This window comes from Bradyrhizobium sp. AUGA SZCCT0222, assembly GCF_018130205.1.
In the GTDB taxonomy this organism is placed as follows: Bacteria; Pseudomonadota; Alphaproteobacteria; order Rhizobiales; family Xanthobacteraceae; genus Bradyrhizobium.
Genome location: NZ_JAFCLX010000054.1, coordinates 1 through 47,958, shown reverse-complemented (window position 1 = coordinate 47,958; position 47,958 = coordinate 1). Strand labels below are relative to the sequence as shown.

The 47,958-nt window shown below is 63.7% G+C and carries 45 protein-coding genes; 25 read left to right on the top strand and 20 right to left on the bottom strand.

The annotated features are described in order from the left end of the window. Window positions 1–184: 184 nt before the first annotated feature. From JQ629_RS31400 to JQ629_RS31365, 8 genes are all read right to left on the bottom strand, one after another. Window positions 185–1,789, bottom strand: coding sequence for an NTP transferase domain-containing protein (locus JQ629_RS31400; protein WP_212415905.1), 1,605 nt, complete (start codon window positions 1,787–1,789; stop codon window positions 185–187). Then, window positions 1,786–2,490 (bottom strand): XdhC family protein, encoded by a 705-nt coding sequence (locus JQ629_RS31395; RefSeq protein ID WP_212415904.1) that lies wholly within the window; start codon window positions 2,488–2,490, stop codon window positions 1,786–1,788. Before JQ629_RS31395 ends, JQ629_RS31400 begins: the two co-directional genes overlap by 4 nt. Then, window positions 2,487–2,816: an XdhC family protein gene (locus tag JQ629_RS31390; RefSeq protein ID WP_192734111.1), complete on the bottom strand. Its 330-nt coding sequence runs from the start codon at window positions 2,814–2,816 to the stop codon at window positions 2,487–2,489. The genes JQ629_RS31395 and JQ629_RS31390 overlap by 4 nt, the downstream gene beginning before the upstream one ends. A 13-nt stretch (window positions 2,817–2,829) precedes the next feature. Then, window positions 2,830–4,032: a vWA domain-containing protein gene (locus JQ629_RS31385; protein ID WP_212415903.1), complete on the bottom strand. Its 1,203-nt coding sequence runs from the start codon at window positions 4,030–4,032 to the stop codon at window positions 2,830–2,832. Window positions 4,033–4,135: 103 nt separating this feature from the next. Beyond that, complete coding sequence (locus JQ629_RS31380) at window positions 4,136–5,041, bottom strand: AAA family ATPase (protein WP_192734113.1); 906 nt, start codon at window positions 5,039–5,041, stop codon at window positions 4,136–4,138. 37 nt (window positions 5,042–5,078) lie between these two features. Then, entirely contained in the window at window positions 5,079–5,882 is an 804-nt protein-coding gene (locus JQ629_RS31375; RefSeq protein ID WP_211996304.1) for an FAD binding domain-containing protein, read from the bottom strand. Window positions 5,883–5,947: 65 nt separating this feature from the next. After that, window positions 5,948–6,433 (bottom strand): (2Fe-2S)-binding protein, encoded by a 486-nt coding sequence (locus JQ629_RS31370; RefSeq protein ID WP_192734115.1) that lies wholly within the window; start codon window positions 6,431–6,433, stop codon window positions 5,948–5,950. A gap of 221 nt (window positions 6,434–6,654) precedes the next feature. After that, window positions 6,655–7,101, bottom strand: a complete 447-nt coding sequence (locus tag JQ629_RS31365; RefSeq protein WP_192734116.1) for an SRPBCC family protein — start codon at window positions 7,099–7,101, stop codon at window positions 6,655–6,657. Window positions 7,102–7,339: 238 nt separating this feature from the next. On the opposite strand from JQ629_RS31365, the gene JQ629_RS31360 reads away from it, so the two are divergent. The 3 genes from JQ629_RS31360 to JQ629_RS31350 all read left to right on the top strand — a co-directional run bounded on the left by JQ629_RS31360 (window position 7,340) and on the right by JQ629_RS31350 (window position 9,987). Further along, window positions 7,340–8,692, top strand: coding sequence for a 3-carboxy-cis,cis-muconate cycloisomerase (locus tag JQ629_RS31360; RefSeq protein ID WP_212415902.1), 1,353 nt, complete (start codon window positions 7,340–7,342; stop codon window positions 8,690–8,692). Window positions 8,693–8,709: 17 nt separating this feature from the next. Next, complete coding sequence (gene pcaD, locus JQ629_RS31355; protein ID WP_212415901.1) at window positions 8,710–9,492, top strand: 3-oxoadipate enol-lactonase; 783 nt, start codon at window positions 8,710–8,712, stop codon at window positions 9,490–9,492. A 102-nt stretch (window positions 9,493–9,594) separates the two neighbouring features. Beyond that, window positions 9,595–9,987 (top strand): carboxymuconolactone decarboxylase family protein, encoded by a 393-nt coding sequence (locus JQ629_RS31350; protein ID WP_212415900.1) that lies wholly within the window; start codon window positions 9,595–9,597, stop codon window positions 9,985–9,987. Here the strand turns inward: JQ629_RS31350 and JQ629_RS31345 are convergent. Continuing rightward, a complete protein-coding gene (locus tag JQ629_RS31345; protein ID WP_212415899.1) occupies window positions 9,967–10,476 on the bottom strand; it encodes a hypothetical protein in 510 nt (169 codons plus the stop codon). The two genes, JQ629_RS31350 and JQ629_RS31345, sit on opposite strands and share 21 nt — an antisense overlap. A gap of 199 nt (window positions 10,477–10,675) precedes the next feature. Then, window positions 10,676–10,834: a hypothetical protein gene (locus JQ629_RS31340; RefSeq protein WP_212415898.1), complete on the bottom strand. Its 159-nt coding sequence runs from the start codon at window positions 10,832–10,834 to the stop codon at window positions 10,676–10,678. 284 nt (window positions 10,835–11,118) lie between these two features. Between JQ629_RS31340 and JQ629_RS31335 the strand changes: the two genes are divergently transcribed. The 7 genes from JQ629_RS31335 to JQ629_RS31305 all read left to right on the top strand — a co-directional run bounded on the left by JQ629_RS31335 (window position 11,119) and on the right by JQ629_RS31305 (window position 24,681). Further along, the gene (locus tag JQ629_RS31335) at window positions 11,119–12,036 is read left to right on the top strand and encodes an ABC transporter permease subunit (protein ID WP_212265933.1); all 918 of its coding nucleotides are present in this window, start codon (window positions 11,119–11,121) and stop codon (window positions 12,034–12,036) included. 32 nt (window positions 12,037–12,068) lie between these two features. Then, a complete protein-coding gene (livM, locus tag JQ629_RS31330) occupies window positions 12,069–13,433 on the top strand; it encodes a high-affinity branched-chain amino acid ABC transporter permease LivM (protein WP_212415909.1) in 1,365 nt (454 codons plus the stop codon). Then, window positions 13,430–14,275: an ABC transporter ATP-binding protein gene (locus JQ629_RS31325; protein ID WP_212415897.1), complete on the top strand. Its 846-nt coding sequence runs from the start codon at window positions 13,430–13,432 to the stop codon at window positions 14,273–14,275. The genes livM and JQ629_RS31325 overlap by 4 nt, the downstream gene beginning before the upstream one ends. Window positions 14,276–14,399: 124 nt before the next feature. Then, window positions 14,400–15,143, top strand: a complete 744-nt coding sequence (locus tag JQ629_RS31320) for an ABC transporter ATP-binding protein (RefSeq protein ID WP_212415896.1) — start codon at window positions 14,400–14,402, stop codon at window positions 15,141–15,143. A 303-nt stretch (window positions 15,144–15,446) separates the two neighbouring features. After that, window positions 15,447–16,565, top strand: a complete 1,119-nt coding sequence (locus JQ629_RS31315; protein ID WP_212415895.1) for a branched-chain amino acid ABC transporter substrate-binding protein — start codon at window positions 15,447–15,449, stop codon at window positions 16,563–16,565. A gap of 395 nt (window positions 16,566–16,960) precedes the next feature. After that, a complete protein-coding gene (locus JQ629_RS31310; RefSeq protein ID WP_349631354.1) occupies window positions 16,961–23,164 on the top strand; it encodes a HAMP domain-containing protein in 6,204 nt (2,067 codons plus the stop codon). A 14-nt stretch (window positions 23,165–23,178) separates the two neighbouring features. Beyond that, window positions 23,179–24,681 carry an HWE histidine kinase domain-containing protein gene (locus tag JQ629_RS31305; RefSeq protein ID WP_212415893.1) on the top strand — a complete coding sequence of 501 codons (1,503 nt, stop codon included), beginning with the start codon at window positions 23,179–23,181 and terminating at the stop codon, window positions 24,679–24,681. 15 nt (window positions 24,682–24,696) lie between these two features. Here JQ629_RS31305 and JQ629_RS31300 read toward each other — a convergent pair whose 3' ends face one another. Next, complete coding sequence (locus tag JQ629_RS31300) at window positions 24,697–25,098, bottom strand: response regulator (protein WP_212415892.1); 402 nt, start codon at window positions 25,096–25,098, stop codon at window positions 24,697–24,699. A 363-nt stretch (window positions 25,099–25,461) separates the two neighbouring features. Here JQ629_RS31300 and JQ629_RS31295 point away from each other — a divergent pair, with 363 nt between their 5' ends. Both JQ629_RS31295 and JQ629_RS31290 read left to right on the top strand, forming a co-directional pair. Beyond that, the gene (locus JQ629_RS31295; RefSeq protein WP_212415891.1) at window positions 25,462–28,242 is read left to right on the top strand and encodes a PAS domain S-box protein; all 2,781 of its coding nucleotides are present in this window, start codon (window positions 25,462–25,464) and stop codon (window positions 28,240–28,242) included. A gap of 83 nt (window positions 28,243–28,325) precedes the next feature. Beyond that, a complete protein-coding gene (locus JQ629_RS31290) occupies window positions 28,326–29,321 on the top strand; it encodes a P1 family peptidase (protein WP_212415890.1) in 996 nt (331 codons plus the stop codon). 77 nt (window positions 29,322–29,398) lie between these two features. Here the strand turns inward: JQ629_RS31290 and JQ629_RS31285 are convergent, their stop codons facing one another. Then, on the bottom strand, window positions 29,399–30,139 hold the full coding sequence (locus JQ629_RS31285) for an EF-hand domain-containing protein (protein WP_212415889.1): 741 nt from the start codon (window positions 30,137–30,139) through the stop codon (window positions 29,399–29,401). Window positions 30,140–30,402: 263 nt separating this feature from the next. Here JQ629_RS31285 and rpe point away from each other — a divergent pair, with 263 nt between their 5' ends. Both rpe and JQ629_RS31275 read left to right on the top strand, forming a co-directional pair. Next, window positions 30,403–31,104 (top strand): ribulose-phosphate 3-epimerase, encoded by a 702-nt coding sequence (gene rpe / locus JQ629_RS31280; RefSeq protein WP_212415888.1) that lies wholly within the window; start codon window positions 30,403–30,405, stop codon window positions 31,102–31,104. 296 nt (window positions 31,105–31,400) lie between these two features. After that, window positions 31,401–33,104 (top strand): peptidase domain-containing ABC transporter, encoded by a 1,704-nt coding sequence (locus JQ629_RS31275; RefSeq protein WP_212415887.1) that lies wholly within the window; start codon window positions 31,401–31,403, stop codon window positions 33,102–33,104. Between the two features lie 86 nt (window positions 33,105–33,190). On the opposite strand, the gene JQ629_RS31270 is transcribed toward JQ629_RS31275, so the two are convergent. After that, window positions 33,191–33,484: an antibiotic biosynthesis monooxygenase gene (locus JQ629_RS31270; RefSeq protein ID WP_192734137.1), complete on the bottom strand. Its 294-nt coding sequence runs from the start codon at window positions 33,482–33,484 to the stop codon at window positions 33,191–33,193. A 124-nt stretch (window positions 33,485–33,608) separates the two neighbouring features. Between JQ629_RS31270 and JQ629_RS31265 the strand changes: the two genes are divergently transcribed. The 6 genes from JQ629_RS31265 to JQ629_RS31245 all read left to right on the top strand — a co-directional run bounded on the left by JQ629_RS31265 (window position 33,609) and on the right by JQ629_RS31245 (window position 36,244). Further along, window positions 33,609–34,202, top strand: coding sequence for a hypothetical protein (locus JQ629_RS31265; RefSeq protein WP_212415886.1), 594 nt, complete (start codon window positions 33,609–33,611; stop codon window positions 34,200–34,202). A gap of 81 nt (window positions 34,203–34,283) precedes the next feature. Then, window positions 34,284–34,874 (top strand): hypothetical protein, encoded by a 591-nt coding sequence (locus tag JQ629_RS31260; protein WP_249135408.1) that lies wholly within the window; start codon window positions 34,284–34,286, stop codon window positions 34,872–34,874. 117 nt (window positions 34,875–34,991) lie between these two features. Beyond that, window positions 34,992–35,444 (top strand): hypothetical protein, encoded by a 453-nt coding sequence (locus JQ629_RS31255; protein ID WP_212415885.1) that lies wholly within the window; start codon window positions 34,992–34,994, stop codon window positions 35,442–35,444. 197 nt (window positions 35,445–35,641) lie between these two features. Beyond that, complete coding sequence (locus JQ629_RS37615) at window positions 35,642–35,773, top strand: hypothetical protein (RefSeq protein ID WP_283813439.1); 132 nt, start codon at window positions 35,642–35,644, stop codon at window positions 35,771–35,773. Between the two features lie 3 nt (window positions 35,774–35,776). After that, window positions 35,777–35,962 carry a hypothetical protein gene (locus JQ629_RS31250; protein WP_212415884.1) on the top strand — a complete coding sequence of 62 codons (186 nt, stop codon included), beginning with the start codon at window positions 35,777–35,779 and terminating at the stop codon, window positions 35,960–35,962. A gap of 105 nt (window positions 35,963–36,067) precedes the next feature. Beyond that, a complete protein-coding gene (locus tag JQ629_RS31245; RefSeq protein ID WP_212415910.1) occupies window positions 36,068–36,244 on the top strand; it encodes a hypothetical protein in 177 nt (58 codons plus the stop codon). Window positions 36,245–36,283: 39 nt separating this feature from the next. Here the strand turns inward: JQ629_RS31245 and JQ629_RS31240 are convergent, their stop codons facing one another. The 3 genes from JQ629_RS31240 to JQ629_RS31230 are packed head-to-tail and all read right to left on the bottom strand — an operon-like array spanning window position 36,284 to window position 37,860. Further along, window positions 36,284–36,637, bottom strand: coding sequence for an Atu4866 domain-containing protein (locus JQ629_RS31240; RefSeq protein WP_212415883.1), 354 nt, complete (start codon window positions 36,635–36,637; stop codon window positions 36,284–36,286). Between the two features lie 10 nt (window positions 36,638–36,647). After that, window positions 36,648–37,076 carry a carboxymuconolactone decarboxylase family protein gene (locus JQ629_RS31235; protein WP_212415907.1) on the bottom strand — a complete coding sequence of 143 codons (429 nt, stop codon included), beginning with the start codon at window positions 37,074–37,076 and terminating at the stop codon, window positions 36,648–36,650. A 58-nt stretch (window positions 37,077–37,134) separates the two neighbouring features. Next, window positions 37,135–37,860 carry an SDR family oxidoreductase gene (locus JQ629_RS31230; protein ID WP_212415882.1) on the bottom strand — a complete coding sequence of 242 codons (726 nt, stop codon included), beginning with the start codon at window positions 37,858–37,860 and terminating at the stop codon, window positions 37,135–37,137. 118 nt (window positions 37,861–37,978) lie between these two features. Here JQ629_RS31230 and JQ629_RS31225 point away from each other — a divergent pair, with 118 nt between their 5' ends. Then, complete coding sequence (locus JQ629_RS31225) at window positions 37,979–38,869, top strand: LysR family transcriptional regulator (RefSeq protein WP_212415881.1); 891 nt, start codon at window positions 37,979–37,981, stop codon at window positions 38,867–38,869. 4 nt (window positions 38,870–38,873) lie between these two features. Here JQ629_RS31225 and JQ629_RS31220 read toward each other — a convergent pair whose 3' ends face one another. The 3 genes from JQ629_RS31220 to JQ629_RS31210 form a co-directional block, all read right to left on the bottom strand. Beyond that, window positions 38,874–40,319, bottom strand: a complete 1,446-nt coding sequence (locus JQ629_RS31220; RefSeq protein WP_212415880.1) for a bifunctional serine/threonine-protein kinase/universal stress protein — start codon at window positions 40,317–40,319, stop codon at window positions 38,874–38,876. A gap of 3 nt (window positions 40,320–40,322) precedes the next feature. Further along, on the bottom strand, window positions 40,323–41,075 hold the full coding sequence (locus JQ629_RS31215; RefSeq protein WP_212415906.1) for a metallophosphoesterase family protein: 753 nt from the start codon (window positions 41,073–41,075) through the stop codon (window positions 40,323–40,325). 121 nt (window positions 41,076–41,196) lie between these two features. After that, window positions 41,197–41,793 carry a TetR/AcrR family transcriptional regulator gene (locus tag JQ629_RS31210; protein ID WP_212265949.1) on the bottom strand — a complete coding sequence of 199 codons (597 nt, stop codon included), beginning with the start codon at window positions 41,791–41,793 and terminating at the stop codon, window positions 41,197–41,199. A 514-nt stretch (window positions 41,794–42,307) separates the two neighbouring features. Here JQ629_RS31210 and purB point away from each other — a divergent pair. From purB to murI, 4 genes are all read left to right on the top strand, one after another. Further along, window positions 42,308–43,615: an adenylosuccinate lyase gene (gene purB, locus JQ629_RS31205; RefSeq protein ID WP_212415879.1), complete on the top strand. Its 1,308-nt coding sequence runs from the start codon at window positions 42,308–42,310 to the stop codon at window positions 43,613–43,615. Between the two features lie 60 nt (window positions 43,616–43,675). Continuing rightward, window positions 43,676–44,848, top strand: a complete 1,173-nt coding sequence (locus JQ629_RS31200; RefSeq protein WP_212415878.1) for a M20 aminoacylase family protein — start codon at window positions 43,676–43,678, stop codon at window positions 44,846–44,848. Window positions 44,849–44,974: 126 nt separating this feature from the next. After that, on the top strand, window positions 44,975–45,514 hold the full coding sequence (locus tag JQ629_RS31195; RefSeq protein ID WP_212415877.1) for an MOSC domain-containing protein: 540 nt from the start codon (window positions 44,975–44,977) through the stop codon (window positions 45,512–45,514). 156 nt (window positions 45,515–45,670) lie between these two features. After that, entirely contained in the window at window positions 45,671–46,459 is a 789-nt protein-coding gene (gene murI, locus JQ629_RS31190) for a glutamate racemase (RefSeq protein ID WP_212415876.1), read from the top strand. A gap of 128 nt (window positions 46,460–46,587) precedes the next feature. Here the strand turns inward: murI and JQ629_RS31185 are convergent, their stop codons facing one another. Then, a complete protein-coding gene (locus JQ629_RS31185; protein ID WP_212415875.1) occupies window positions 46,588–47,238 on the bottom strand; it encodes a glutathione S-transferase family protein in 651 nt (216 codons plus the stop codon). Window positions 47,239–47,958 lie beyond the last annotated feature (720 nt).

Sequence of the window (47,958 nt, the reverse complement as noted above, 5' to 3'; positions counted from 1 at the left end):
ACGACCTCCCATAAACCCCGCAACGCCCGCCTCGATCGCCCCATCTTAATCGAGGCACCGAGACTTACGACCCATACACCGCGGCGGTTGTGATTGTAGCAGGTGTCGGCCACCTTGCTTGAGCCGATAGCACAACGCGGTATGGGTCCCGGCTCAAGGCCGGGACGACGAGGATAGAGTTCGTCTACCCCCGTCTTGCCGCTTCCAGCGCCTGCGGGGTGTCGATGTCCAAAAACGCGCTTTCGCCCTCGACCGGGACTTCCGCCACGGCCTCGGCGTGTTTGGCGATCAAATGGCGGGCGCCGATGTCGCCGTCCAGCGTCATCAATTCGCGGAAGAAGCGCCGCGACCACAGCACCGGATTGCCGCGCCGCCCCTCGCTGACCGGGACGGCGATCAGATGGCCACGATCGGGCTCGAACGCTTCGATCAGCCGGTCAATCAATTTGGCATCGATCAGCGGCATGTCGCCGAGGCACACCAGCGCACCGTCGGCATTCGCGGGCACCGCCCCGATGCCGGCCTTGACGGAGCTTGCGAGCCCGCCGGCGAAATCCGGGTTACGGACGAATTTCACTCTCAAGCCGGCCAATGCCTGCTCGACCAGGTCGGCCTGATGGCCGGTGACGACGATCACCTCCATCGCCTTCGAGGCCAGCGCGTGCTCGGTCACGGTCCGCACCAGCTTGTTGCCGTCGAGCTCGGCGAGCAGCTTGTTCGGACCGCCCATCCGGGTCGAACGGCCAGCCGCGAGCACGATGGCCGCGACGTTGCGGCTGGCTTCGATGTCGGCAACGGTGCGCGGCTGTGGCCTCGTCACTATTTCCATCAGCAGACCGCCGACGCCCATGCCGGTGAGTTCGGCGCGCGTCACCTTCAGCCCTGCGAGCAGGCGCATCAGCACCCAGTCGAATCCATTTTCGACCGGCGAACGCGCGCAGCCCGGCGCGCCCAATACAGGCACGCCGCCGGCGCTGCCGATCAGCAGCAGATTGCCGGGATCGACCGGCATGCCGAAATGCTCGATCGCGCCGCCGATTTCAGTGATCGCGGCCGGGATCACGTCGCGGCGATCGGCGATCGCGGATGCGCCGAACACGATCACGAGCTCCGCGCCGAGGCCGAGCAATTCCTTGATCGAGGCGGCGAGCACGGTCTCGTCGTGCGGCACGCGGCGCTCGGCGATGATGGTCGCACCCGCCGGCGCCAGGCGCTCGGCGGTGACGCGCAGGGTTTTCTCGATGACCTTCGGCGCCAGGCCCGGCAGCAGGGTCGAGACCACGCCGACGCGCTTGATGGTATAGGGAGCAATCCGCAGCGCGCCCTTGCCCGCAACGGCAACGGCGACGTCGCGCAGTTTCGCTTCGACGCCGAACGGAATGAGCTTGACGGTCGCGATCATCTCGCCCTCGACCACCGGCTTGAAGGCGGCAAGGGTCGCAAAGGTAATGGCTTCATCGACGCCGTTGATGCGGTCGACCGCGGCGCGGTCGACCACCAGCACGCCGGCTTGCGCGGCGAATAGATTGGAACGGCCGGTAAACGCGCGCTCGACATTGACGCCGTCGCCCGCCACCGCCTGCGCGATGCTGGCGGCGGCGACGTCTTCGGAGACATCGCCGTGTTCCAGGCGCACCACGACGATTTCCTTGACGCCGGCCTTGGTCAGCGCCTCGACCTCACCGGGACCAATGGACGTGCCCTTCTTGAGCACCAAGGCACCCTGGCGCAGCGTATGCACGGTGACGCCGCCAATCGCGTCGGCCGGACTGGCGGGGCCGAACTTCATGCCGCCTGCTCTTTCGCAGTTTCCTTCGGCAGCCGCAGCTCCGCGGTGATCTCGGCCATGATCGAGACCGCGATCTCCGACGGCGACACCGCGCCGATGTTGAGGCCGATCGGCGCATGGATGCGCGCGATGTCGGCGTCCGATGCGCCCTGCGCCTTCAGCCGCTCGGCACGCTTGGCGTGGGTTTTTCGCGAACCGAGCGCGCCGATATAGAAGCAGTCGCGCGCAAAGGCGTGCAGCAGCGCCGGATCGTCGATCTTGGGATCATGCGTGACCGCGACGAACGCCGTGTAGTGATCGACATTGAGCGGCGGCAGCGCCACGTCGGGCCATTCCGCAATCAAAGGCACGTCCGGAAAACGCTCAGGGCTGGCGAACGCCGTGCGCGGATCGACCACCGTGACGTCATAATCCAGCGAACGCGCCAGCGGCGCGAGCGCCTGGCTGATATGGACAGCGCCGACGATCACGAGCCGCGCGGTCGGCGCGTAAACGTTGAGGAACAGTTTCTTGCCGCCGGCCTCGATCATGCCGCTCTTGCCCATGCGCAACTGCTTTGAAAGCTCAGCCCGCAGGGGATCGGTCGCGATATCCTTTGCCTTGACGAGGCGCTGGTCGCCATTGGCGGTATCGGTGATCACGATCACCGGCCGCCGCGCGGCGCGCTCGATGTTCACTTCAGAGAGTGTTTGCAGTTTCACGACTGGCCCACCTTCTCGACGAAGACGCGGATGGTACCGCCGCAGCTTAGACCAACATTCCAGGCGGTCTCGTCCGCCACGCCGAATTCGAGCATTTTGGGCTGGCCGCTTGCGATCACGTCGAGCGCTTCGGTGACGACAGCGCCCTCGACACAGCCGCCGGACACCGAGCCCAGGAACGTGCCGTCGTCATTGATGACGAGGCTGGAGCCGGCCGGGCGCGGCGCCGAGCCCCAGGTTTCGACCACGGTCGCCAGCGCAACCCCATGACCGGCCTTTTGCCAGGCCTCGGCGGCCTGCAGGATGTCTTCGTCGCGATTGAGCATAGCGGGCCTCTTTTCAAGCTGCCGATCGGATCACGCTGCGATGATGGGGCGGAGGCGGCGACGAAAGCGCCGCAATCAGCCCTTCCATTGAACTCAAATTATGCACCGGGCGGAATTCGTCAACGTGCGGCAGCATCATTTTGATGCCCTGCGCCTTGGCCTCGAAGCCGCCATAGCGCAATAGCGGGTTGAGCCAGATCAGACGGCGGCAAGACCTATGCAGCCGGTCCATCTCGAACGCCAGTTTGTCGTCGGCCTCGCGCTCCAGCCCGTCTGAGATCAGCAGTACGATGGCGCCCTGCCCGAGCACGCGCCGGCCCCACAATTTGTTGAACGAGTGCAGCGAGGTGGCAATCCGGGTGCCGCCGGCCCAGTCCTCGACCGAGGACGAGCAGCGCGCCAGCGCTTCGTCGGGATCGCGCGCCCGTAAGGAACGCGTCACGTTGGTGAGGCGGGTGCCGAACAGGAACACCGAGACGCGCTTGCGGGCGTCGGTGATAGCATGGAGGAAATGCAGGAACAGACGGGTGTATTCGCTCATCGACCCGGAGATATCGAGCAGCGCCACGATCGGCGCGGGCTTATCGATCCGCCCCAGCTTTCGGATGTCGATGATCTCGCCGCCGGTGCGCAAGGATCCGCGCAGCGTCCGGCGCATGTCGAGCTTGAGCCCGCGCGCGTCCGGCTGGTAACGGCGGGTGCGCAGCTCGGCCTGCGGCAATCGCATGTCCGCAATCGCGCGCGTCACTTCGGCGATCTCGGCCGCGCTCATCTGCGCAAAATCTTTCTTCTGCAGGATCTCCTTGTCGGAGACGGAGAGCCGCAGTTCCTGCTCCTGGGCCTGCGGGGCTTCCTCGCGCATCGAGGGTTGCGCCAAAGCCTCCTGCACACGCCGCGAGGCCGGCGGCGGTTTTTTCTTGGCGTGGTCCGGCAGTGGCACCGAATCCAGCATCGACTTCCACTCTTCGGCGGCGCGGAAGAACAGGTCGAAAGCCTGCTTGAAAATCAGCGCATGTTCGTGACGCTTGACGAAAATCGCTTCCAGCGTGGCGTAGACGTCGGCGCGGTTGCCGATCTCGATCACCTGCAGCGCGTTGAGCGCATCGATGACCGCACCCGGCCCGACCGGAATCCCGGTGGCACGCAACGCGCGGGCAAAGCCGACGACGTTGTCGGCCATTTGGCCGGTGGGCGGGTTGAGGTGGTTGATGGCCATCGTAGCACTCGGTTTATCCCGTCATTCCGGGGCGATGCAAAGCATCGAACCCGGAATCTCGAGATTCCGGGTCTGGTCCTTCGGACCATCCCGGAATGACAAGTCAGTCGCTCGTCGCTTCCTTCAAAACCTTCTGCAGCGTGTCGCCCTGCATCCGCGCGATGTCGTCCTGGTATTTCAGGAGCGCGCCCAGCGTGTCGCCGACGACTTGCGGCGTCAGCGAGCGGGCGTCGAGTTCGGTCAGCGCGGTGGCCCAGTCGATGGTCTCGGCAACGCCCGGCGACTTGTAGAAATCCTGATCGCGCAACGCCTGCACGAAGCGCACCACCTGCTGCGACAGTTTTGCGGAGATATCCGGCACGCGCGATTTGACGATCGCAAGCTCGCGCTCGGCATTGGGATAATCCACCCAGTGATAGAGGCAGCGGCGCTTCAGCGCGTCGTGGATTTCGCGGGTGCGGTTCGAGGTGATGATGACGATCGGCGCTTGCGGCGCCTTCACGGTGCCGAATTCCGGGATCGTCACCTGGAAGTCCGAGAGGATTTCCAGAAGATACGCCTCGAACGCCTCGTCGGCGCGGTCGAGTTCGTCGATCAGCAGCACCGGCGCGCCGGCCACATCGGGCTCCAGCGCCTGCAGCAGCGGCCGCTTGATCAGGAAACGCTCGGCGAAAATATCGCTGGAAAGCTGGTCGCGGTCAGTGTCGCCGCCGGCTTCCGCCAGCCGGATTGCGATCATCTGCGCGGCGCTGTTCCACTCGTAGACCGCGGAGGCAACGTCGAGACCTTCGTAGCACTGCAGACGGATCAGTTTCCGGCCCAGGGCGGCCGACAGCACTTTTGCGATTTCGGTCTTGCCGACGCCGGCCTCGCCTTCGAGGAACAGCGGTCGTCCCATGCGCAGCGACAGATAGGTCACCGTCGCCAGCGATCGCTCGGCGAGATAGCCGCGCGAGGTCAGCAATTCCTGCATCGCATCGACGGATTTCGGTAGCGCCGATGCACTCATGACAAAGCCAATCTTGCTGAGCCGGGAAACGGCAAACTTACTTCGCCGTCGCGGCTTCGACGGCGCGGCGCGTCAGCACGCCAATCAGATGCGCGCGATATTCGGCGCTGCCGTGCAGGTCGCTGTTCAGCCCTTCGGCCGGAACGGAAACGCCGTCGAGCACCTTGTGCGAGAAGCGCTTTTTCAACGCCTCTTCAAACGGTTCGGCGCGGAACACGCCGTCCGAGCCGGCGCCGGTGACGGCGACGCGGACATCCGACGGACGCTTGGCGACGAACACGCCGACCAGCGCGTAGCGCGAGGCCTGGTTGCGGAATTTGATATAGGCCGCCTTCTTCGGCACCGGGAACATCACCTTGGTGATGATCTCGTCGCTTTCGAGCGCCGTCGTGAACAGGCCCTGGAAGAATTCTTCGGCCTTCAGCCGGCGCTTGTTGGTGACGATGGTGGCGCCGAGCGCCAGCACCGCGGCGGGATAATCCGCAGTCGGATCGTTGTTGGCGAGCGAGCCGCCGATGGTGCCTTTGTGGCGCACCGCAGGATCGCCGATCATGCCGGCGAGTTCGGCCAGCGCCGGAATGGCTTCGCCGACGACCGCCGAGGTCGCGACCGCGGCGTGCTTGGCGGTGGCGCCGATCACCAGAGAACGGCCCTTCATCTCGATGCCGTCGAGGCCTTCGATATGGGAGAGATCGACCAGATGCGGCGGGCTCGCGAGCCGCTGCTTCATGACCGGCACCAGCGTGTGGCCGCCGGCGATCACCTTGGCGTCTTCGTTCTTCACCAGGAGATTGGCGGCCTGACGCACGGTCGCGGGGCGATGATATTTGAATTCGTACATGAGAACTTCCTGATCGCGGTCGCGATGAATTCGATGATGCGAGGCGGACTTAAGCCAGGTCAGATTTAAGCTAGGTCGGATTTGGCCATCGCCTTGGCGCCGGCGGCGATCGAGGTCACGATGTTCTGATAGCCGGTGCAGCGGCACAGATTGCCTTCGAGCTCTTCGCGAATGACGTGGTCCGAAAGGTCGTTGCCCTTGCGGTGCACCAAATCGACCGCGGTCATGATCATGCCGGGGGTGCAGAAGCCGCATTGCAGGCCGTGGTGCTCACGGAAGGCTTCCTGCATCGGATGCAGCGGCGCGCCGTCGGCGGCCAGGCCCTCGATGGTGCGGACTTCGTGGCCGTCGGCCATGACAGCCAGCGTGGTGCAGGATTTGACCGCCTTGCCGTCAAGATGGACGACGCAGGCGCCGCACTGCGAGGTGTCGCAGCCGACATGGGTGCCCGTCAGCCGCAGGTTTTCGCGGAGAAACTGGACCAGGAGGGTACGGGGGTCGACATTGGCGTTTACGGGATTGCCGTTCACGATCAGGGAAATCTTGGCCATCAGCACTCTCTTGAGCTGCACTGCCGCATATCGGCTGCGCAGGCGTTTAAAATCGTTCCAAGGCCATAATATGGGCCATCCCGGCAATGAGCAACCTTGGCAGTCACTCACTTCCGGCATGGCCAGATGCGGCTTAGCGGGACTCTTGGCGGGATATTCGGGCTGGACTTGAGGCGGGAATCTTGGGCGGAGCCAAGAGGCAGCCAAGCTTCAACCCGGGATCAACCCTGCACCGCCTTGGCGAAATTGGCGAAGAACTCGTCGGCCAGTTTCTTGGCAGAGCCGTTGATCAGGCGCTGTCCGAGCTGAGCCAGCTTGCCGCCGATCTGGGCCTCGACATTATAACTGAGCAAGGTACCGCCATCCTTTTCGGCCAGCGCCACCGTGGCGCCGCCCTTGGCGAAACCGGCAACGCCGCCCTCGCCTTCGCCCGAGATCTTGTAGCCGTTGGGCGGGTCGAGATCGCTCAGCGTGACCTTGCCCTTGAAGCGGGCGGAGACCGGGCCGACCTTCATTTTGGCGGTGGCGCGGAAGCCATTGTCCTCGGTCTTCTCGAGCTCCTCGCAGCCGGGGATGCAGACCTTCAACACCTCCGGATCGTTCAATTTGGCCCACACGGCCTCGCGCGGCGCCGCAAGCTGGACTTCGCCGGTCATCGTCATAGCCATGGGTGGTGCCTCCGGTAACGCTTCAAAACTGTTCTCCCAAGTAATGCACGGCCGCGCATAAGGAAAGGCCGCCCTGGGACGACGAGCGATGCATATTCGCAAAGCCCAACAGGGATCGCCGCAATGCCGCAAATTTTGGCGTCCGGACCTGTGACCCGATACCGCCAAATAATCAGGGCGCATTAGCATTACCAACCGGGTTGGCAGAGCCAGCCGGGGATGGTTAGGTCCGCCACAGATGAGCACATCCCTGTCCCCACTGCTTGCCCCGATGCTGTCGAGCGCCGCGATGCGCGCGGTGTGCGACGATGCCGCATGCCTGCAAAACATGCTGGATTTCGAGGCCGCGCTGGCCCGTGCCGAAGCCGCTGTTGGCGTCATTCCGAACCAAGCTGCCGGCCCGATCACGAACGCCTGCCGGGCCGAATCATTCGACCTCTCGGCATTGGCCGAGGCCGCGACACGTTCCGGCAATCTTGCAATTCCGCTGGTCAAGGCGCTGACCTCCAATGTCGCCAAGGCTGACGCCGACGCCGCGCGCTACGTGCATTGGGGCGCGACCAGCCAGGACGTGATCGATACCGGCGCCATGCTCGGCCTGCGCGCCGGCATCGATGCGCTGCTCACCGACACCGCCCGCGCCATCACGGGCTTTGCCAAACTGGCGCGCCAGCACCGCAGCACCGCGGTGGTCGGCCGCACCTGGCTGCAGCATGCGCTACCGATGCCGTTCGGCCTCAAGCTTGCCGAATATGCCGCGGCCCTGCACCGCTCGCAGGCTCGGCTGCGGCGATTGCGCAGCGAGACGCTGGCGCTGCAGTTCGGCGGCGCCGCCGGCACCCTCGCCGCGCTCGGCGACCAGGGATTGCTGGTCGCCGAAAAGCTGGCGCAGGAGCTGAAACTGCCGCTGCCCGAGGCGCCCTGGCACACCCACCGCGACCGCATCGCGGAGGCCGCATCCGTGCTCGCCATTCTCGCCGGCAGCTGTGGCAAGATCGCCCGCGATGTTTCCTTGATGATGCAGACCGACGTCGGCGAAGCCTTTGAGCCATCGGGCGAAGGCCGCGGCGGCTCCTCCACCATGCCGCACAAGCGCAACCCGGTGGCGGCCGCGACCGCGCTTGCCGCCGCCACCATGGCGCCCAATCTGGCGGCGACGATTTTTGCCGCCCAGGTGCAGGACCACGAACGCAGCGCCGGCCCCTGGCACGCGGAGTGGCCGACCCTGCCGACCTTGCTGCTGGTCACTTCGGGAGCGCTTGCGGCCATCGTCGACATCGCCGAAGGACTGGAAGTCGATGCCATCAGGATGCGCGCCAATCTCGACGCTACCGACGGGCTGATCATGGCGGAAGCGGTGACATTCGCGCTGGCTGAAAAAATCGGCAAGAGCGACGCGCATCATCTGATCGAGACGGCCAGCAAGAAAGCGGTCGCCGGCAAGAAACATCTGCGCGACGTGCTGACGTCGGATGCAAAAGTCACCGCGCAGCTCAGCGCCGGGACAATCGCAGAACTGTTCGAGCCGATGGCCTATCAGGGCGCCTCGCAAGCCCTGATCGACCGCCTGCTCGCTTCACTGGAAACCTAAGAGACCGGAGACATTCCATGCCGATGATCGACGCCGACGGGTGCCTGCTCAACGTTTCCGTCGAAGGCCGCGACGGCGGGCCGACGCTGATGCTCTCGAATTCGCTGGGCTCGACCATGCAGATGTGGGAGCCGCAGATGAAGGCGCTCACGGAGGTGTTTCGCGTCATCCGCTACGACCGGCGCGGCCACGGCAAGTCCAGCGTGCCGCCGGGCCCCTATTCGATGGAACGGTTCGGCCGCGACGTGCTCGCGATCCTCGACGATCTCAATATCACCAAGACGCACTGGTGCGGGCTGTCGATGGGCGGCATGGTCGGGCAATGGCTGGGCGCCAATGCGCCTGATAGATTCGGCAAACTCATCCTCGCCAATACCGCTTGCCACTATCCCGACCCGACCAACTGGCACAACCGCATCAAGGCGGTGAAGGAAGGCGGCATCGCCGCCGTCGCCGACACCGTGATCGGCGGCTGGCTGACGGCGGATTTTCGCGAGCGCGAGCCGCAGATCACCGCCAACATGAAGGCGATGATGCTGGCAACACCCGTCGAAGGCTACCTCGCCTGCTGCGAGGCGCTCTCGACGCTGGATAACCGCGAGATGCTGCCGAAGATCAAAAGCCCGACCCTGGTGATTGCCGGACGCCACGACATGTCGACGCCGGTTGCGGCCGGCGAATACATCCGCAGCCAGATTCCCGGCGCCAGCATGACGATTTTGGACGCCGCGCATATTTCCAATGTCGAGCAGCCGCACGCCTTCACCGACGCGGTGGTCGGCTTCCTGACGCAACGCTAGCAGCCGTCATTGCGAGCGCAGCGAAGCAATCCATCTCTCTGCTAAGGAAGAATGGATTGCTTCGTCGCTTCGCTCCTCGCAATGACGAAAGGAGAGAATCCCATGGACGATGACAAGCGCCGCGAGAACGGCATGACCCAGCGCCGCAAGGTGCTCGGCAATGAATGGGTCGACAAATCGATCAAGAACCGCAACGCGTTCAACACCGATTTCCAGGACCTGATCACCCGCTATGCATGGGGCGATATCTGGACCCGGCCGCATTTCGATCACCGCACAAGGCGCGTGCTGGTGATCGGCACCATGGTCGCGCTCGGCCAATGGGATGAATTCCGCCTGCATGTGCGCGCGGCCCTCGCCGAGGGTGGCTTCACGCCTGACGATATCAAAGAGATCATCCTGCAGCAGGCGATCTATTGCGGCGTGCCCGCGGCCAACCACGCCGTCAAGGAAGCCGCAGGAATCGTCGCCGAACTAGGTCTGCTGAAGGGTTAGCTCGCCTGAGCCGGCGCTGGCATCCGCCGGCCTCTGCGCCGGCGCCTCGACCAGCATCACGATCACGGTGCCGAGCATCATCAACAGTTCGGCCGCATGCATCCGAAGGGCGGCGGTCTCGCCGGCCAGCGACGCCATCAGCACGCCCGCAAAGCTGATGACGCTGCCGAACGCCAGCGCCATGCCGAGCGCTTCGTTGCAGCCGCCACCCTTGCGGATCGCGGCGCGGGTCACGAACACCAGAAAGACCGCAAAGAACGCCACGACCGTCATCCGCCCGAGCGCCAATAGCCAGGCGAAACGGACGGTCGCCGTGCCCGCCAGTTGCAGATGATCGCTGACGAACAAAGCGAACGAAATGTTGGGCCGGTCGTAGAGGCCATGGATCGGCGAAACCATGATCTTGAACGCGATCAGGGTCCAGGCCGGAATGAAATACGCCGCCAGCAGCGCGCCGCTGAGTGAACTGATCCGCCAGTGTTTGGCCATGCCGCTTCCCGTTGGTTCCGCCGCGCTTCGAGGCGGCGGGCTGACGGCGACGTAACTCCCTTAAACGGCGAGCGGCAATTTAAACCCTTTGTTTACCTTAATTGGCCGGCGGCCCGCCTCCCCGCATACAGGAAAAGCCCCGCCTTTCGGCGGGGCCTCCCTTAACTCTCGCTTACGTTCGAACCAGCGGTCCTGCGAACTAGCGGTCCTGATCAGGCATCTCGCCGGGTCGCTCGCCCTGACGGCGGCTCGGATCCTGCTGCTGCTGACCGGGCTTTTGACCGCCGCCCTGCTGCTGGCCGGGCTTCTGACCCGGGTTCTGGTTCTGCTGGCCCGGCTTTTGGGTCGGCTTGCTCATTGGGGATCTCCCTTGTTGAACACAGTCGGGGGCAACGGAAAGTCCGGGCTTTGGTTGCGAGGGAACACCGGTTCCGACGCAATGATTGCGCGACAAGGCCGTGTTGGCATTGTGACCCAAGGAACTGCCTGGGAACCGGCAGCTCAAAACTAGCTCTGTACAAGCCCTCCGGGCCGTAGCCAGCGCTGTTGCCGCCCCCGGTTCCAAACTGTATGAAAACGAAACGATGCGTCGATCAAGGCTGCCGGGGGCCTCGGCGCGTTGACCTCTAGATACGGCAGCGCATGGATTATTTCGCCCAGCAACTGATCAACGGCCTCGTGCTCGGCTCGATCTACGGCCTGATCGCCATCGGCTACACTATGGTCTATGGTATTGTCGGCATGATCAATTTCGCCCATGGCGATATTTTCATGATCGGCGGCTTCATTGCCCTGATCACGTTCCTGATCCTGGTTTCGTTCGGCCTGACCGCGATCCCCCTGATCCTGCTGGTCGTGCTGTTGGTATCGATGGCGATCACCGCGCTGTATGGCTGGACCGTGGAGCGCATCGCCTACCGGCCGCTGCGGCATTCGTTCCGCCTTGCTCCGATGCTGTCGGCCATCGGTATGTCATTTGTGCTGACCAATTATTCCCAAGTCGCCCAGGGTGCGCGCGTCAAGCCGGTGCCGCCGATCATCACCGGCGGCTACACGCTGCATGAGGGCTCCGGCGGCTTCGTGGTGCAATTGTCCAACATCCAGATCATCGTCGTGATCACGACCGTCGTGCTGCTCGCGCTGTTCACCTGGCTGGTATCGAGCACGCGGCTCGGCCGCGACATGCGCGCCTGCGAGCAGGACCAGACCATGGCCTCGCTGCTCGGCGTCGACGTCGACCGCACCATCTCGATGACCTTCGTGATCGGCGCGGCGCTCGCTGCGGTCGCCGGCATGATGTACCTGCTCTATTACGGCCTCGTCGATTTCTTCATGGGCTTCGTCGCCGGCATCAAGGCGTTCACCGCCGCCGTGCTCGGCGGCATCGGCTCGCTGCCCGGCGCGATGCTGGGCGGACTGCTGATCGGGCTGATCGAGACGCTGTGGTCGGCCTACTTCTCGGTCGAGTACAAGGACGTCGCGGCGTTTTCGATCCTGATCGTCGTGCTGATCTTCCTTCCGACCGGCCTGCTCGGCCGGCCTGAAGTCGAAAAAGTCTGACGGGCGCCCGCGTGAACGCGCCCCCCGCCGCCATGCAAACCTCGCGCGCTCCCGGCGTCGCCTTCATCTTCAAGAAAGCCCTGATCAGCGCGCTGGTCGCGCTGGTGCTGTTCTCGCTGATGATCGGCGTGCGCACCGAAGCAGGATCCGACGGGCAACTGACCTACTGGACCCGCTTCGGCGACCTCGCCATGATGGTCGCAACCGTGTTCGGCGGCAGCATCGTCGTCGAGTTGCTGCGGCAATGGTGGGGACCGGTCGGCACCGTACGCGTCGTGCCGCCGCAGGTAACATCGGCGCTTTCGTTCGCGGGTCGTCTCGTCGCGCCGGTGCTCTTGATCTTCACCTTCCTGGTGCCGGTGATCTTCTACAACGAACGCTACATTCTCGACCTCGGCATCCTCGTGCTGACTTACGTCATGCTCGGATGGGGATTGAACGTGGTGGTCGGACTCGCCGGCCTGCTCGACCTCGGCTATGTCGCGTTCTACGCGGTCGGCGCCTATTCCTACGCGCTGCTGGCGCAATCCGGGATTCCGTACCCGCACGTTAGTATGGTGCCGCCCTTTGTGCACGTCGACTTCTTGCAACTCGGTCCTTGGGCGTTCTGGGTGCTGTTGCCGGTTTCCGGCATCCTCGCCGCGTTCTGGGGCGTGCTGCTCGGTTTTCCCGTGCTGCGACTGCGCGGCGACTATCTCGCCATCGTCACCCTCGCCTTCGGCGAGATCATCCGCCTCGTCCTGCTCAACTGGCAAAGCCTGACCGGCGGTCCGAACGGCGTCACCGGCATTCCGCGGCCGACCATGTTCGGCATTCCGCTCTCGCCCGGCGACGACGGGCTTGCCGCCAAACTCGGCATCGAATTCTCGCCGACCCACCGCATCGTATTTTTGTTCTACTTGATCCTGGCACTCGCGCTGCTCACCAACTGGGTCACGATCCGCCTGCGCCGCCTGCCCATCGGCCGCGCCTGGGAAGCCTTGCGCGAGGATGAGGTCGCCTGCCGCGCGCTCGGCATCAACACGACAACGACAAAACTGACGGCGTTTGCGACCGGCGCCATGTTCGGCGGTCTCGCCGGCGCGTTCTTCGCGACCAGACAAGGCTTCATCAGCCCGGAATCCTTCACCTTCCATGAATCGGCGCTGGTGCTGGCGATCGTGGTGCTGGGCGGCATGGGCTCGCAGCTTGGCGTGGCGCTGGCGGCGCTTGCCATGATCGGCGGCTTCGAGCTGTTCCGCGGGCTCGACCAATACCGCATGCTGGTGTTCGGCATGGCGATGGTGCTGTTGATGATCTGGCGCCCGCGCGGGCTGATCGGTCACCGTGCGCCGACCGTGTTCCTGGAACGCAACCAGGCGATCTCGTCCGACCTCGTCAAGGAGGGGCACGGATGAGCGCCGATCAGATTCTTGACCACATCCTTTCCGTCGATCATCTGTCGATGCGCTTCGGCGGCATCGTCGCCGTCAACGACCTCTCCTTCGGCGCCGAACGGCGCAAGATCACCGCCCTGATCGGACCGAACGGCGCCGGCAAGACCACCGTCTTCAACTGCATCACCGGATTCTACAAGCCGACCAGCGGCAGCATGCGGCTGGCGCATGATGACGGCCACAACATCCAGCTCGAACGGCTGAACGATTTCCGAATTTCCAAGCAGGCGAAAGTCGCGCGCACCTTCCAGAACATCCGTCTCTTCCCCGGCATGACGGCGCTGGAGAATTTGATGGTGGCGCAGCACAATGCGCTGATGCGCGCCTCCGGCCTTACCCTGCTCGGACTGATCGGCGCGCCGTCCTGGCGCGTCGCGGAGAAAGCGGCGATCGATCTGGCGCGAACGTGGCTGGAGCGCATTGATCTTTTGGACCGCGCCGACGATGCCGCCGGCAACCTGCCCTATGGCGATCAGCGCCGCCTCGAAATCGCGCGCGCCATGTGCACTGAACCCGCGCTGCTCTGCCTCGACGAGCCGGCCGCCGGGCTCAACGCGCGTGAGAGCGCGGCCTTGAGCGAGCTGCTGCTTTCGATCCGCGCGAATCAGGGCACCTCAATCCTCCTGATCGAGCACGACATGTCGGTGGTGATGGAAATCTCCGACCACGTCGTGGTGATGGACTACGGCGTCAAGATCGCCGAGGGCACGCCGCAGCATGTCCGCGACGACCCCAGGGTGATCGCCGCCTATCTCGGCGCCGACGAGGAGGAAGCCATCGCGGTGATGGAGAGCGGAACGTGACCGCGCTTTACGCATTCTCGTCATGCCCGGGCTTGTCCCGGGCATCCACGCCTTTCTTACAGACCGAGCGAAAAGACGTGGATGGCCGGGACAAGCCCGGCCATGACGGCTGTGAGGTTTCATCATGACCTCAACCACAACGCCACTGCTGGCGATCCGCGGCTTGCGCGCGGCCTACGGTAAGATCGAGGCGCTGAAAGGCGTCGATCTCGATGTCGGCGCGGGCGAGATCGTCGCCCTGATCGGCGCCAACGGCGCCGGCAAATCGACTTTGATGATGACGGTGTTCGGCAGGCCCCGCGCCCGCGCCGGCCGGATCGAATATGACGGCCAGGATATCACCGGCGTGCCGACGCACGAGATCGCGCGGCTGCGCATCGCCCAGTCCCCGGAGGGCCGCCGGATTTTCCCGCGCATGAGCGTGGCGGAAAACCTGCAGATGGGCGCCGACGCGACCGACTCCAGCGACGCCGACCGCGCCAGCGGCCTGGAGCGCATTTTCAACCTGTTCCCGCGGCTCAAGGAACGCATGACCCAGCGCGGCGGAACCCTGTCCGGCGGCGAGCAGCAGATGCTGGCGATCGGCCGCGCCCTGATGAGCCGGCCACGCCTGCTGATGCTCGATGAGCCGTCGCTCGGCCTGGCGCCCCTGATCGCGCGGCAGATTTTCGACGCCATCCGGACCCTGAACCGGCAGGACGGCCTGACCGTGCTGATCGTCGAACAAAACGCCAATCACGCGCTGAAACTCGCCCATCGCGGCTATGTCATGGTCAACGGCCTGATCACACTCTCCGGCACCGGCAGTGAATTGTTACAGCGCCCCGAAATCCGCGCTGCCTATCTGGAGGGCGGCCGGCGGGGCTAGGCTCTCCCCTCCCGCGTCGTCCCGGCGAAGGCCGGGACCCATACCGCGTGATTTCACAATTTTGCGCTGAAGTTAGACGTTTCCCCCTAACTAAAGCCTGTGGTTATGGGTCCCGGCCCCTCGTGCGCAATTGCGCACTAGGCAGGGACGACATAGGTCTGCGGCAAGATGCTGCGAACGGACGGTGGATTTGCCCGAAATTTGCCGATGACTTCGCGGTAAAATCAGCCGACAATGGCTGCGGTTTTCGCGCCCGGCCCGCCGGGTGCATCCCGAAAATCGAACAACCCGCGAGGATACCTCATGAAATCATTGAAACTCATCGGCCTGGCATTGGGCGCATCATTGGCGCTTTCGACCACCGCGCTGGCGCAGGACATCAATATCGCAGTGGCGGGCCCGATGACGGGCGGCGAATCCGCGTTCGGCCGGCAGATGAAAAACGGTGCCGAACAGGCGGTGGCCGACATCAACGCCGCCGGCGGTGTGCTCGGCAAGAAGCTGGCGCTGCAGGTCGGCGACGATGCCTGCGATCCCAAGCAGGCGCGCTCGGTGGCGGAAAAGTTCGCCAGCGCGAAGATCCCGTTCGTCGCCGGTCACTTCTGCTCGTCCTCGTCGATCCCGGCGTCGGAAGCCTATGCCGACGGCAACGTGCTGCAGATTACGCCGGCCTCGACCAACCCGCTGTTCACCGAGCGCAAGCTCTGGAACGTGGCGCGCGTCTGCGGCCGCGACGATCAGCAGGGCCTGATTGCCGCCGATTACATCGTCAAGAACTACAAGGGCAAGAACGTCGCCATCCTCAACGACAAGACCACCTACGGCAAAGGCCTCGCCGACGAAACCAAGAAGGCGCTCAACAAGGCCGGCGTCACCGAGAAGATGTTCGAATCCTACAACAAGGGCGACAAGGATTTTAACGCGATCGTGTCGCGGCTGAAGCGCGACAATATCGATCTGGTCTTTGTCGGCGGTTACCACCAGGAATCCGGCCTGATCCTGCGCCAGATGCGCGACCAGGGCCTGAAGACGGTGTTGATGGCGGGCGACGCCTTGAACGACAAGGAGTTCGCCTCGATCGCAGGTCCCGCCGCTGAAGGCACGCTGTTCACCTTCGGCCCCGACCCGCGCAACAAGCCGACCGCCAAGGAGATCGTCGCCAAGTTCAAGGCCAAGAACATCGATCCCGAAGGCTACACCCTCTACACCTACGCCGCGATGCAGGTCTGGACGAAGGCGGTGGCGAAGGTCGGCTCGACCGATCCGAAGAAGGTGATGGAAGCCATCAAGGCCGGCGAGTGGGATACCGTGCTCGGCAAGATGGGCTTCGATGCCAAGGGCGACATCAAGGCGATCGACTATGTCGTCTACAAGTGGGATGCCAAGGGCAACTACACCGAGATCAATCCGAAGGGTTCTTAAGACCCCTCACCGCTTTTGTTAGCAACGAACGCCCCGGCTTGCCCGGGGCGTTTTTGTTTGCGGCGTATTCATCAAGGACCGGAACGCCACAAAGGTTAACGGCCGTTCGCGATACGGAACTTTTTTTCCGGGGGGACCGTGGAACCAAATGGTGCCGAAGGTTTTGGAATAGTTCGGGCTGGGTTCCATGTCTTTGATTTTGCTGCATCACCTGCTGTTCCACCTCGATCTGCGATTGGACGGCACGGCTTTATGGCGCAAGATCGCATACCCGCCATCAGATTCGCGTGACGTCCCGTTGAGGAGACACCATGAGTGATCTTTCCCCTGGCGCATCATCCCAGGTTCGCCGCGTCTCCAAGTCCAAAGCGCAAGCCAACGGCACGCCCGACCCGATGCAGGACCTGTTGCACGCGCTGCAGGCGATGCGCTCCGGCGATTTCTCGGTGCGGATGACCGGCGACCATCTCGGCATCGAGGGCAAGATCGCCGACACCTTCAATGAGATCGTCGCCGCCAATCAACGAATGGCGCAGCAACTGGAGCGGGTCGGACAGGTCGTCGGCCGCGAGGGCAAAACCCGGCAGCGTGTCAAATTCGATCTTTCGAGCGGCTCGTGGGCGGACATGGAAGGGTCGGTCAACACCCTGATCGACGATCTGCTATGGCCGACGCGCGAGGTGACCCGCGCGGTCGCTGCCGTGGCGCAGGGAGACCTGCTGCAGACCGTGCAACTCGATGTCGATGGCCGCCCGCTGGGCGGCGAATTTTTGCAGTCCGCCAACATCGTCAACACGATGATCAAGCAGCTCAGCGTGTTCACCTCGGAAGTGACGCGCGTGGCGCGCGAGGTTGGCACCGAGGGCAAGCTCGGCGGCCAGGCGCAGGTGCCGGAAGTGACCGGCGTCTGGAAGGATTTGACCGAGAGCGTCAACTCCATGGCCAACAACCTCACCGGCCAGGTCCGCAACATCGCGGAAGTCACGATCGCGGTCGCCAATGGCGACTTGTCGAAAAAGATCACGGTCGACGTCCGCGGCGAGATCCTGCAGCTGAAGGAAGCCATCAATACGATGGTGGATCAGCTGCGTTCGTTCGCTTCCGAAGTGACACGTGTGGCCCGCGAAGTCGGCACCGACGGCAAGCTCGGCGGCCAGGCGATCGTGCCCGGCGTCGCCGGCACATGGAAGGATCTCACCGACTCCGTCAACGCGATGTGCGGCAACCTCACCGCGCAGGTCCGCAACATCGCCAACGTCACCACCGCCGTCGCCCGCGGCGACCTCTCGCGCAAGATCACGGTGGACGTCCGCGGCGAAATTCTGGAATTGAAAGACACCATCAACACGATGGTAGACCAGCTCAACTCGTTCGCCTCGGAAGTGACGCGCGTCGCGCGCGAGGTCGGCACCGAAGGCAAATTGGGCGGTCAGGCCCAGGTGCCCGGTGTCGCCGGTACCTGGAAGGACCTCACCGACAACGTCAACTTCATGGCCTCCAACCTGACCGCGCAGGTCCGCAACATTGCCGACGTCGCGACCGCGATCGCGGGCGGCGACCTTTCCAAGAAGATCACCGTCAACGTATCCGGTGAAATCCTTCAGCTGAAGGAAACCCTCAATACGATGGTCGACCAGCTCAACGCGTTTGCCGGCGAAGTGACGCGCGTCGCGCGCGAAGTCGGTACCGACGGGCGGCTCGGCGGTCAGGCCAACGTGCTCGGCGTCGCCGGCACCTGGAAGGATCTCACCGAGAGCGTCAACTCGATGGCGAGCAACCTGACGGCTCAGGTCCGCAACATCGCCGAAGTGACGACGGCGGTCGCCAATGGCGACTTGTCGAAGAAGATCACGGTGGACGTGCGCGGTGAAATTCTGGAACTGAAAGACACCGTCAACACGATGGTCGACCAGCTCAACGCGTTTGCCGGCGAAGTGACGCGCGTCGCGCGCGAGGTCGGCACCGAAGGCAAGCTCGGCGGCCAGGCGCTGGTGCGCGGCGTCGCCGGCACATGGAAGGATCTCACCGACAGCGTCAACTCGATGGCCAGCAACCTCACCGGCCAGGTGCGAAACATCGCCGAAGTCGCCACCGCCGTCGCCAAGGGCGACTTGTCGAAGAAGATCACGGTGAACGTGTCAGGCGAAATCCTTCAGCTCAAGGAAACGCTGAACACGATGGTCGACCAGCTCAACGCCTTTGCCGGCGAAGTGACGCGCGTGGCGCGCGAGGTCGGCACCGACGGCAAGCTCGGCGGCCAGGCCGAAGTGCCCGGCGTCGCCGGCACCTGGAAGGACTTGACGGATAGCGTCAACTCGATGGCCGGCAATCTGACCGCGCAGGTCCGCAACATCGCCGAAGTGGCGACCGCCATCGCCGGCGGCGACCTGTCGCGCAAGATCACCGTGGACGTGCGCGGCGAGATCCTGCAGCTCAAGGAAACGCTCAACACGATGGTCGACCAGCTCAACCGTTTCGCCGGTGAAGTGACCCGCGTGGCGCGCGAGGTCGGCACCGAAGGCCGGCTCGGCGGCCAGGCCAACGTGCCCGGTGTGGCCGGCACCTGGAAGGATCTTACCGACAACGTCAACTCGATGGCCGGCAACCTCACCGGCCAGGTCCGCAACATCGCCGAAGTGACGACCGCGGTGGCGAAAGGCGACCTGTCGAAGAAGATCACGGTGGACGTCAAGGGCGAAATTCTCGAGCTGAAGAACACCGTCAACACCATGGTGGACCAGCTCAACGCCTTCGCCTCCGAAGTGACGCGCGTGGCGCGCGAGGTCGGCACCGAAGGCAAGCTCGGCGGTCAGGCCGAAGTGCCCGAAGTGGCCGGCACCTGGAAGGACCTGACCGACAACGTCAACTTCATGGCCTCCAACCTGACCGCGCAGGTCCGCAACATCGCCGAGGTCGCGACCGCGATCGCCGGCGGCGATCTGTCGAAGAAGATCACGGTCGACGTTCGCGGTGAAATTCTGCTGCTGAAGGACACCTTGAACACGATGGTCGAGCAGCTGCGCTCGTTCGCGGCCGAAGTGACTCGCGTGGCCCGCGAGGTCGGCACCGAGGGCCGGCTCGGCGGCCAGGCCGTGGTGCCCGGCGTCGGCGGAACGTTCAAGGATCTCACCGACAACGTCAATCTTTTGGCCGCAAATTTGACCACGCAGGTCCGCAACATCGCCGAAGTCACCACCGCCGTGGCGCGCGGCGACTTGTCGCGGAAGATCACGGTCGACGTGAAGGGCGAAATTCTCGAACTGAAAAACACCATCAATACGATGGTCGATCAGCTCAACGCGTTCGCCGGCGAAGTGACGCGCGTGGCGCGCGAAGTCGGCACCGAGGGCAAGCTCGGCGGCCAGGCGCAGGTGCCCGGCGTCGCCGGCACCTGGAAGGATCTGACCGACACCGTGAACTTCATGGCCGCCAACCTGACCGAGCAGGTGCGCGGCATCGTCAAGGTCGTGACCGCGGTCGCCGACGGCGATTTGAAACAGAATCTCACGGTGAAATCGAAGGGCGAAGTCGCGGCACTCGCCGACACCATCAACAACATGACCGAGACGCTTGCGACCTTTGCCGATCAGGTCACCAGCGTGGCGCGCGAAGTCGGCGTCGAAGGCCGGCTCGGCGGCCAGGCCAACGTGCCGAGCGCGGCCGGCACCTGGAAGGACCTCACCGGCAACGTCAACCTGCTGGCCGCCAACCTGACTTCGCAGGTGCGCGCCATTGCCGAGGTCGCGACAGCCGTGACCAAGGGCGACCTGACACGCTCGATCCAGGTCGACGCGCGCGGCGAAATGGCCGAGCTCAAAGACAACATCAACACGATGATCGGCAATTTGAGGCTGACTACCGACGTCAATACCGAGCAGGACTGGCTGAAGACCAACCTCGCCAAGTTCACCAACATGCTCCAGGGTCAGCGCGATCTCACAACCGTCGGCCGGCTGCTGCTGACCGAGCTGACGCCGCTGGTGAACGCCCATATGGGCGTGATCTACCAGGTCGAGAACGAGGAAAATCCGCAGCTTCGCCTGCTCTCGGCCTATGCCGGCGACGGCGCCAGCCCGCACAAGGAGGTCGTCCAGTTCGGCGAAGGGCTGGTCGGGCAAGCTGCGATGGACAAGCGCCAGCGCATCCTTTCCGACATTCCGTCGGATGCGACCCCAATCAACTCCGCCCTTCTTCGCGTCGTCCCGCGAAATCTCGTCGTGCTACCGGTGCTGTTCGAAAGCCAGGTGAAGGCCGTCATCGAGCTCGGCTCGATCAGCTCGTTCACGACCTCGCAGATGACCTTCCTCGAACAGCTCACCGACAGTATCGGCATCGTGCTCAACAGCATCGAGGCCACGATGCAGACCGAAGGCCTGCTGAAGCAGTCGCAGCAGCTCGCCGGCGAATTGCAGACCCAGCAGAAGGAGCTGCAGCAGACCAACGAACAGCTCGAGCAGAAGGCCCAGCAGCTCGCCGAACGCAACGTCGAGGTGGAAAGAAAGAACCAGGAAATCGAACAGGCGCGGCGCGCGCTCGAGGAGAAGGCGACCGAGCTTTCGCTGACCTCGAAGTACAAGTCCGAATTCCTCGCCAACATGTCGCACGAGCTGCGCACGCCGCTCAACAGCATCCTGATCCTCGGCCAGCAGCTCACCGAAAACCCCGACGGCAATCTGTCGGCCAAGCAGGTCGAATTCGCCCGCACCATCCACGGCGCCGGCACCGACCTGCTCAATCTGATCAGCGACATTCTCGACCTGTCGAAGATCGAATCCGGAACGGTGACGGTCGATGCCGAGGAAATTCTCACCTCGAACCTTTTGGAAACCGTCGGCCGGCCGTTCAGGCACGAAGCCGACAACCGCCAGCTCTCGTTCAACATCAGCGTCGACGAGAACCTCGCCCGCAGCATGGTGACCGACTCCAAACGCCTGCAGCAGGTGCTGAAGAACCTGCTGTCGAACGCGTTCAAGTTCACCGCCGAAGGCGGCGTGCGGCTGACCGTGTCCGCAGCGCTCGGCGGATGGAGCGCGGAGCACCCGATCCTGAACCATGCTCCCGCGGTCGTGGCCTTCGAGGTCACCGACACCGGCATCGGCATCCCGCCGGAAAAGCAGAAGCTGATCTTCGAAGCGTTCCAGCAGGCGGATGCCGGCACCAGCCGAAAATATGGCGGCACCGGCCTCGGCCTCGCTATCAGCCGCGAACTTGCGAGCCTGCTCGGCGGCGAGATTCATCTGCGCAGCGCCCCGGGCAAGGGCAGCACCTTCATTCTATATCTGCCCTTGAAGTATTCCGGGCCCACCGTCGCGCCGCGCACCCCTGCCCCGTCGCCCTATCTGACCGCGCCGGCGCTGCAGGTTGCCGCGACCCAGGAACGGGTGATCGAGCAACTGCCGGATGACCGGCTCAACCTCGAGGCCGGCGACACCATCCTCCTGATCGTCGAGGACGATCCGCATTACGCGCGGGTGCTGATCGATCTCGCCCGCGACAAGGGCTTCAAGGTCCTGGTCGCCAATCGCGGCGCCGAAGCGCTCGAACTCGCCAAGCAGTTCCAGCCCACGGCGGTGTCGCTCGATGTGTTCCTGCCGGACATGCTGGGCTGGACCGTGCTCAGCCAGCTCAAGCACAATCCGCTGACCCGGCACATTCCGGTGCAGATCATCACGCTCGACGAGGACCGCCAGCACGCGCTGGCACGCGGCGCATTCTCGTTCGTCAACAAGCCGACCACGACCGAAGGCGTCAGCGCCGCACTGTCCCAGATCAAGGAATACGCCAAGCCGCGGCGCAAGCGTCTTCTGATCGTGGAAGACAACGCCGCCGAGCAGATGAGCATCAAGGCCCTGCTCGATCACGTGGATATCGAGATCCTCACCACCGATACCGGCGCCGGCGCACTCTCGACCCTGCGCGACAACCCCTGCGACTGCGTCGTGCTGGACCTGCGGTTGCCTGATATGAGCGGTTTCGAGGTGCTCGACCAGATCCGCAACGACGAGGCGCTGTCGAACGTGCCGGTGGTCGTGTTCACCGGGCGGGAACTTTCCGCCGAGGAAGACGCGGAACTCCACACCATGGCCCGCAGCATCGTGGTCAAGGGCGTGGAATCGCCGGAACGCCTGCTCGACGAAACGTCGCTGTTTTTGCACCGTGTGATCACGGAATTGCCCGTCGAAAAGCAGAGGATGCTGGAGAAGCTCAATAGTTCCGATGAGGATCTCGTTGGCAAGACCGCGCTTCTGGTGGACGACGATGCCCGCAACATCTTCGCGCTGTCGAGCGTGCTGGAGCGGCGCGGCATGAAGGTGCTGACGGCGACCACCGGCCATGAGGCCATTGCGCTGGTCGAATCCAACCCCAAGATCGCGATCGTGCTGATGGATATCATGATGCCGCAGATGGACGGCTACCAGACCATCGGGGTGATCAGGCAGAACCCGTCGTTTGGCCGCCTGCCCATCATCGCGCTGACCGCCAAGGCGATGAAGGGCGACCGCGAGAAATGCCTTGAGGCCGGCGCGTCGGACTATCTGGCAAAACCAGTCAACACCGAGCAGTTGCTCCTTGCCATCCGTATGTGGCTCCACCGCTGATCGGCGCGCAGATGATGGACCAAGAGAAAGTAAACATACTTCTGGTGGACGATCAGCCGGCAAAGCTGCTCGCCTATGAGGTCATCCTGAAGGAGCTTGGAGAGAACCTGGTCTCGGCCGCCTCGGGGCGCGAGGCGCTCGAGTTCCTGCTGAAGAACGACGTCGCCATCATCCTGGTCGACGTTTGCATGCCGGAACTGGACGGTTTTGAGCTCGCCGCGATGATCCGTGAACATCCCCGTTTCCAGAAGACGGCGATGATCTTCATCTCGGCAATCCAGGTCAGCGATCTGGACCGGCTGCGCGGCTACGAAATGGGCGCGGTCGACTACGTTCCGGTGCCGGTGGTGCCTGAAGTGTTGCGCGCCAAGATCAAGGTGTTCGCCGAACTCTATCGCAAGACCCGTCAGCTGGAGCGGCTCAATGTCGAGCTCGAGGATCGGGTTCGCGCCCGCACCGCCGAACTGGAAGAATCCCATGCGCGGCTTTTGGAAAGCGAGCAGCGCCGAAGTCTCGCGATCGCCGCGGGAAAGATGGGGTCGTGGGACTGGGACTGGGTCAATGGCGACTGGATGTGGGACGAGGGCCAGTATCAAATTCTCGGCGTCGATCCCGGCAGCATCGAGCTGACACCGGCCAATATTCAGGCCCTGATCCATCCGGACGACGTTCCTGAACTGCACGATGCATGGGCAAGTTTCGCCCGAGGCGCGAAATCGTACGAGGCGGAGTTTCGCGTCATCCGCCCTGATGGCGAAGTGCGCTGGTGCGCGGGAACGGCTGCGGCGAGCACCGACAAGGACGGCCGCGTCATCCGCGTCAGCGGCGTGACGGTCGACATCACCGAACGCAAACAGGCCGAAGAACGCCAAAACCTGCTCGCCCGGGAAGTCGACCACCGCGCCAAGAACGCGCTGGCGCTGGCGCAGTCGATCGTTCGGCTGACGCGCGGCGAAAACGTCAAGAGCTACATCCGCTCGGTGGAAGGACGCATCACCGCGCTTGCGCGGGTGCACACCGTGCTTTCGCTGTCGAGCTGGCAAGGCGCTGAAATAGGCAAGCTGATCGACGAAGAGCTGGCGCCATATTCGATGGGCGATCAGATCGCATTGCGCGGCGCCGAGGTGCAGCTGCAACCGGCGACCGCACAGACGGTGGCTTTGGCGCTGCACGAGCTCGTTACCAATTCGGCCAAGTATGGCGCCCTGTCGGCGCTGACGGGCCGGCTATCGGTGAAGTGGGAGCTCGAGTCGGGCCTTCTCGAACTCGTCTGGATGGAGACCGGCGGGCCTGTGGTCGAAAAACCGGTATCAAGGGGATTTGGCACACGGAGCGTTATCGCCAGCATCGAGTCGCAACTCGGCGGAAAGGCCGAATTCGATTGGCGCCCCGAAGGTCTCGTTTGCCGGCTTTTGGTCCCGCTGGCGCGCCAGACCGCGCCCGATCCGGCTCCGCCTCGGAAAACCGTGGCGGATGAAGCCGGCAGCAGACGCGTTGGAAAGTCGGCCCGGCCGTAACGGCTGAAGGGCGGATTACCGCGCCGCCGCCCCGGCAACGACGCCCGCCGATGGCCGCATCGCCTGCCGGGCCGCGTCGATCGCGCGGATCAGGTCGGTCGGACGAAACGGCTTTTGCAGGCAGACCACGTCAGCCAGTTCAGGTGATTTGGACAGGAAGTCGAGCGCCGTCATGCCGGATATCGCGACAACAGGCAGGTCGGGCACCCGTTCGCGCATCGTCGCGATAACATCGGAGCCGTTCGAGCCCTGCAGGAAGATATCGACGATCGCGAGGTCGAAATCCTCAGCTTCGAATGCCTTCAATCCGGCTTCGGCGGTGGCGGCTTCGACGATTTCGAATTGGTTGATCCGCAGCACGATCGAGATCATCGTGCGCACGTCGGGTTGGTCGTCAATCACAAGAACGCGGGGCATTAAAAAAAATTCCGGATCGGTCTTGCAACAGCTTATGATGAAAGTCCGACGGACGGCGCAGCGCCGCCGGCATTATTCGACCGTTCGGTAAAGGGACGGTTACCCCGGACACGTCTTTCCGGCACATCGCTGTACGGGTAATATGTAACCTTGGGTTGATTCCATTCCACGTCAACGCGCTATAGTCTTTTGCCACCCGGCGCCCGAGTGAGTCCCCCGCTTCCCTGGTCCGCTTGTGTCCGCTACTCCTGCGGGTCGATATCCGCATATCGGCCTGATCGGTCGCCTCTGTGGATAGGTCAATGTGCGCGCGTTTGAAGCTGGTCCGATGGCGCGTTCGATGCCAGTTTGCCGGAGACGACGATGCAGACGGGTGACGAGCGCAACATCTTTCTATCGACCCTGCCGGCCACGAAAAGTGACCGCATGCGGGCGCTCGCTGTCGTCGGCGTCTCGACGGTTCTGTTTGTCATCGCGGCAGTTTATGCCAGAGTGCCGCTTGCCCCCGTTCCGGCCTTCATTCCAAGTTATCAATCCGCGCTCGCGATCAACGATCTCATCACCGCGATCCTGCTGTTCTCGCAGTTCGCGATCTTGCGCTCGCGGGCGCTGCTGCTGCTCGCGAGCGGATATTTGTTCACCGCGGCCGCTGCGATCGTTCACGCCCTGAGCTTTCCGGGTGTCTTTGCTCCGACCGGGCTGCTCAATGCCGGCCCGCAGACAACCGCCTGGCTTTACCAGATCTGGCACATCGTATTTCCGGTTCTCGTGCTCGGCTATGCGTTCCTGAAGGACAGGGATGGCGGCCCGAAAATCCCGGGATCCGAGGTACGGGCGATCCTGGGCAGCATCATCGCGGTTGCGGCTGCCATATCCTTTGCCGCCTGGTTCGTTACCGCCAGACATGACCTGCTGCCTGTCATGATCAGTGGCGGACATTTCACCTACACGCTGATCGGTACCCTGTCGGCGGAAGTGCTTCTCAGCTTCGCAGCGCTGCTGATCCTGTGGCACCGGCGACCGCATTCCGTGCTCGACGTCTGGCTGATGGTCGTGATGTGCGCCTGGATGTACGACATCGCGCTGTCCGGAATTCTCAACGCGGCCCGCTTCGATCTGGGGTTTTACGCCGGCCGCATCTACGGACTTTGTGCCGCCAGTTTCGTCCTCGCAGTGCTCCTGATCGACAATGTCGCCCTGCAAGGCCAGTTGGCGCGGTTGCTCGACAAGCTGCGCCGCCAGGCCGCTTCCGAGCGGACCCTGCACACCGAACGCGAACGTCTTTTCAGCGCGGTCGTGGAATCGTCCAACGACGCCATCATCACCAAATCGCTCGACGGCACCATCACCGCCTGGAATCGCGCCGCGGAACGCCTGTTCGGATTCATTTCGATCGAAGCTGTGGGCCGGCACGTCGACCTCATTGTCCCGCCCGACCGGCGCGCCGAGGTACGCAACATCCTCGAACAGGTCGGCCGTGGCGAGAGGATCGAAGACCTCGAAACGGTGCGTATCCACAAGGACGGGCGAACGGTGGATGTCCTGCTGACCATCTCGCCGATCCGTTCTGCCGCCGGCGAAATTATCGGCGCATCGAAGATCGCGCGCGACATTACCGAAAGCAAGCGAACGCAAAAGGCGCTCAATCAGGAAATCGAGGAACGGCAGCGCATCTTCGAGACCTCGCACGACCTCATCTTGGTCACCGACAGCAGCGGGAATTTCATCCAGGTCAGCCCGAGCGCCAAGGTCATCCTCGGTTACGATCCGGCCGAAATGATCGGCAACAGCGCCATCCACTTCATCCATCCCGACGATCTCGAAAGCACCCGCAATGAGATGCGCGCGGCGCGGCGCGGAAACCAGCTGCGAAATTTCGAGACCCGCTACGTCCACAAGGACGGGCAGTCCGTCACGCTGAACTGGACCGGCACGTGGTCGGAGCCGGTGAAACGGCATTTCTTCATCGGCCGCGACCTCACCGAGAAGCAGGCGGCGGAAGCCCAGTTGCGGCACATCCAGAAGATGGACGCGATCGGCCAGCTGACCGGCGGCGTCGCGCACGACTTCAACAACATCCTGACCGTGATCACCGGGACCATCGGAATCCTGGAGGACTCCGTTGCCGACAAGCCCGAACTCGTCGCCATCACCAGGTTGATCGACGAAGCCGCCGAACGCGGCGCCAACCTGACCAAGCATCTGCTGGCCTTTGCCCGCAAGCAGCCGCTGCAGCCCGTTGAAGTCGACGTCAATGGGCTGGTGCTGGAGGCCGCCAAGCTGCTGCACCCGACGCTCGGCGAAGACGTCGAGATCACGCCGCTGCTGGCCGAGGATGCATGGACGGCCCTGGTCGATCCGAACCAGCTATCGACGGCGGTGCTCAACCTTGCCCTCAACGCGCGCGACGCCATGCCCAATGGCGGCAAGCTCGCGCTCGAGACCGGCAACATCTATCTCGACGAGAACTACGCCGGCATGCACAGCGAGGTCGTGCCCGGCCATTATGTGATGGTCGCGGTGAGCGATACCGGCACCGGAATCCCCGCAGCGCTGATCGAGCGGGTGTTCGATCCCTTCTTCACCACCAAGGAGGTCGGCAAGGGCACCGGCCTCGGGCTCAGCATGGTGTTCGGTTTCGTCAAGCAGTCAGGCGGCCATATCAAGATCTACAGCGAGGAAGGCCACGGCACGTCGGTCAAGATGTACCTGCCGCGCGCCACGGGATTGAACCAGACCGCCGCCGAAGCCGCGATATCAGCCAATGTCGAGGGCGGCACCGAGACCGTTCTCGTCGTCGAGGACGATTCGCTGGTGCGCCGTTACGTGATGACGCAGATCGAAAGCCTCGGCTACACCACGCTCGAGGCGGCCAATGCCAGCGAGGCCTTGCAGATCATCGATACCGCCCCGACGCTGCATTTGCTCTTCACCGACGTCATCATGCCCGGCATGATGAATGGCCGCCAGCTGGTCGACGAAGCGCTGAAACGGCGCCCGTCGCTGAAGACCCTGTACACATCGGGGTATACCGAAAACGCCATCGTTCACCACGGCCGCCTCGATTCCGGCGTGCTGCTGCTCGCCAAGCCGTACCGCAAATCCGAACTCGCCAGGATGTTCAGATTGGCGCTTGGCAGTTGAAGCCTTGTTGACGGCCGATATATCGGCGAGGATGACCAGATATCGACGGCCGCAATCGGTGCGGACTTGAACGGACCGGCATCTTGAAAAACCTTCTCACCGACATCTCCGGCGTTCGCGTCGGCCACGCCGACGACGCTTCCGTCGCATCCGGCGTGACCGCGATCATTTTCGATACTCCCGCGACCGCGTCGATCGATGTCCGCGGTGGCGGCCCCGGCACCCGCGATGAAGCCCTCCTCCAGCCTGAGGCCACGGTCGAGGCCGTCGACGCGATTACGCTCTCCGGCGGCTCCGCGCTTGGGCTGGATGCCGCGGGCGGCGTGCAGGCCTGGCTCGCCGAACAGGGGCGCGGCCTGCGCATCCGCGAAGCGATTATCCCGATCGTGCCCGGCGCGATCTGCTTCGATCTTCTCAACGGCGGCAACAAGGCCTGGGGACGTTTCCCGCCCTATCGCGATCTCGGCTATGCCGCCGCCTGCGCGGCGGGCACCGATTTCGCGCTCGGCAGCGTCGGTGCCGGGCTTGGCGCCACCACCGCCAATTTCAAGGGCGGCCTCGGCTCGGCCTCCGCGCAAACCGAAGATGGCGTCATGGTGGCGGCGCTTGCGGTGGTCAATGCCGTCGGCTGCGTGACGGTCGGCGACGGGCCGTGGTTCTGGGCGGCGCCATTCGAAATCGGCGGCGAATATGGCGGACGCGGACTGCCGCCGTCATTCACAAAGGACATGCTGAAGGCGCGGCTCAAGGGTGGTCCGGAACCGATCTCCGGGGAAAACACCACGCTGGTCGTCGTCGTCACCGACGCGGTGCTGACGAAAGCGCAGGCCAAGCGCCTCGCGATGATCGCACAAACCGGCATGGCACGCGCGATCTACCCGGTGCATGCGCCAACCGACGGCGATGTGGTGTTTGCGGCGGCGACCGGCAGGAAGCCGGTCGATCCGCGGCACGGCCTCACCGAACTCGGGATGGTGGCGGCCAACGTGGTCGCCCGCGCGATCGCGCGCGGCGTCCACCAGGCGACCGCGCTGCCCTTTCTGGGCGCGCTACCGGCGTGGGGGGATCGCTTCGGCTAGGTCGCGACTACCGAAGCATCGCCGGGTCTCTTAGAGCGTTTTTCAGGCGAAGCGAAAACGCGTCAAAACAAAAAGGATCAGGCGCTGACCGAGAGCGATGCGGTGGCCGAAGCCGAAATCGCCTGGGCCTGACGCTGGATCATCTGCTCGATGATATTATACGACGATGTCGCGGCGCTCGAAGCGCTCGCCGACGCCGCCGATGTCATCGTGACCTTGGAACCGTCCGCATAGGTCAGCGACGTCGTCACCGAACCGTCGCTGTTGGTGACGGATGTACTGGATGCGCCCTGCAGCGCCTGCATCAGGGGATCGGAATTCGATCCGTTCTCGCCGGCGGCGCGATGGTGGCGGCCCTTGCCGCCCTTCAGCGCCGACGCCAATTCGCCAACACTGACCGAGCCGTCGCCGTCCTTGTCGAGCTTGCCGAAGACGTCGTCGGCTTTCGCCACATTGGTGCCGCCGGCGCCGAGCGCGTCTTCGAATTCCGATTTGGTGATCTTGCCGTCGCCATTGCCGTCGATCTGCGAGAACAGGCTCTTGAGCGCGTCCGAGCGGCTCGTGGGCTCCTGTGACGTCGATCCCGTGGTGGACTGGCTTTGCGCAGCCAGCAGCGCGCTCATGGTTGCCGGCGAGATCTGCGAACCGCCGTTGCCTCCAGCGCTGCTGCTCGAACCGGTCGAGGCCGAGGCACTCGCGAACGAGTCGAACAGGCTTGTCTTGGCAGTTCCGGTGGCTTTGGCGGACGACGACTTCGAGGACGTCAGCGCCTGCAGGGCATCGATCGCTGATGACGCGGCACCAAGAGCAAGCAACATGACAGAACCCCAACAACGCCGCTCAGAGCGGCCCCTCGTTCATGCCGGTTCCTCAGCAAGCGCCGTGCCACGGCGAGAAACCCAACAAAACCGTGGTTTTCCTGATCCCGCCCGGCCGCCAGGGCGGGAACAGGATCGGCAATAGCTGCCCGCCGCGGCACATTTTTCCGCCCGACCGGAGTCATTTGCGGCCGCATTGCCCCCGGCCGCCCTGCATGTTACGCGGGGCCAATCTGTCCCTTGGAAGTGCACCGGGAGCGCACATGTCCCAGCAATTTGCGTCGCGTCCGCTCGTCATCGCCCCGTCGATCCTGGCTTCGGATTTCGCCAAACTGGGCGAGGAAGTTCGCGCGGTGGACACCGCCGGCGCCGACTGGATCCATCTCGACGTGATGGACGGGCACTTCGTGCCGAACATTTCCTACGGCCCCGACGTCATCAAGGCGATGCGCCCGCATACCAAGAAAATCTTCGACGCGCATTTGATGATCGCGCCGTGCGATCCCTATCTCGAAGCCTTCGCCAAGGCCGGCTGCGACCAGATCACCGTCCACGCCGAGGCCGGTCCGCATCTGCATCGCTCGCTGCAGGCGATCCGCGCGCTCGGCAAGAAGGCCGGCGTCTCCCTCAATCCGGGCACGCCGGTAAGCGCGATCGAATATGTCATCGACCTGATCGACCTCGTGCTTGTCATGTCGGTCAATCCCGGCTTCGGCGGCCAGGCCTTCATCCGCTCGGCGCTCGGCAAGATCAGCGACATCAGGGCGATGACCGCGGGCCGTCCGATCGATATCGAGGTTGACGGCGGCGTCGGTCCTGACGTCGCGGGCGAACTTGCCGCCGCCGGCGCCAACGCGCTGGTGGCGGGCTCCGCGGTGTTCAAGGGCGGCACCCTGGAAGCCTACAAGACCAACATTTCCGCAATCCGCAATGCGGCGGCGATGGCGCGCGGCGAAGCGATCTAGAGCGCCGCCGGCCGCCGCGCGCTGCCAATCGCCACGCCAGCGTAGGATGGGTGGAGCGAAGCGATACCCATCCCGGATGAAAGATGGGTTTCGCGAAGAGCTCAACCCATCCTACACGTTGAACCGTTGAGACCCGTGGTTCCAGCATGGATTCGGGCCCTCCAATGCCGCGTCGGCCATAATATTGCCGAGCGAAGCTGTTTCTGCTCGGCATTCCCCCGGGGACTTCATCCATGCACGATCGGCTTCAACCAGCGGGCCAGCCGTTGCCTTTTGGCTGGCGCTGGATCAGGCACATGCTGCTGCTGCGCCGCGGCCAGGTCGCATCGATCCTTACGATGACGGGCGTGGTGTACGCCACGGGTCTGGTTTTTCCGATCAGTACGCAAAAGGCGGTTGACGCGATCGTGGCGGGACGGGCGGACTGGGCGCTCGCGGGCCTCGCGCTGACCGCGATCGCCGCTGTCGGACTTGAGGCGTCGATAGCGTCCTGGCGTCAGAAGCTGGTGATCCGGCTTGTCGTCTTCATCGACCGGCGCGTATCGCGCAAGGTTTTCGCGCACCTCATGCGAGCGCGCATCGACGGGGCGGACTTTCGCTCCGGTGACGTGCTCAATCATTTTCAGCAGGCGACGAAGGTCCGCGATTTCGTCCTTTATCAACTGCCGCACGTCGTCTTCGATGCCGGCGGCGCCATCGTCGCGCTGGGCCTGATATTCTATTACGACCTCGTCGTCGGGCTAACCTTGCTGGTTGTCACCCCGCTGCTGGCCGTCCTCACACGCGAACATCTGGGCGCGTTCCGTCTCGCCGCGGACGACTATTACGCCAGCATCGGCGTGCGACAGAATGTTCTGTCCGAGAGTGTCAACGGCATTTCGACCATCAAGGCGCTTGCGCTCGAAGGCGGCCGTATGCGGCGATGGGACCGCATCACCGGCACGATGCTCGACAAGCTGCGTCTTCTGATGGACTTGAACCGCGCTTTCATCGTCAGGTCGCAGATCGTCTCGCGCGGCCTGACATTGCTTGTGGTCGGCCTCGGCTGCTGGCGCATGTTTCAGGGGCATCTCTCCGTCGGCGAATTGCTGGCGTTGCAGTTGCTCGCCGGCCGGATCACCGGACCGATCCTCGCCGCCGGAGACATCTACAGAACCTATCAGGAGGCCGACGTGGCTGTCCGTCGGATCGCCCATTTCGTCTCCGAGCCGCGGGAGGAGGCAACGGTCGCTCCTCCCGTCCGCGCATTTGCAGCCGGAGGCATCGTGCTGTCGAACGTGTCGTTGACTTATTCCGGAGCGAGCCGGCCGGCGCTGCATGATGTCAGCGTCGCGCTGCCGTCGCACGGTGTCGTCGCTCTTGTCGGCCGCAACGGCTCGGGCAAGTCGACGCTGATCCGGATCCTGCTCGGATTGCTCGGCGATTATACCGGCCGGGTTGAGGTGTTTGGTCACGATCTCAGGCATTACGACCCGCGCTGGCTGCGCGGCCGGTTCGGCGTGGTCGATCAGGATACGGCGCTGTTCTCGGGGACGGTGCGGGACAATCTTGCGGCCGGCCGAGATGCCGACGATGGCGCATTGCGTAAGGCCCTGGTCTTCTCGGATGCGCTGGTTTTTGTCGAGGCCTTGCCGGACGGCCTTAACGCCGAGCTGAGCGAGGGTGGCCGCTCGCTGTCCGGCGGGCAGCGTCAGCGGCTGTGCATCGCCAGGGCTGTCGTGCGCGATCCGAAGCTTGCGCTGTTCGATGAGCCGACCGCCTTCCTTGATGCCGAAGCCGCAGTGGCGCTGGAGAAACGGCTGGCCGTCTGGGGGCGAGACCGGCTGCTGATCCTCGTCTCGCACCATCTCGCCGCGACGCGCAGCGCCGATCGCATCCTGGTGCTCGAGGCGGGCCGTCTCGTCGGCGACGGCCCGCACGAGCAACTCGTTAAGACCGTGCCGGAGTACGCCTCCCTGTGGTTCGACTATGCACGTTCCATGGAAGGTGCCTCGTCGTGATCGAAGCCGAAGTACGGCGTGCTCGCTTTCATCGCTCTGCGAGCTACGCCTTACCAGTCGGGCCAATCCACACTGCAACCTGCCAATTATGCCAGCGTATGAACGATCACCGGTCCGGCAACGGCGGTGGCTGGTCCGGTGAGCAGCGGCGTCAGGTTCTGCTCGATCCACGCGATCCCGCGCCGGTTCGACTCCTCGGCGCCTGCGTAATTGTTGAAGATGCTGATCGCCGTCACGGTGTCGTCGGGCGCATAGACCACGTAGTAGGCCATGAAACCTTCGACATCACTGATGATCGGGATGGCGCCTTCCTTGATCCTGCGTGCCAGTTCTTCGGCCATGCCGGTCTTTGCCTTGCCCTGACGAATGGCGGCATACATGGGAAATCCTCCTTCACCGGTAGCAGAAGCCCCACGCCGCATATTACGCCATCCCCGGCAACCGCGCCATCCAACGTTGCGATCCGAACTATTCTTGCACCGCAAGCGACCAACGGGCATGAGCATGGATGAAATTCGATCGACGCTGTTTTCCGCGAAGCTGCAGCGGTTGCTTGCCCGGGCACTGCAACGCGGCGAACGCGTGCTCTGGCAGGGCCAGCCCGACGCCGTCGCCGACATGATGATGTGGCGGTTTCTGTGGTGGATCGGATTCCCATGGCTGACGCTCGCCGTCGTCGCTACCGCCAAAGGCTGGATTGATCAATCGGCGGTGTTCTTTCTGCTGTCCGGCGTCATGATGATCGCGGCACCCCTGGTGATGCTGCTGTACGATTGGCAGACGCTATGCGTGATCACCAATCGCCGCGCGCTCATTTTGCGCACGGCCTGGGGCAAGTCGACCGTCAAAGGCACCTCGTTCGAGGACATGGACGCGACATTCGAAATCCTCGACATTGGCCGCGGCGCGGGCCACCTGAATTTCGCGTCCGGTGTTTCGACCCGGTCGCCCGATACCGACTACACCGGCCGCTACGGGTTTCGTTGCATTCGAAATCCCTCCGCTGTGCGGGATATTCTCGAGCGCGCACGTAGCGGAAACACACAGCGCCTATGTTTGGCGGCGGACGCGCGAGGCAGAAACAGGTCCCGCGACTAGGGTTTCCGCCACGCAACCGCGCCATCCAACGTTGTGGCGGCGCGGACCGAACCATTCCTGCACTGCAAGCGACCAATGGGCATGAGCATGGATGAAATTCGATCGACGCTGTTTACCGCGAAGCTGCGATGGCTGCTGGCGCAGGCGCTGCAACGCGGCGAGCGCGTGCTGTGGCAGGGGCAGCCCGATGGCGTTGCCCGCATGATGTTTTGGCGATTTCTGTGGTGGATCGGAATTCCCTGGCTGGCTCTCGTCGCGATTGCGCTCACCAGGGGCTGGATCGCCGAATCGGCCATGGTCCTCCTGGTGCTCGGGGTGGCGATGGTGGGCACACCTTTGCTGGTGCTGCTGCGCGACCTGCAGACGCTGTACGTGATCACCAACCGCCGCGCGCTGATCGTGCGCACCTTCGGCAGCAAGCCAACCGTGACCGACACTTTGTTCAGCGATATGGACGCGACCTTCGAGATTCTCGACATTGGCCGCGGACGCCCCTGCACCCTGTTTTTCGCGTCCGGCATTTCGTCCCGTGCTTCCGATACCGCTTACACCGGCCATTACGGGTTTCACTGCATTCGAGACGCCGTAGCGGTGCGCGATATCCTCGAGCGTGCACGTCGCGAAGACGCGGCCCGGTCGGCTGGCACTCGCCAGGGTTCCGCTCGCGGCTGATGGAACCCGAAGTGTCATCGTCTTGACCATGAAGCTTCATCGTCTGGCCACGAAGGTTCATGGTCTGGCCATAAAGCCGTAACACCGTCGAACCCTGACATTCGACGGACCCACGCCATGACCAAAACCCTCACCGCAGCCGCCATGATCCTGCTGCTTGCGCCCTCCGTAGCCTTTGCGCAGCACCGGGCTGGCGACGCCGCGCTGGGTGCGGTGTCGGGCGCGGTGGTGCTGGGGCCGATTGGCGCGGTCGCAGGCGCCTTTATCGGCTATTCGGCAGGACCGGCGATCGCACGGTCCTGGGGCATTGATCGATCCGGATCGCAGCGTCCGCGCCGGCAGGCCTCGAAAGAGCGCGTGCGTGGCGCAAGAGCGGAAGTTGCCCGCGAAACCAGGCCCTCCGCCGCTCGCGTCGAAAGAGACGCGCGTGTCGCGACGACCAGGAACGAAGCCAGCAATGCAGCGCCGGGCGCGAGGCCATCGGCGCCTTCGGCAACGACATCGCCGCCTGCGGCAACGACAGCAGCGCCAGCGGCAACGTCACCACCGCCTGTGCAGACGCTCGAGTGAGTCCGGCGCGTAGCTGACATCGACAACGCACTGGCTCGCGAATAATGCCGTCACGCAGGTTACGCATCGCATGTGCAGCAATTCATATTGCGCCGCCGCATGCACAAACTTCGTGCGGCCTACCGTAGAAGACCGGTCTTCACGGATTCAGGCAAATCGCGCACAACGCGCTTCCGAATTTCGCGGAGGGCGGCATCATGACGATGACATTTGTCTGGACCGGCGTGGCGTTGTGGCTGGCCCTGAATGCGGCCGTCACCGTTTGCCTGGTAGCGGCAGAGCCCGGCAACAAGCGGCGCACAAACAATCGCGCTCCCCGCTGGATGTGAACCATGGGCGTGATCGCCAGGCGATCGGTGAGGCGCAAGCGCCTGATCGCGCGGCGCCCGCGTCCCGATCTCGAATTCTTCTTCAGCCGGTATGAGCGGCGCCGGCCGGCGATGGACCGGCTCGATAGTGCTTCCCGGTCCGATCTTTACGAATTGGAAAGCCGGACGCGGTTACAGGATCGCCGTTAATACCGTTCCCCCAAGTCGAAGCCGGCCTGTTCGCATTTTTGCGCCGTGCGTGGGAACTGTTCGCTCAACCTGAGAATTTTACAGCCAAAGAATTTCGAGAGAGCCATGAATCCGCTTTGCCCAAACTGCCTGAACGAGATGTCGAAGACGGCGTCGTCGCGCAACATGTTCCGTTGCGAACCCTGCCGCGAGATCATCCAGTTCTTCGACGTCTGGCAGGATCGCGACACCAAGCCGCCACGCGACGTGAAGCGCCCGATCGATCAGGTTCGCGCTGCCTGACGCAAGGCTGCTTGTGCGTCGGGCGGGGCATGGAACGCGCTATTCCTTCCGACGCAAGATCATGCCGCCGTGATGCAGCACGCCGTCGATGAAGTCGCCATCGGCGGTGAAACCGGTGTCATCCCAATAGTCGATGTGATTGCCGCGGATCTCATAGCGTCCCTGGTAGGCGCTCTCGCGATTGCCGCGGGCTTCGTCGTAGCGGCCGTTTGGCAGCAGGTTGTGGCGGATGGTGCCGTCGGCCGTGACCCACATGCCGGCGTAGGAATGGTTCTGTGCCGGCTGGGCAGCAGATTTCCGATCGGTGTTCATCTGAGCGAGACCTTTCTTTACGGGCAAGGCAGCCGCGCCCGCGAGAAGCGTGACAGCCGCAAATATCAATAGATGCCTCATACCGGCCTCCTCAGGGTTGCCTGCCTGGCGTTGCACGGCGCGCGGCGAACAGTTCGGACAGCGCTTGCGACGCCGAAATTGCCCGAGGGAAGCCAGCCGGAACTGTCACCATGTAGATGACTTCCTTCAACTCCTCCTCGGAGACGCCGACATTGAGCGCATAGCCGGCATGGACCTTCATGAAGACCACCTCTCCGATTGCCGCAAATGCGGCGACGGCGGCAAGCTGGCGCGTTCGGTTGTCGAGGCCCGGTCGGGACCAGACGTCGCCCAGCGCATAGCCCTGGGTGGCTTCGGCCAGGAATGGAAACTCCAGCCGCATGCGCTCCAAGGTGGGCTGCGGCTGCCCGTTGTTGAGGCTTCGCACGACAGCGTCCCCGCGTTGCAGACGCTCTTCTGTTGTCTGCGAGTTGGCCGCCGCCGGAATCCCACCGAGCATGACCGCCGCGGCGATTGCTCTGTACGAACGGTGAAAACGAAAACCCATTTCTGCCTCCTTATTTGCAGGCTGTCGGCCGGATGACGATCTCGTTCACATCGACGTCGTCGGGCTGCTCGATGGCGAAGCGGACGGCGCGACCGATCGCGTCGGGCTGCAGCGCAATGGCGCGGTAGGTCTTCATCGCTTCCGCGGCCACCGGATCGGTGATCGTGTCGGCAAGCTCGCTCTCGACCACGCCGGGATGGATGCAGGTGACGCGAATGTCGGTGTGTTCCTGCCGCAACCCGTCCGAGATCGCCCGCACCGCATATTTGGTGGCGCAATAGACCGCGGCCGTCGGCGATACCGAGAGCGCGCCGATCGAGGCGATGTTGACGACATGGCCGGAACCCCGGGCCGTCATCTCCGGCAGCACCGCGGCAATGCCGTGCAGCACGCCCTTGATGTTGACGTCGACCATCCGGTCCCACTCGTCAACCTTCATCGAGGCCATCAGCGAAAGCGGCATGACGCCGGCATTGTTGACGATGACGTCGACGCGGCCCCAGGCTTCACGCGCCGCCTCGGCAAATGCGGCGACATCGGCGCGGTCGGTGACGTCGACGCGGCGCGGCATCGCCTCCCCGCCCCTGGCCCTGATTTCCTCGGCGAGCACGTCCAGCCGGTCGATGCGGCGCGCACCGAGCATGACCTTCGCACCGGCGGCACCGACCTCCCGGGCGATGGCGGCGCCGATGCCGCTGGAAGCGCCGGTAACGAGGATGACTTTGTTCAGCGACATGTTTCGTCTCTTTCCTGGCCTGCGAAACGCCTCTTGGGCGGTTGCCAGGAAGGTAGATCTGCTCCATTGTCGTGAAAAGACGCCCATTTCTTCCCAATATGGAAAGAAAATCTAACCAATGGAGCCGGACCTCAACGCGCTGGCCGTCTTCGCCCTCGTGGCCGAGGAGCGGAGTTTTCGCGCGGCGGCCGACCGCCTGGGCGTCACGCGCTCGGCGGTCAGCCAGACCATCCGGCGGCTGGAAGAGACCCTCGGCATTGCCCTGGTGCAGCGCACGACGCGCAGCGTCAGCCTGACCGAGGCCGGCGAACGCCTCTTTGCTGAGACAGCGCCCGCGATCGCAGAGATGCGTGCGGCGATCGAAACCACCGGCAATTTGCGTGGCCAACCGCGCGGGCAGCTGCGGCTGGCCGTCTCATCGATCGCGGAGCGCTTTCTCGCAGGCCCGTTCCTGGCGGCCTTTGCCGAGGCCAATCCGCAGATCCAGATCGACATCACCGTGACCGACGAGGAATTCGATATCGTCGCCGAGGGATACGATGCCGGCGTCAGACTCGGCGAAGTGATCGAGCAGGACATGATCGCGGTGTCGATCGCCGGCGACGAGCGCCAGCTCGCGGTTTGCGCACCGGCGTACCGCGACCGGTTCGGCCTGCCTTCGCATCCGAGCGAGCTTGCAGGCCATCGCTGCATCGGCTGGCGCCCCGCGCCCAGGGTAGCACCCTATCGCTGGGAATTCGCCGAGCACGGCAAGGAGTTCAGCGTCGCCGTCGCACCCGAGATCACGACCAACGACATGGCGCTGATGATCAAGCTTGCCGTCGCCGGCTATGGCATCACCTTCGGCATGGAAGCGAGCTTTCGCGCCTCGATCGAGCGCGGCGAACTCGTGTCCATCCTGGAAGAATACTGCCCGCGCTTCGCCGGCTTCTATTTGTATTATCCCAGCCGGCGCAACACGGCCCCGAAGCTGCGCGCGCTGATCGATCACGTGCAGCGCTTCAGATGACGCCTCAAGCCTCGATCGCCTTCGGCGTGCTGCTGCTCTTATCTTGCGCCACGGCCGATCGCGGCGGCCGGACCACGGTCACCGTGCAGGCCGCCTCAGTCGCGACCTTGGCCGAGACGCTGCCCAGAAACTTGCGCATCATCGAATTCTGGCGCGCGCCGATGACGATATGGTCGACGTGATTGACCGCGGTGAATTCCAGGATCGCGGATGCCGGATCGATCGCTTCCAGCACATGCACGGTGAGCCGGCTCTCATCGAGTTTTAACGGCGAGGCCCAGTGGCGGAGCGCGACCAGCCGGTCGATGTGCTTGTTGTTGCCCTCCTCATCGAGCGTCCGGTCGATGGTGATGCGGCCGAGTTTCAGGACATTGATACAAGCGAGCCGCGCCGACGGCAGCGTCGCCAGCAATTGCTCGGCGGTGACGCGCAGGCATTCATTGAGCGGTCCCGAACCTTCTTCGGTATCGATGGCGACGGCCACGATCGGTCCCGACGCCAGTTGCGCGGCGACATCCGATTTGGGTTTCGGCAGCGTCAGACCGCGATTGAAGCGGCGGCGCCATACCGTGGTGATCGGATCGCGCTGCAATCGCTCCGACCGCGCAGTGAGTTTGACTTGATCCGGATACGCCAGTTCGAACGCCAGTTGCGACGCCGTCGGGTGACGCCAGACCGGTTCGACTTCCAGGCACCGCAGCACGATTTCCTGCATCCAAAGCGGATAATCCGGCCGCAACTGGCGCGGCGGATAGGGATCGCGCCACAGCCGCCGCTTCATGCCGCGCAGGGTTTCGCTTTCGCCGAACGGCCGCACGCCGGTGGTGAAGAAATACAAGAGCACGCCGAGTGAAAACAAATCGCTGCGCGGATCGTCGCGCACGCCGAGCAGGCGCTCCGGCGCCATGTAGGGCGCGGTGCCGTAGGGCAAGCGGAATTCTTCCTGCAAAAGATCAGGCAATTGATTGTGATGAGACAGCCCGAAATCGATCAGCACGGCCTCACCGCTGTCGCGGAACATGATGCTGCTCGGCTTGATGTCGTGATGGATGACGTTCTGCCGGTGCAGATCAGCCAGAGCGGTGGCAATCTTGCCGGCGATCACCCTCGCCTCTTCATACGGGATCGGCAGGTCGCCGAGCCGGTCATAGAGTGTTTTGCCGGGGATGCGCTCGATCACCACATAAGGCTGCCGGTCGAAATCGCCGGAGCCGAAACAAAGCGGCACGTGCGGTCCGGCGAGCCGCGGCACGATCATCTGCTCCATCTCGTAAGAGACGATCGCCGCCGGATCCTCGCCCTCGGAAATCCTCGGGATCTTCATCAGCAGGGGAACATTGATGCCGGGATGGGTCACGCTCCACAGCGTCGCCATGCCGCCCTGATGGACGCGCTCGCCGATCGCAAAACCGTCGAGCTCTGCGCCCGGCTGAATCGAAGGCTTCGCCATCGCTCAGCGCCCCTCGAGCAGGCGATCGGCCAGCCACCGCGGCAGGCCGTTGGCGCGGATCCGGTCCGCCGCGGTCTCGACGTCATACGGCACGCGGCAATAGGTGATCTCGCGCGTCGCGGTATCGAGCATGGCAAACGCCGCCGCCGGATTGCCGTCACGCGGCTGCCCGACCGAGCCGACAACCGCCAGCCAGCGCCGGCCACCGAGCAACTGCACCGGGACATCCGAGGTCGGCACGAAGCTCGTCATCTTCGCCGCCGACGACATCGAATAGAGCGCGGGCTGATGGATGTGCCCGCAGAAGGTAACGTGGACATGGGGCTGTGCGTCCGTCGCTTCGATGCTGCGGGCGGCATCCGAGGTGCCCTCGACATAGCGCCACCGCGCAGGATTACTTGCTTCGGAATGCACGTAGAGGCGATCGTCCTCCTGTTGCGTCAGCGGCAATTCGGCGAGGAACCGCCGCTGCGGTGCGCTCAGCCGCCCGCGCGTCCATTCGATCGCCGCCTGGGCCGCGCCATTCATGGTCTCGGACGGCGTGCCGATGGCGTTGTCGTGGTTGCCGCGCACGGCGATGGCGCCGTCATGGACAAGGTCCATCACGGTCTCGACCGCCCATTCGGGATCGGCGCCATAGCCGACGATGTCGCCGAGGCAGATGATCCGCTCGGCGCCGCGCGCGCGCGCCGCTGCAAGGCAGGCGCTGAACGCCTGCCGGTTGGCATGGATATCCGCAAACACCGCAAGACGCACATCTTCCTCCGCGTCCATGATCGCACCGCTTCCGGCACGCGTCTCGATGGATATCAAACTACGGGACGCATGCGGCCCGCAATGATGCGGAAGACTGGGATAGGCAGGGGCCCGCGCGCGATCAGCGCTTCTTTGGCGCTTCCAGGCCCTTGATCACCAGCGCCAGCAGCGCGTCGATCCGAGCAGCCGTTTCCGGACTGCTCCATTCGTCCGAATGCGCGGGGTGATGATAGCGGATGGTGGCGTCGAACACCGCGCGCGCTGAAACCTTGACGTCGGTGACCTGGAAGACCCCCTGTTTCACGCCGTCGGACAGAATATCCGCGACCTGACCGATCAGGCGCTCCTTGTGCGCGTGCACGACCTCGCAGGCTTCCTGCGCCAGCGTCAGGTAGGTCTGGAACATCTCGGGATCTTCGGAAACCTTCTTGTACTTGATCTCGAACATCGTGCGCAGCCACTTCTCCAGCCTGGCAGGCGCCGGTCCGGAGGATTCCGCGATCTTCTGCAGCGGCGCGTTGGCGCGGTCGAGCCAGCGTTTTGCAACCGCCTGGCGCAGCGACGCCTTGCTGGGGAAATGGCGGTAGACGCTGCCGTGGCTGACATCCAGCGCACGGGCAACGTCCACAACCGTGGCCTTGGCCAGCCCGTAGCGGCGCAACACGTCCTCGGTAACCTCGAGAATTCGCTCAGGGGTCAAAACCACGACTTCGTTCATGCGCACACCTGCGAAATGATGGAACGGGTGGTCATTTAATCCCCTTTAGAGCGATTTCGAAGAAACGCGTCAAAACAGGAAGCTAGAGCACCAATGCTCTAGCGCTTGGAAGGTTCAGCTTTTCAGCGGTCCCAAACGGGTGGCCTGGGCTTCCAGATGGCGAGCCACCTGGGCGTTCAGCCAACGGCTGATTTGTGTCGTCAGATTAATGATTTCGATTGTCATGGCTTAAATCCTCTTCAAGTACCCGGGCTCAGTGCCAGCGACCCCGGATGACGCCCCTATCCGCGGCGTCGAAGAAGGATATAGCATGTCTCGCTGACAGATTTCAATATCTGTCAGTCAGTTTTTCGTGATCGAAACCCCTTCCGGCCGCCCGAATCCGCGGGCACTCGGCCCAGGCCTGGCCCGGAATTATCCCAGCCGTTTTCCCGGCCGTTTGTCTCGCTTTGTTTGTCTCATTTGGGCGGCCCTGCTAAAGCACGGCGTAAAAAACAATTCGCCGGAGTCGTCGATGATCCCCCGCTACACCCGCCCGGAAATGGCCTCCATCTGGGAGCCGCAGACCCGCTTCAAGATCTGGTTCGAGATCGAGGCGCATGCAGCCGACGCGCAGGCGGAACTCGGCGTCATCCCCAAGGAAGCCGCCAAAACCGTCTGGGCCAAGGCGCGTAACGTCACCTTCGACATCGCCCGCATCGACGAGATCGAACGCGAGACCAAGCACGACGTCCTCGCCTTCACGACCCATCTGGCCGAGATCGTCGGCCCCGAGGCGCGCTTCATTCATCAGGGCATGACCTCCTCCGACGTGCTCGACACCTGCTTCAACGTGCAGCTCACCCGCGCCGCCGACCTGCTGCTTACCGATATCGACAAGGTTCTGGCCGCGCTGAAGAAGCGCGCCTTCGAACACAAGATGACGCCGACCATCGGCCGCTCCCATGGCATCCATGCCGAGCCCGTGACGTTCGGCCTCAAGCTCGCTTATGCCTATGCGGAATTTTCCCGCGCCCGCGAACGCCTGATCGCCGCCCGCAAGGAAGTCTCGACCTGCGCGATCTCGGGCGCCGTCGGCACCTTTGCGCAGATCGATCCGCGCGTCGAAGAACATGTCGCCAAGGCGATGGGACTGACGCCGGAGCCGATCTCGACGCAAGTGATCCCGCGCGACCGCCACGCGATGTATTTTGCAACGCTCGGGGTGATCGCCTCCTCGGTCGAACGTCTCGCCACCGAGATCCGCCACCTGCAGCGCACCGAAGTACTGGAAGCCGAAGAGTTCTTCTCCGAGGGCCAGAAGGGTTCTTCGGCGATGCCGCACAAGCGCAACCCGGTGCTGTCGGAAAACCTCACCGGTCTGTCGCGCATGGTGCGCGCCTATGCGATGCCGGCGATGGAGAACATCGTGCTCTGGCACGAGCGCGACATCTCGCACTCATCCGCCGAACGCATGATCGGCCCCGACGCCACCGTGACGCTCGATTTCGCGCTGATGCGCCTCGCCGGCCTGGTCGAGAAGCTCCTGGTTTACCCCGAGAACATGCAGAAGAACCTCGACCGCCTCGGCGGCCTCGTGCATTCGCAGCGGATTTTGATGGCGCTGACGCAAAAGGGCGCCAGCCGCGAGGACGCCTACAAATACGTGCAGCGCAACGCAATGCCGGTATGGCGCGGCGAAGGCGATTTCCTGACGCTGCTGAAAAAAGACCCCGACGTGAAGAAGCACCTGAGCGACGCCGAAATCGAAGAACGCTTCGACCTCGGCTATCATTTCAAGCACGTCGACACGATCTTCAGGCGCGTGTTCGGGGCAGCGTAGAATTACAAGGGTTAGAGCGCTTTCAAGCCGCAAACGAACAACACAAGAAACGGATCTCCCATGCCCATCGTCAACCGCATCGCCGCTTTGTCAGATGAAATGGCCGCCTGGCGCCATGACTTCCACGAGAATCCGGAATTGCTCTACGAAGTCCACCGTACCGCCGGCATCGTAGCCGACCGCTTGCGCGAATTCGGCTGCGACGAGGTGGTGACGGGCATCGGCCGCACGGGCGTCGTCGGCGTGATCCGCGGCCGCAAGAGCACGTCCGGCAAGACCATCGGCCTGCGCGCCGACATGGATGCGCTGCCGATCGAGGAAACTTCGGGTGTATCCTACGCCTCCAAGATTCCCGGCAAGATGCATGCCTGCGGCCATGACGGACACACCGCGATGCTGCTTGGCGCGGCCAAATATCTCGCCGAGACGCGCAATTTCGACGGTACGGCTGTCGTCATCTTCCAGCCGGCCGAAGAAGGCGGCGCCGGCGGCAAGGCGATGGTCGACGATGGATTGATGACCCGCTGGGGCATTCAGGAAGTCTACGGCCTGCACAACATGCCCGGCTTGCCCGAAGGGCACTTCCACACCACGCCGGGCGCAATGCTCGCTTCAGCGGATAAGATCGAGATCACGGTGCACGGCAAGGGCGGCCATGCGGGCTCCGGTCCGCACAACGCGGTCGACAGCGTGTTGGTCGGCTCGCAGATCGTCAACGCGTTGCAGTCGATCGTATCGCGCAACGTCGATCCGCTCAAATCGGCCGTGATCTCGATCACCATGTTCCAGGCCGGCACCGCCTTCAACATCATCCCGGAGACCGCCAAGCTCGGTGGAACGGTGCGCACGCTCGATCCTGCAATCCGCGATCTCGTCGAGCGCCGCATCAGCGAGGTCGCCGACAGCGTGGCGCGGGCTTACGGCGGATCGGCCGAAGTCAAATACACACGTTCATATCCGGTGACGGTGAATCACGCGCGAGAGGCCGGCATCGCCGCAGAAGTGGCCCGCGATGTCGTCGGCGCCGACCGCGTCAACGAGCGCGCGTTGCCACTGATGGGTTCGGAAGATTTCGCATTCATGCTGGAAGCGCGCCCCGGCGCTTTCATCTTTCTCGGCATGGGCGACGGCAATGAATGCCACCACCCCGGCTACAAGTTCAACGACAATATCCTCGGCCACGGCGCATCGTACTGGGTGCGGCTGATCGAGAAGTCGATGCCGGCGGGTTGACGACGCGCCACGGCGTTCGGCGTCTCGCCGTCAAGGTCGACTAGCTCTTGATCTGTCCCGATAACATGTCACTTCAAGCACATCGACACGATCTTAAGCGGGTTTTTGGGGAGAGCTGAAGCGCAAATGAGCAGCGTGATTGCGGTCAGTGCGCGTGCCGGCCACCATTTCAGCAAGACGCCCGGTCTCAGCATCCGCTTGCTGAAAGGCCTCGGCGTTGCCGGCGACGCGCACATGGGCGAGACGGTCAAGCACCGCTCGCGCGTCCGCCGCGATCCGACGCAGCCCAATCTGCGTCAGGTGCATTTGATCCATGCCGAACTTTTCGACGAGCTGCGCGCAAAAGGCTTTGTCGTCCAGCCCGCCGACCTCGGCGAAAACATCACCACGTCAGGCATCGACCTGCTGGCGCTGCCGACCGGTGCACGGCTTCATCTTGGTGCCAGCGCCGTCGTCGAAATCACCGGCCTGCGCAATCCCTGCATCCAGATCGACGATTTCCAGAAGGGCTTGATGGCGGCCACGCTGGATCGCGATGCCGACGGCAATCTCATCCGCAAGGCCGGGGTCATGAGCATCGTGATATCAGAAGGCGACGTGCGGCCCGGTGACCCGGTTCGCATCGAGATGCCGGCGGAACCGCACCGGCCGCTGTTGCCGGTCTGACCGCGCGCGCTGCTGGCTTTCCGCCCTTGCCAAGATGATTTGAATCACCCCAGATTGGCTTGTTCTGAAGATCTTGCGCCGGCGACCGCCTGATGGACGGGCCGCCGGGCGGTCAAATCAACCCAACGGTAACCGCGGATCGGTTAAAATCGCAGCGTGGCAGCTCCTCCAACCATTCTCGTCTTCGATTCCGGCCTTGGCGGCCTCACGGTCTTGCGCGAGATCGTGGGCGCGCGGCCCGACGCCCATTATGTCTACGTTGCCGACGACGCGTTCTTCCCCTATGGCCACCATACCGAAGAGCAGATCATCGCCCGCGTGGTGCCGCTGGTCGGCGAGCTGATCGCGGCCCACTCCCCCGATCTGGTGGTGATCGCCTGCAATACCGCCTCCACGCTGGTCATGTCGCATCTGCGCAGCGCCTATTCCGTGCCGTTCGTCGGCACCGTGCCCGCGATCAAGCCGGCCTGCGCCAGCTCAAGAACAAAACGCGTGTCGGTGCTCGGCACCAAGGGCACCGTGAAGCGGGAGTACACAAGGAAACTGATCGACGATTTCGCGCAGGGCTGCGAGGTGACGCTGGTGGGCTCGGGTGAACTGGCCTCGCTGGCCGAACGCGCGCTCAACGGCTTTTACGTCAGCGACAAGGACATCTCGGCCGAACTCGCGCCCTGCTTCGTCGATCACGGCAACGCCCGCACCGACACCGTCGTGCTGGCCTGCACCCACTATCCGCTGTTGCTGGACCGCCTGGTGAAGTTGGCGCCATGGCCGGTCGACTGGATCGACCCCGCACCCGCCATCGCGCGGCGCGTATCCGATTTGCTCGGCGGACCGGGGCGCGAATCCGACACCGCCGGCGCCGAGATGGTTTTTACCTCGAAGCGACCGCACACCCTGAGCCAGGCCTTGATGCCGTTTTTCGGCGGGCGGGTGCCGGCGTAGCGGATATACGCCGTAGGATGGGTAGAGCGAAGCGAAACCCATCATCGTCCATCCATAACGAAAAGTGATGGGTATCGCGGAGCCTGTCATCGGGCGCGCATTCGCGCGACCCGTTGGCTCCACCCATCCTACGGATTCGATGCGGCGGTAAATACCGCCAACTGAGCATCGAAGGCGCGCCTGAACGCCGGCCGCGCTTCGCCGCGGGCTACATAGGCGGAGAGGTTCGGATATTCGTTCAATATACCAGATGCATTCAACCGGCGCAGCACGGTGACCATCAGAAGGTCACCGGCGCTGAACGCACCATCGAGCCAGTCGGCATCGCCGAGGCGACGGGAAAGTTCGCCCAGCCGGTCGCGGGTGCGATCCTTGACGATTGGCAGGCGCTGCTCGTACCAGCCCTTGTCGCGCTCCAGGAGAACGGCGTTTTGCAGATCAACGATCGGCGGCTCCACCGTGCTGAGCGCGGCGAACATCCATGTGATCGCGCGCGCCCGGGCGTTCGCATCATCAGGCAGCAGTCCAGCATGGCGCTCCGCGATATGGAAAACGATTGCCCCCGACTCGAACAAGGCCAGATCGCCTTCTTCATAGGTCGGAATCTGCCCGAAAGGGTGAAGCGCACGATGCGCGCCTTCCTTCATCTCGCTGAACGAAACAAGACGAACGTCGTAAGACTGGCCCACTTCTTCGAGCGCCCAGCGAACACGCATGTCACGTGCCTGTCCCTTGCCGCGGTCGGGCGAATTTTCAAAGGCCGTGATGGTGGGGATCATTGGAGGGCTCCGGTTAATTGGGTGACGCCGTCGGGATTTGTGTCCGGAGGACGAACGACCAGCGCGGCTCCCGACAACCTGACTCGTCTTTTTTGGCTAGGACCAGTTGCTCTCGGCGTTCCCGGATGCACCGCAGCCAGAAGCGCGATTACGCGCGTCTTTGACGCGCTATGGTGATGCGCTGCTGATCCGGAGTCCATCCAACGGCTGGATGCATGGTTCCCGGTTCTGCGGAGCAGCGTTACACGCTGCACCGCGTCCGGGACACGACGAGTATCAAGCCAGAGCTCGCGCGATCGGATTGAGTCACCGCCCTGCCGAATCTGCTGCTTCGCTCCCCACGCAACCGCAATCTTGTAACCCGCATGCGACAAATCAACCCGACGGGCAAATCACTTACGATTTACGGAAATCGTGTCAAGCCCCAGAATCAAAAATATTTCTGTTTACCAGAACACAAATCAGGGGCATATATTCGCCCATCCCGTCCTACTCAGAAGGGCGTCGGCCGTCGTCACGGACGTTGGGCGGGTTGCGGTGGACGCTGGTTTGCGCCTCGACGACGGCGTGGATAAGCGTACGGCAAAACCGTGTGGTCCTGGCACCCGTTGCAGGTGTCAAGCTGTCGGAGAAGCGCAAGCGGGAACGGCGGCGACGGAGTCAACCAAGAACTCGTCTCCGGGGAGAGCACGGCATAAGCCGTAAAGCCATTGCGCAGGG

Bases quoted from the DNA above. Each gene is read 5' to 3' on its own strand.
- JQ629_RS31275 (WP_212415887.1), top strand. From the start codon at position 31,401: ATGCTGCTGCTGCGCCGCGGCCAGGTCGCATCGATCCTTACGATGACG.
- JQ629_RS31320 (WP_212415896.1), top strand. From the start codon at position 14,400: ATGACCTCAACCACAACGCCACTGCTGGCGATCCGCGGCTTGCGCGCG.
- JQ629_RS31240 (WP_212415883.1), bottom strand. From the start codon at position 36,637: ATGAGGCATCTATTGATATTTGCGGCTGTCACGCTTCTCGCGGGCGCG.
- purB (WP_212415879.1), top strand. From the start codon at position 42,308: ATGATCCCCCGCTACACCCGCCCGGAAATGGCCTCCATCTGGGAGCCG.
- JQ629_RS31310 (WP_349631354.1), top strand. From the start codon at position 16,961: ATGCAGGACCTGTTGCACGCGCTGCAGGCGATGCGCTCCGGCGATTTC.
- JQ629_RS31345 (WP_212415899.1), bottom strand. From the start codon at position 10,476: ATGGCCAAACACTGGCGGATCAGTTCACTCAGCGGCGCGCTGCTGGCG.
- JQ629_RS31235 (WP_212415907.1), bottom strand. From the start codon at position 37,076: ATGCTCGGTGGGATTCCGGCGGCGGCCAACTCGCAGACAACAGAAGAG.
- JQ629_RS31260 (WP_249135408.1), top strand. From the start codon at position 34,284: ATGAGCATGGATGAAATTCGATCGACGCTGTTTACCGCGAAGCTGCGA.
- JQ629_RS31390 (WP_192734111.1), bottom strand. From the start codon at position 2,816: ATGCTCAATCGCGACGAAGACATCCTGCAGGCCGCCGAGGCCTGGCAA.
- JQ629_RS31220 (WP_212415880.1), bottom strand. From the start codon at position 40,319: ATGGCGAAGCCTTCGATTCAGCCGGGCGCAGAGCTCGACGGTTTTGCG.
- rpe (WP_212415888.1), top strand. From the start codon at position 30,403: ATGTCCCAGCAATTTGCGTCGCGTCCGCTCGTCATCGCCCCGTCGATC.
- JQ629_RS31380 (WP_192734113.1), bottom strand. From the start codon at position 5,041: ATGAGTGCATCGGCGCTACCGAAATCCGTCGATGCGATGCAGGAATTG.
- JQ629_RS31255 (WP_212415885.1), top strand. From the start codon at position 34,992: ATGACCAAAACCCTCACCGCAGCCGCCATGATCCTGCTGCTTGCGCCC.
- JQ629_RS31195 (WP_212415877.1), top strand. From the start codon at position 44,975: ATGAGCAGCGTGATTGCGGTCAGTGCGCGTGCCGGCCACCATTTCAGC.
- JQ629_RS31305 (WP_212415893.1), top strand. From the start codon at position 23,179: ATGGACCAAGAGAAAGTAAACATACTTCTGGTGGACGATCAGCCGGCA.
- pcaD (WP_212415901.1), top strand. From the start codon at position 8,710: ATGCCGATGATCGACGCCGACGGGTGCCTGCTCAACGTTTCCGTCGAA.
- JQ629_RS31360 (WP_212415902.1), top strand. From the start codon at position 7,340: ATGAGCACATCCCTGTCCCCACTGCTTGCCCCGATGCTGTCGAGCGCC.
- JQ629_RS31400 (WP_212415905.1), bottom strand. From the start codon at position 1,789: ATGAAGTTCGGCCCCGCCAGTCCGGCCGACGCGATTGGCGGCGTCACC.
- JQ629_RS31375 (WP_211996304.1), bottom strand. From the start codon at position 5,882: ATGTACGAATTCAAATATCATCGCCCCGCGACCGTGCGTCAGGCCGCC.
- JQ629_RS31285 (WP_212415889.1), bottom strand. From the start codon at position 30,139: ATGTTGCTTGCTCTTGGTGCCGCGTCATCAGCGATCGATGCCCTGCAG.
- JQ629_RS31315 (WP_212415895.1), top strand. From the start codon at position 15,447: ATGAAATCATTGAAACTCATCGGCCTGGCATTGGGCGCATCATTGGCG.
- JQ629_RS31300 (WP_212415892.1), bottom strand. From the start codon at position 25,098: ATGCCCCGCGTTCTTGTGATTGACGACCAACCCGACGTGCGCACGATG.
- JQ629_RS31325 (WP_212415897.1), top strand. From the start codon at position 13,430: ATGAGCGCCGATCAGATTCTTGACCACATCCTTTCCGTCGATCATCTG.
- JQ629_RS31385 (WP_212415903.1), bottom strand. From the start codon at position 4,032: ATGGCCATCAACCACCTCAACCCGCCCACCGGCCAAATGGCCGACAAC.
- JQ629_RS31350 (WP_212415900.1), top strand. From the start codon at position 9,595: ATGGACGATGACAAGCGCCGCGAGAACGGCATGACCCAGCGCCGCAAG.
- JQ629_RS31295 (WP_212415891.1), top strand. From the start codon at position 25,462: ATGCAGACGGGTGACGAGCGCAACATCTTTCTATCGACCCTGCCGGCC.
- JQ629_RS31270 (WP_192734137.1), bottom strand. From the start codon at position 33,484: ATGTATGCCGCCATTCGTCAGGGCAAGGCAAAGACCGGCATGGCCGAA.
- JQ629_RS31370 (WP_192734115.1), bottom strand. From the start codon at position 6,433: ATGGCCAAGATTTCCCTGATCGTGAACGGCAATCCCGTAAACGCCAAT.
- JQ629_RS31250 (WP_212415884.1), top strand. From the start codon at position 35,777: ATGGGCGTGATCGCCAGGCGATCGGTGAGGCGCAAGCGCCTGATCGCG.
- JQ629_RS31365 (WP_192734116.1), bottom strand. From the start codon at position 7,101: ATGGCTATGACGATGACCGGCGAAGTCCAGCTTGCGGCGCCGCGCGAG.
- JQ629_RS31265 (WP_212415886.1), top strand. From the start codon at position 33,609: ATGGATGAAATTCGATCGACGCTGTTTTCCGCGAAGCTGCAGCGGTTG.
- JQ629_RS31200 (WP_212415878.1), top strand. From the start codon at position 43,676: ATGCCCATCGTCAACCGCATCGCCGCTTTGTCAGATGAAATGGCCGCC.
- livM (WP_212415909.1), top strand. From the start codon at position 12,069: ATGCAAACCTCGCGCGCTCCCGGCGTCGCCTTCATCTTCAAGAAAGCC.
- JQ629_RS31210 (WP_212265949.1), bottom strand. From the start codon at position 41,793: ATGAACGAAGTCGTGGTTTTGACCCCTGAGCGAATTCTCGAGGTTACC.
- JQ629_RS31335 (WP_212265933.1), top strand. From the start codon at position 11,119: ATGGATTATTTCGCCCAGCAACTGATCAACGGCCTCGTGCTCGGCTCG.
- JQ629_RS31185 (WP_212415875.1), bottom strand. From the start codon at position 47,238: ATGATCCCCACCATCACGGCCTTTGAAAATTCGCCCGACCGCGGCAAG.
- JQ629_RS31225 (WP_212415881.1), top strand. From the start codon at position 37,979: ATGGAGCCGGACCTCAACGCGCTGGCCGTCTTCGCCCTCGTGGCCGAG.
- JQ629_RS37615 (WP_283813439.1), top strand. From the start codon at position 35,642: ATGACGATGACATTTGTCTGGACCGGCGTGGCGTTGTGGCTGGCCCTG.
- JQ629_RS31230 (WP_212415882.1), bottom strand. From the start codon at position 37,860: ATGTCGCTGAACAAAGTCATCCTCGTTACCGGCGCTTCCAGCGGCATC.
- JQ629_RS31340 (WP_212415898.1), bottom strand. From the start codon at position 10,834: ATGAGCAAGCCGACCCAAAAGCCGGGCCAGCAGAACCAGAACCCGGGT.
- JQ629_RS31245 (WP_212415910.1), top strand. From the start codon at position 36,068: ATGAATCCGCTTTGCCCAAACTGCCTGAACGAGATGTCGAAGACGGCG.